Origin of the sequence: Pseudomonas sp. H1h (assembly GCF_000633255.1) — a bacterium.
In the GTDB taxonomy this organism is placed as follows: Bacteria; Pseudomonadota; Gammaproteobacteria; order Pseudomonadales; family Pseudomonadaceae; genus Aquipseudomonas.
The window spans coordinates 1-57,671 of the sequence record NZ_AYMJ01000009.1; the positions used below are offsets into that span (position 1 = coordinate 1).

The 57,671-nt window shown below is 59.1% G+C and carries 43 protein-coding genes (1 of these 43 running past the window's edge); 29 read left to right on the forward strand and 14 right to left on the reverse strand.

Annotated elements, in window-relative coordinates:
* Positions 1-76: 76 nt before the first annotated feature.
* Positions 77-1,312, reverse strand: a complete 1,236-nt coding sequence (locus U862_RS0107500; RefSeq protein ID WP_025109816.1) for an MFS transporter — start codon at positions 1,310-1,312, stop codon at positions 77-79.
* A gap of 137 nt (positions 1,313-1,449) precedes the next feature.
* Positions 1,450-2,952, reverse strand: a complete 1,503-nt coding sequence (gene proP, locus U862_RS0107505; RefSeq protein WP_025109817.1) for a glycine betaine/L-proline transporter ProP — start codon at positions 2,950-2,952, stop codon at positions 1,450-1,452.
* Between the two features lie 237 nt (positions 2,953-3,189).
* On the opposite strand from proP, the gene U862_RS0107510 reads away from it, so the two are divergent.
* Entirely contained in the window at positions 3,190-5,394 is a 2,205-nt protein-coding gene (locus tag U862_RS0107510) for an OsmC domain/YcaO domain-containing protein (RefSeq protein ID WP_025109818.1), read from the forward strand.
* A 76-nt stretch (positions 5,395-5,470) separates the two neighbouring features.
* Complete coding sequence (locus tag U862_RS30770) at positions 5,471-5,641, forward strand: hypothetical protein (RefSeq protein WP_157836062.1); 171 nt, start codon at positions 5,471-5,473, stop codon at positions 5,639-5,641.
* Between the two features lie 121 nt (positions 5,642-5,762).
* On the opposite strand, the gene U862_RS0107525 is transcribed toward U862_RS30770, so the two are convergent.
* The gene (locus U862_RS0107525; RefSeq protein ID WP_025109819.1) at positions 5,763-6,044 is read right to left on the reverse strand and encodes a hypothetical protein; all 282 of its coding nucleotides are present in this window, start codon (positions 6,042-6,044) and stop codon (positions 5,763-5,765) included.
* Positions 6,045-6,424: 380 nt separating this feature from the next.
* A complete protein-coding gene (locus U862_RS0107530; RefSeq protein WP_025109820.1) occupies positions 6,425-7,336 on the reverse strand; it encodes a LysR family transcriptional regulator in 912 nt (303 codons plus the stop codon).
* Positions 7,337-7,514: 178 nt separating this feature from the next.
* Here U862_RS0107530 and U862_RS0107535 point away from each other — a divergent pair, with 178 nt between their 5' ends.
* Entirely contained in the window at positions 7,515-7,952 is a 438-nt protein-coding gene (locus U862_RS0107535; RefSeq protein WP_025109821.1) for a DoxX family protein, read from the forward strand.
* Between the two features lie 36 nt (positions 7,953-7,988).
* On the forward strand, positions 7,989-8,915 hold the full coding sequence (locus U862_RS0107540; protein ID WP_025109822.1) for an NADP-dependent oxidoreductase: 927 nt from the start codon (positions 7,989-7,991) through the stop codon (positions 8,913-8,915).
* A gap of 300 nt (positions 8,916-9,215) precedes the next feature.
* Here the strand turns inward: U862_RS0107540 and U862_RS0107545 are convergent, their stop codons facing one another.
* A complete protein-coding gene (locus U862_RS0107545; protein WP_025109823.1) occupies positions 9,216-9,530 on the reverse strand; it encodes a hypothetical protein in 315 nt (104 codons plus the stop codon).
* A gap of 123 nt (positions 9,531-9,653) precedes the next feature.
* Here U862_RS0107545 and U862_RS0107550 point away from each other — a divergent pair, with 123 nt between their 5' ends.
* The 3 genes from U862_RS0107550 to U862_RS0107560 are packed head-to-tail and all read left to right on the forward strand — an operon-like array spanning position 9,654 to position 11,932.
* Entirely contained in the window at positions 9,654-10,400 is a 747-nt protein-coding gene (locus U862_RS0107550) for an STN domain-containing protein (protein ID WP_371262561.1), read from the forward strand.
* A complete protein-coding gene (locus U862_RS0107555; RefSeq protein ID WP_011334580.1) occupies positions 10,397-10,948 on the forward strand; it encodes an RNA polymerase sigma factor in 552 nt (183 codons plus the stop codon). The genes U862_RS0107550 and U862_RS0107555 overlap by 4 nt, the downstream gene beginning before the upstream one ends.
* 45 nt (positions 10,949-10,993) lie before the next feature.
* On the forward strand, positions 10,994-11,932 hold the full coding sequence (locus U862_RS0107560) for a FecR family protein (RefSeq protein ID WP_025109825.1): 939 nt from the start codon (positions 10,994-10,996) through the stop codon (positions 11,930-11,932).
* Between the two features lie 142 nt (positions 11,933-12,074).
* Here U862_RS0107560 and U862_RS0107565 read toward each other — a convergent pair whose 3' ends face one another.
* Together U862_RS0107565 and gspH are read right to left on the reverse strand one after the other, a co-directional pair.
* Positions 12,075-12,683 (reverse strand): prepilin-type N-terminal cleavage/methylation domain-containing protein, encoded by a 609-nt coding sequence (locus U862_RS0107565; protein WP_025109826.1) that lies wholly within the window; start codon positions 12,681-12,683, stop codon positions 12,075-12,077.
* A complete protein-coding gene (gene gspH, locus U862_RS0107570; RefSeq protein ID WP_025109827.1) occupies positions 12,680-13,132 on the reverse strand; it encodes a type II secretion system minor pseudopilin GspH in 453 nt (150 codons plus the stop codon). Before gspH ends, U862_RS0107565 begins: the two co-directional genes overlap by 4 nt.
* A gap of 133 nt (positions 13,133-13,265) precedes the next feature.
* On the opposite strand from gspH, the gene U862_RS0107575 reads away from it, so the two are divergent.
* The 5 genes from U862_RS0107575 to U862_RS0107595 all read left to right on the forward strand — a co-directional run bounded on the left by U862_RS0107575 (position 13,266) and on the right by U862_RS0107595 (position 18,933).
* Complete coding sequence (locus U862_RS0107575) at positions 13,266-13,697, forward strand: type II secretion system protein N (protein ID WP_025109828.1); 432 nt, start codon at positions 13,266-13,268, stop codon at positions 13,695-13,697.
* Positions 13,698-14,256: 559 nt separating this feature from the next.
* Positions 14,257-16,281, forward strand: a complete 2,025-nt coding sequence (locus U862_RS0107580) for a phosphotransferase (protein ID WP_025109829.1) — start codon at positions 14,257-14,259, stop codon at positions 16,279-16,281.
* Positions 16,262-16,552, forward strand: coding sequence for a hypothetical protein (locus U862_RS0107585; RefSeq protein WP_025109713.1), 291 nt, complete (start codon positions 16,262-16,264; stop codon positions 16,550-16,552). Before U862_RS0107580 ends, U862_RS0107585 begins: the two co-directional genes overlap by 20 nt.
* 858 nt (positions 16,553-17,410) lie before the next feature.
* On the forward strand, positions 17,411-17,959 hold the full coding sequence (locus U862_RS31400) for a TauD/TfdA family dioxygenase (protein ID WP_371262562.1): 549 nt from the start codon (positions 17,411-17,413) through the stop codon (positions 17,957-17,959).
* The gene (locus U862_RS0107595; RefSeq protein ID WP_025109830.1) at positions 17,956-18,933 is read left to right on the forward strand and encodes a hypothetical protein; all 978 of its coding nucleotides are present in this window, start codon (positions 17,956-17,958) and stop codon (positions 18,931-18,933) included. Before U862_RS31400 ends, U862_RS0107595 begins: the two co-directional genes overlap by 4 nt.
* Before the next feature lie 163 nt (positions 18,934-19,096).
* On the opposite strand, the gene U862_RS0107600 is transcribed toward U862_RS0107595, so the two are convergent.
* The 4 genes from U862_RS0107600 to U862_RS0107615 form a co-directional block, all read right to left on the reverse strand.
* Positions 19,097-20,086: a hypothetical protein gene (locus U862_RS0107600; protein ID WP_025109831.1), complete on the reverse strand. Its 990-nt coding sequence runs from the start codon at positions 20,084-20,086 to the stop codon at positions 19,097-19,099.
* Between the two features lie 5 nt (positions 20,087-20,091).
* A complete protein-coding gene (locus tag U862_RS0107605; protein ID WP_025109832.1) occupies positions 20,092-21,246 on the reverse strand; it encodes a hypothetical protein in 1,155 nt (384 codons plus the stop codon).
* Positions 21,247-21,796: 550 nt separating this feature from the next.
* Positions 21,797-22,990: an IS4 family transposase gene (locus U862_RS0107610; protein WP_025109833.1), complete on the reverse strand. Its 1,194-nt coding sequence runs from the start codon at positions 22,988-22,990 to the stop codon at positions 21,797-21,799.
* Positions 22,991-23,161: 171 nt separating this feature from the next.
* Entirely contained in the window at positions 23,162-23,644 is a 483-nt protein-coding gene (locus U862_RS0107615; protein WP_025109834.1) for a GNAT family N-acetyltransferase, read from the reverse strand.
* Between the two features lie 547 nt (positions 23,645-24,191).
* On the opposite strand from U862_RS0107615, the gene U862_RS0107625 reads away from it, so the two are divergent.
* Positions 24,192-24,578: a DUF6124 family protein gene (locus tag U862_RS0107625; protein WP_025109835.1), complete on the forward strand. Its 387-nt coding sequence runs from the start codon at positions 24,192-24,194 to the stop codon at positions 24,576-24,578.
* A gap of 681 nt (positions 24,579-25,259) precedes the next feature.
* Here the strand turns inward: U862_RS0107625 and U862_RS0107635 are convergent.
* Together U862_RS0107635 and gspI are read right to left on the reverse strand one after the other, a co-directional pair.
* A complete protein-coding gene (locus U862_RS0107635; protein WP_025109836.1) occupies positions 25,260-25,622 on the reverse strand; it encodes a DUF6124 family protein in 363 nt (120 codons plus the stop codon).
* Positions 25,623-26,208: 586 nt separating this feature from the next.
* Positions 26,209-26,589 (reverse strand): type II secretion system minor pseudopilin GspI, encoded by a 381-nt coding sequence (gene gspI / locus U862_RS0107640; RefSeq protein WP_025109837.1) that lies wholly within the window; start codon positions 26,587-26,589, stop codon positions 26,209-26,211.
* A 146-nt stretch (positions 26,590-26,735) separates the two neighbouring features.
* Between gspI and gspG the strand changes: the two genes are divergently transcribed.
* The 9 genes from gspG to U862_RS0107685 all read left to right on the forward strand — a co-directional run bounded on the left by gspG (position 26,736) and on the right by U862_RS0107685 (position 49,089).
* Entirely contained in the window at positions 26,736-27,194 is a 459-nt protein-coding gene (gene gspG / locus U862_RS0107645; RefSeq protein WP_025109838.1) for a type II secretion system major pseudopilin GspG, read from the forward strand.
* Positions 27,195-27,202: 8 nt separating this feature from the next.
* Positions 27,203-28,156: a type II secretion system minor pseudopilin GspK gene (gene gspK / locus U862_RS0107650; protein WP_025109839.1), complete on the forward strand. Its 954-nt coding sequence runs from the start codon at positions 27,203-27,205 to the stop codon at positions 28,154-28,156.
* Positions 28,153-29,298, forward strand: coding sequence for a type II secretion system protein GspL (gspL, locus tag U862_RS0107655; protein ID WP_025109840.1), 1,146 nt, complete (start codon positions 28,153-28,155; stop codon positions 29,296-29,298). The genes gspK and gspL overlap by 4 nt, the downstream gene beginning before the upstream one ends.
* Entirely contained in the window at positions 29,291-29,836 is a 546-nt protein-coding gene (gene gspM / locus U862_RS0107660) for a type II secretion system protein GspM (RefSeq protein WP_025109841.1), read from the forward strand. Before gspL ends, gspM begins: the two co-directional genes overlap by 8 nt.
* Positions 29,833-32,190 carry a type II secretion system secretin GspD gene (gene gspD / locus U862_RS0107665; protein ID WP_025109842.1) on the forward strand — a complete coding sequence of 786 codons (2,358 nt, stop codon included), beginning with the start codon at positions 29,833-29,835 and terminating at the stop codon, positions 32,188-32,190. Before gspM ends, gspD begins: the two co-directional genes overlap by 4 nt.
* Positions 32,187-33,593 carry a type II secretion system ATPase GspE gene (gene gspE, locus U862_RS0107670; protein ID WP_025109843.1) on the forward strand — a complete coding sequence of 469 codons (1,407 nt, stop codon included), beginning with the start codon at positions 32,187-32,189 and terminating at the stop codon, positions 33,591-33,593. The genes gspD and gspE overlap by 4 nt, the downstream gene beginning before the upstream one ends.
* Positions 33,593-34,804 carry a type II secretion system inner membrane protein GspF gene (gene gspF / locus U862_RS0107675; protein WP_025109844.1) on the forward strand — a complete coding sequence of 404 codons (1,212 nt, stop codon included), beginning with the start codon at positions 33,593-33,595 and terminating at the stop codon, positions 34,802-34,804. Before gspE ends, gspF begins: the two co-directional genes overlap by 1 nt.
* Before the next feature lie 488 nt (positions 34,805-35,292).
* On the forward strand, positions 35,293-36,402 hold the full coding sequence (locus tag U862_RS0107680; protein ID WP_025109845.1) for a substrate-binding domain-containing protein: 1,110 nt from the start codon (positions 35,293-35,295) through the stop codon (positions 36,400-36,402).
* Between the two features lie 189 nt (positions 36,403-36,591).
* Positions 36,592-49,089 (forward strand): filamentous haemagglutinin family protein, encoded by a 12,498-nt coding sequence (locus U862_RS0107685; RefSeq protein WP_025109846.1) that lies wholly within the window; start codon positions 36,592-36,594, stop codon positions 49,087-49,089.
* A gap of 275 nt (positions 49,090-49,364) precedes the next feature.
* On the opposite strand, the gene U862_RS0107690 is transcribed toward U862_RS0107685, so the two are convergent.
* A complete protein-coding gene (locus tag U862_RS0107690; RefSeq protein WP_025109847.1) occupies positions 49,365-50,312 on the reverse strand; it encodes a transporter in 948 nt (315 codons plus the stop codon).
* 209 nt (positions 50,313-50,521) lie between these two features.
* Between U862_RS0107690 and U862_RS0107695 the strand changes: the two genes are divergently transcribed.
* The 7 genes from U862_RS0107695 to U862_RS0107725 form a co-directional block, all read left to right on the forward strand.
* Positions 50,522-51,562 (forward strand): AraC family transcriptional regulator, encoded by a 1,041-nt coding sequence (locus tag U862_RS0107695; RefSeq protein ID WP_025109848.1) that lies wholly within the window; start codon positions 50,522-50,524, stop codon positions 51,560-51,562.
* 84 nt (positions 51,563-51,646) lie between these two features.
* Positions 51,647-52,534: a Dyp-type peroxidase gene (locus U862_RS0107700; protein WP_025109849.1), complete on the forward strand. Its 888-nt coding sequence runs from the start codon at positions 51,647-51,649 to the stop codon at positions 52,532-52,534.
* A gap of 29 nt (positions 52,535-52,563) precedes the next feature.
* On the forward strand, positions 52,564-53,532 hold the full coding sequence (locus tag U862_RS0107705; protein WP_025109850.1) for a Gfo/Idh/MocA family protein: 969 nt from the start codon (positions 52,564-52,566) through the stop codon (positions 53,530-53,532).
* 574 nt (positions 53,533-54,106) lie between these two features.
* Entirely contained in the window at positions 54,107-54,853 is a 747-nt protein-coding gene (locus U862_RS0107710; RefSeq protein ID WP_025109851.1) for a GntR family transcriptional regulator, read from the forward strand.
* A 2-nt stretch (positions 54,854-54,855) separates the two neighbouring features.
* Positions 54,856-56,586 (forward strand): fumarate reductase/succinate dehydrogenase flavoprotein subunit, encoded by a 1,731-nt coding sequence (locus tag U862_RS0107715; RefSeq protein WP_025109852.1) that lies wholly within the window; start codon positions 54,856-54,858, stop codon positions 56,584-56,586.
* Positions 56,587-56,613: 27 nt separating this feature from the next.
* Positions 56,614-56,859 carry a ferredoxin family protein gene (locus U862_RS0107720; protein WP_003225615.1) on the forward strand — a complete coding sequence of 82 codons (246 nt, stop codon included), beginning with the start codon at positions 56,614-56,616 and terminating at the stop codon, positions 56,857-56,859.
* A 237-nt stretch (positions 56,860-57,096) separates the two neighbouring features.
* Positions 57,097-57,671, forward strand: the 5' portion of a protein-coding gene (locus tag U862_RS0107725; protein ID WP_025109853.1) for an ABC transporter substrate-binding protein. The gene runs 829 nt beyond the window's last position; only the first 575 of its 1,404 coding nucleotides appear in the window; it begins with the start codon at positions 57,097-57,099; its stop codon lies off the right edge, out of view.

Genomic DNA, 57,671 nt, shown 5'->3' on the forward strand with positions numbered 1-57,671 from the left:
GTTTTGCCCGCAGGAAAGTTTTTTACTTAGCCTGCGAACAAATTTGCACATTCCTTCCGCATCCAACAGACAACCCTCAAGTTGTAGCGATAACCGCGCGGCGTCGATCCGCCAATGTCTCCGGTATCGCCACCCACAGCAGCACAAACGCCACCCCGGCAATCATTGCCAGGGTCAGAAACGCCGCGCTATAACCGGCCTCTTGCACCACAAGTCCCGCCACGCTGCTGCTCAATGCCGCGCCAAGGCCGAACACGGTCGAGAGGGCGCCGAGACTGATGTTGAAGTGACCGGTGCCCAGTGTCAGGTCTTTCACCACTACCGGGAACAGCGCGCCGAAAACTCCAGCGCCAACGCCATCGAGCAACTGCACTGCGACCAGCCAGTAAGGATCGTCAGACAGCGTGTACAACACGCCGCGTAATGGCAGGATCAGAAAGCCTGCCAGCAGCAACGGTTTGCGCCCCCACACATCGGCTCTGGCCCCGACCAGCAACGCCACCGGCACCATGACCAATTGCGCAGCGACGATGCAGGCCGAGGTCAGTGGCGTGGCCATCTGCAAGTTCACTTGCGCCAGTTTTTGACTCACCAGCGGCAGCATCGCCGCGTTGGCCAAGTGGAACAGGGCGCAGCAGATGGCGAACATCAGCAGCGCCTTGTTGGTCAGTAGCACCGATAATCCTGAAGGTGCTTTGCTGTCTGTGGCGTCGCTCGGATCCAGGCCCCGGGCGAGATTGTGATCGATGGCATTGGCAGGGACGAAACTCACAGCCACCACGCTGCCCAGTGCCATGACGGCCATCAGGTAGAACACCGCAACCGGGCCGAACAGGTAAGCGAAGCCTCCGGCCAGCAGCGCTGCGCAAGCGTTGCCAGCATGGTTGAACGTCTCATTGCGTCCGGTGCGCCGAGTGAATGCTCGGGGGCCGGTGATACCCAGGGTGATTGCCGAGATGGCCGGGGCGAACACCGACGCAGCAGCGGCACTCAAGGCTTGAGTGATCGCCACCAGGCTAAATGACGTGACGAAGGGCAGCACCACACAACTGCCGGTCACCAGCAGCGCGGCAATCGCGATCACCGCGCGTTTGCTGCGGGTGTTGTCAACGAGGGCTCCGGCGGGTGTCTGGGTGAGGAGGGCGGCGATGCCTGCGAGGGTCATCACCAGTCCGATGCTGGCCGGTTCCCAGTGATGCACTGCCAACAGGTAAATGGCGAGATACGGCCCGAGCCCGTCGCGCACATCGGCGAGGAAGAAGTTGAGGCTGTCCAACGAGAGATTGTGGCGACTATCGGAGTGATTGATCACACTGGGATCTTCAATAATCGAGGTTCGGCGACATGACTCAACCTCCGCTAAAGTCAGTGACTTGTCGCCTGCGGATTTAGTTTCACACCGAGCGTAGGTGGCCACTCGAATCCGCCTCGAGCGGCCACCTCATGACGTCAGTTAATACGTGGATGCTGCTGCACCAACTCCTTGCGCTTGGCTTCCAGTTCGGCGATTTCGGCGTCGATGTCTTCGATTTTCTGCTCGATGTTGTCGTGGTGCTCCTTGAGCAGTTCCTTGGCCTCCTCAAGGTCCGAGGCTGCCGGTGCGGCACCACGCAACGGTTTGTTGGCGGTCTCTTTCATGGTCACTCCGGTGATCAGGCCGACGACGGCAATCACCATTAGGTAGTAGGCCGGCATGTACAGGTTGTCGGTGCTTTCCACCAGCCAGGCCACGGCAGTCGGCGTCAAACCGGCGATCAGCACCGAGACGTTGAAGGCGGCGGCCAGTGCGCTGTAGCGAATGTGGGTGGGGAACATCGCCGGCAGGGTTGAGGCCATCACGCCGATAAAGAAGTTCAGCAGCACGGCGAGGATCAGCAGGCCGGAAAAGATCAGGCCGATCTTGCCGCTGTTGATCAGCATGAACGCTGGAATCGCCAGCAGGAAAAGGCCGATGCTGCCGACAACGATGAAGGGTTTGCGGCCGATCTTGTCGCTGATAAAACCAATCGCCGGTTGCACGAAGAGCATGCCAACCATGATCGCGATGATGATCAGCACGCCACGGTTTTCGCTGTAGTGCAGGTTGTGCGACAGGTAGCTGGGCATGTAGGTCAGGAGCATGTAATAGGTGACATTGGTCACCGCTACCACGCCGATGCACGTCATCAGGCTGCGCCAGTGCTTGGTCGCGACTTCTTTGAACGACACTTTCGGGCCGCCGGCCAGGCCTTCGCGATCACCTTCTTCGAGTTTTTCTACGTGCTGCTGAAACGCCGGAGTCTCTTCCAGCGCATGACGCAGATAAAGGCCGATCATACCCAGCGGCAGCGCGAGGAAGAACGGCAGGCGCCAGCCCCATTCGAGGAATTTCTCTTCGCCGATGATCGTCGAAATCAGCACCACCACCCCGGCGCCGAGGACGAAACCTGCAATCGAACCGAAGTCCAGCCAACTGCCGAGGAAGCCGCGTTTACGGTCGGGCGCGTATTCGGCGACAAAAATCGACGCGCCGGTGTACTCGCCGCCGACCGAGAAACCCTGGGCCATTTTCGCCAGCAACAACAGGATCGGCGCCCAGATGCCGATCGATTCATACGATGGAATCAAGCCGATGGCGAAGGTGCTTAGCGACATGATCACGATGGTCGCGGCCAGGACTTTCTGGCGCCCGTACTTGTCGCCCAGAGCACCGAAGAACAGGCCGCCCAGCGGGCGGATCAGAAATGGCACCGAGAAGGTCGCCAACGCTGCAATCATCTGCACGCCGGGATCGGCGCCGGGGAAGAAGATCTTGCCCAGCGCGTAGGCGACAAAGCCATAGACCCCGAAGTCAAACCACTCCATGGCATTACCCAGTGCGGCGGCGGTAATCGCCTTGCGCATCTTGGCGTCGTCGACAATGGTGATGTCTTTCAATCCGATGGGATTGACGGTGTTTTTCCTTGATTTCATGCGGGTCACTCATAGCTGAACGGATTCGATGCCATTGTTTTGCTGGCATAGGCTCTTTGCGTCAGATACAAGAAGACACGAAATAATTCACTGCTAATGGCATTTTTGTTATCCGACTTCGCAGACGCACGGCGCGGCGCAGCGGTCCGCTCGGCCACCATTACGCAAAAGCACAAGACGTCAGGCTGAAAACCCGGATAATGGCCGCCAATTGTTTTTGCTCTCTGGTAAACCCGCATGGAAATCAAGGTCAACTTTCTCGACAACCTTCGACTTGAAGCCAAGTTCGACGACTTCACGGTGATCGCTGATCAGCCCATCCGCTATAAGGGCGATGGCTCGGCACCGGGGCCGTTCGACTACTTCCTGGCGTCGTCGGCCTTGTGCGCGGCTTACTTCGTGAAGCTGTACTGCGAAACGCGCAACATCCCGACCGACAATATTCGTCTGTCGCAGAACAACATCGTCGACCCGGAAAACCGCTACAACCAGATCTTCAAGATCCAGGTCGAATTGCCGGCAGACATCTCCGAGAAGGATCGTCTGGGCATCCTGCGTTCGATCGACCGCTGCACGGTGAAGAAGGTCGTGCAGACCGGCCCCGAGTTCGTGATCGAGGAAGTCGAGAACCTCGACGCCGATGCGCAGGCGCTGCTGATGCCGCATTCGACGTCGCAGGCAGGCACTTACATCGCTGGCAAGGACCTGCCGCTGGAGCAGACCATCGCCAACATGTCAGGGATTCTCGCCGATCTGGGCATGAAAATCGAAATCGCCTCGTGGCGCAACATCGTGCCCAACGTCTGGTCGCTGCACATCCGCGACGCGCACTCGCCGATGTGCTTCACCAACGGCAAGGGCGCGACGAAAGAGGGCGCGCTGGCCTCGGCTCTGGGTGAGTTCATCGAGCGCCTGAACTGTAACTTCTTCTACAACGACCAGTTCTGGGGCGAGGACATCGCCACCGCCAAGTTTGTGCATTACCCGAACGAGCGCTGGTTCAAGCCCGGCCCGAAAGACGAGCTGCCGTCAGAGATTCTCGACGAATATTGCCTGGACATTTACAACCGCGACGGCGAGCTTAAAGGCTCGCACCTGTACGACACCAACTCCGGCAACACCCAGCGCGGCATCTGCTCGCTGCCGTTCGTGCGGCAATCGGATGGCGAGGAGGTGTACTTCCCGTCCAACCTGATCGAAAACCTGTTTCTGAGCAACGGCATGAGCGCCGGCAATACCCTGGCCGAAGCGCAGGTGCAGTGCCTGTCGGAGATCTTCGAGCGCGCAGTCAAACGCGAGATTCTCGAAGGTGAAATGGCCTTGCCGGACGTGCCGCAAGAGGTGCTGGAAAAGTACCCAAGCATTCTCGCCGGGATCAAAGGGCTGGAAGAGCAGGGCTTCCCGGTACTGGTGAAAGATGCGTCGCTGGGTGGTGAGTTCCCGGTGATGTGCGTGACCCTGATGAACCCGCGCACCGGCGGTGTGTTCGCCTCGTTTGGCGCGCACCCAAGCCTGGAAGTGGCCCTGGAACGCAGCTTGACCGAGCTGCTGCAGGGCCGCAGTTTCGAAGGCTTGAACGACTTGCCGCAGCCGACCTTCTCCGGGCAGGCAGTGACCGAGCCGAACAACTTCGTCGAGCACTTCATCGACTCCAGTGGTGTGGTGTCGTGGCGTTTCTTCAGTGCCAAGGCCGACTTCGAATTCGTCGAGTGGGACTTCTCCGGTCAGGGCGAAAACTCCAATGCCGAAGAAGCCGCAACCCTCTTCGGCATCCTCGAAGACATGGGCAAAGAAGCGTACATGGCGGTCTACGACGACCTCGGTGCCAACGCTTGCCGGATCCTTGTGCCGGACTACTCGGAAATCTATCCGGTGGACGACCTGATCTGGGACAACACCAACAAGGCTTTGCAATTTCGCGCTGACATTCTCAACCTGCACAGTCTGAGCAAGGTTGGCCTGCGCAACCTGGCACAGGGTCTGGAAAACAGTGAGCTGGACGATTACACCGACATCACCACGCTGATCGGCATCGAGTTCGACGACAACACGCCGTGGGGCAAATTGACGATTCTGGAGCTGCGTCTGCTGATCTATCTCGCCCTGCAGAAATTCGAACCGGCCAAAGACCTGGTCGAAGCCTTCCTGCAATACAACGACAACACCGTCGAACGCGGCTTGTTCTATCAGGCCGTGAATGTGTGCCTGGAAATGGAGCTGGACGAGGATCTGGAACTGGCCGATTACGAAGCCAACTTCCGCCGCATGTTCGGCGACGAGCGTATGGATGCGGCGATCGGTTCGGTCAACGGCAGCGTGCGTTTCTACGGGTTGACGCCGACCAGCATGAAGCTCGAAGGGCTGGATCGTCACCTGCGTCTGATCGACAGCTATAAGAAACTGCATGCGGCACGGGCCAATGCGGCAGGGTTGAATCGCTGATAGCAAGCCTCGTGGCGAGGGGATCTGTCCCCTCGCCGCAGTTGGTTTTGCCGTCATGGATCATGGAGATTCAGGGATGGACGAGAAGGCAGTGAAGTCGACGCTGGTCAACTTTCTCGTGGCTGACGTTGAGATGGATTACCAAGGTGTCGGCGATTTTTACGATGCTGCCGGGGCATCGTTGCCTGCCCCGGCGCTTTCGCGAGCAGGCTCGCTCCCACAGTGGATCGTGTGTACGTCACGATAACCTGTGGGAGCGAGCCTGCTCGCGAAGGGGACCTGTCAGTCGCCGTCATTCTTTTGCGAAACGAGCACCACTTGCGGAACATCGAATGGCTTGCTCAGTGAACCGATCCGACGCGCTGTGATCAACGTTTGCATTGCGCCTGCACCACTTGGCAGGTGTTCGGCGTACCTCCGGATCGGCTCGCATAACGCATGCAGTTATTCATCGATTTCTTGCGCGCCATGCTCAATGTGTCGCCCCAGGCCAAACCGCCTTCGCCGGAGGTGGGTACCGCTTTGGCGTAGCAGTTGGAGCCGTTGGTGGCGTAGCGCTTGCTTGAGCAGCCCGCTGTCAGCGCCAGGGTGGTGGCGAGCAGGGTGAGCAGGAGCCAGGACGAGTATTGGCGTGCGGTGATTACGGTCATCTGGGGTCCTCGTTAAGTCAGGCGCTTCAATTGCCTCGCTGACATTCGTTGGCATTATCCAGCAATCGACACAAGGAAGGGGCCACTCGCAGCAAATGAAGCTATATGCGGTGTCAGTCACCCTCCTCATTGCCTGACCTGACGTACTCTCCCACATGGATCTCTGCTTGCCACCAACCCTGAGCCCACCACAGAAACCTGTAGGAGTGAGCCAGCTCGCGAAGGGGCCGTGTCAGTCGCCATCACTTTGACCGACAGATTGCCTTCGCGAGCAAGCCCGCTCCCACATTGGATCTCCGGAAGCCGCCAACCCTGAGTTCACCACAGAAACCTGTAGGAGCGGGTAGCCGCGAATCGGGTGGGTACTGTAGAAAACGTGCTTACCCATCCCCCCGTACACTCTGCTGCACAAATCGCTCGATCAACCACCGCGCCGCCGGCCCTGGTGGCAGGTCGGTGCGGTAGATAACGTCGAACGGATAAATTCCGCTCTGATACTCCGGCAGGTTCAAACGCACCAACCGACCGGACTGCAGGTCTTCCTCGACCATCGGCAACGGCATGTTCCCCCAGCCAATCCCCTCGCGCAGCAACATGTGTTTGGCCCCCAAATCCGCCAGGCGCCAGGTGCGATTACTGAGGACGGCGAAGTCGCGGTCCTTGGTCAGCAACGAACGGTCCGATAGCACCAGTTGTGTAAATTCACGCCCGGCACCGGGGGCATTCGCCTCGCTCGCCGCCAACGGATGATGCGGCGCTGCCACTGGAATCAACTCGACATTGCCGGCACCGATTCTCTCTATCGCCTCAATACCCTCATTCATCGGCCCACTCACGCCAATGATCGCGCCTCGATTGATCACCCGCTCAGTCACCGCCCCCAGCGCCTCCATGTGCAAGTGCAGGGCGACCGTGGGGAACGCCTCGCGAAAGGACTTCAACGCATCCACCACCCGCTGCGGCGGCAGCATCACGTCCAGCACCACATGCACCTCAGCCTCCAGACCCTGCAACAAGCCTTTGACCTTGGCGCGCAAGCCGTGCACGCCGTTGGCGATGGTCCGGGCTTCAGCCAGCACCGTTCGGCCGGCCTCGGTCAGTTGCGGTTTGCGCGTGGTCTGACGATCGAACAGCGTCACCCCCAACTGCAGCTCCAGGTTGGCGATGGAATAGCTGATCACCGACGTCGCGCGGTGCAGTTTCCTCGCCGCAGCGGCAAAACTGCCCAGTTCAACCACCGTCAGAAAGACCCGCAGTTGATCCAGCGTCGGCGTGCCCGGGTCAGAAATCATGGCTGTTTCCTCGTCATATCCAGCGTACCGGTATCGTCGCTGAGGCTCATCAGCTTGTCTATTTAATAGAACATCATGATCGAAATTAGTCGGCTATTCAGATTAGCTGGCCGAGCGCACCATTTCCTCACCTGGACGATTCATCTCGGATCACCCCAAATTCAAAGGAAATACCGCCATGACCACTACCGCAAAAATCGCTCAAGCCACCACAGAACAAAACCGCTCCGACGTCACCCAGGCCTCGGCCTCCTTGATCGGCCGCCTCTTGCTCAGCACCATCTTCATCCTCTCCGGTTTCTCCAAACTGGCGGCCCCGGCGATGATGATCGGCTACATCAGCTCTGTCGGCCTGCCATTGCCACAACTGGCGCTGGCTTTGGCAATCGTCGTTGAAATCGGTGGCGGCCTGGCGCTGATCGCCGGCTACCGCACCCGCACCGTTGCTGCTGTGCTGGCCGTGTTCAGCGTGGTTACCGCGCTGGCGTTCCACAGTGCGCTGGGCGATCAGAACCAGTTCATCCACTTCTTCAAGAACATCGCCATGGCCGGTGGCCTGTTGCAAGTGGTCGCGTTCGGCGCCGGTCGTTTCAGCCTTGACGCTCGTCGTCACTGATCACGCGCTATCCACTCCAACCGATCGAGGTCTCCCATGAAAGCCATCCGCGTGTACGAATACGGCAACCCCGAAGTGCTGCAACTGGAAGAGGTCGCCGACCCTGTGGCCGGCGCCGGTGAAGTGTTGATCGAAGTCGCCGGGGCAGGGGTCAACCCGATCGACTGGAAGGTGTTGTCCGGCGCGATGAAAGCGTTCATCCCGCTGCAGTTGCCATTTACCCCGGGCGTTGAAGTGTCCGGCAAGGTGACCGCTACCGGCCCCGGCGTGACCGAGTTCAAGATCGGCGATGAAGTGTTCGGCTTCATCAACATCGTCGGTGGCTACGCCAGCAAAGCCGTGGCTCCGGTGGCCAAACTGGCGCTGAAACCGCAATCGCTCAGCACCTTGAAGGCGGGTGCCGTACCCGCCACCGCGCTCACGGCATGGCAGGCGTTGACCGAGCACGCCGGCGTTCAGCGTCGGCAGAAAGTGCTGATCCACGCTGCTGCCGGTGGCGTAGGCAGCATGGCGGTGCAGATCGCCAAATACCTGGGTGCCGAAGTCATCGCCACGGCCTCGGCCAGCAACCACGCTTACTTGAAGCAACTTGGTGCTGATGACGTCATCGACTACACCACTCAGGCGTTCGAGGAGCGGGTGTCCGACGTCGACGTAGTGCTCGACCTGGTCGGCGGCGACACCCAGAACCGTTCGTTCAGCGTGTTGAAACGCGGGGGGCTGCTGGTCTCGCCGGTCAGTGCGCCGAGCATGACCCTGGCCAACGATTACGGCGTGACCCCGATCAACTTTGCCACTCGCTCCGATGGTGCGCAGTTGGCGCTGATCGCCGAACTGTTCGACCGCGGCCATCTCACGGTTGATGTCGAAGTGTTCCCGCTGAGCGAGGTGCAACGTGCGGTCGAGAAAAGCCAGAGTCGACGTGGCCGTGGCCGGTTGGTCCTTGATCCCACAAGGATCTGAGCCAGTCGCCAACCTGCGCTCATCACAAAACCCTGTGGGAGCGAGCCTGCTCGCGAAGGGGCCTTATCAGCCGACTCGCGTTGACTGGCCCACCGTTTTCGCGAGCAAGCCCGCTCCCACATTGGATCTCCGGCAGCCGCCAACCCTGAATTCACCAAAGTATCCTGGCCAACCGCCAATCCTGAGTTCAGCACATAAGCCTGTAGGAGTGAGCCTGCTCGCGAAGGGGCCAACGCAGTCGGTATCATCATCGCCTGACACACCGCTTTCGCGAGCAGGCTCGCCCCCACAGTAGATCAGTCAGTTCGGTGGCCGCTGCGGTTTCACTGATGTGCCGAAGGTATTGCCCATCCGCGTCGACGTGGCCGCCGGCGTCGCCAGTCCCACCTGATTCGGCGGTCGCTTGTTGACCGGCACGTTCATCGCTTCCTGATTCTTCTGCGCAGCCGCCGCGCCGTCGGGGTTGTTGCCCATCTGCTGGCTCAGGCAGTCGTAATTCGGCGCTTTGTAACCGCCGACGGTCACCTCGACGCAACCCACTGCCTGCTCGGCATGCACGCCGCCCGACAGCGTCAACAACAGCCCGCTCAACGCCAATGTCCACAGTGATTTCATGCTGGCCTCCTGGCCGGCCCGAAGGGGCCGCTCTAGCTCAAGAGTCTAGTGCAACGGCGGCGCCGATCCCGTGATGGTTTTTTTGCAGTGGCCGTCACACCAGATTCATAAACAGCCCTCAGGATGACGGTTTTCAGGGATACATCAGCCGTGCAGCGAGGCCGTGCCAGGGAGGATGTTGTGCGCTCAGCGCTCGTGCGCCAGCTCTGTCTGGGGCTGCTGCTTGGCTTGTTTCTGAGCCGTGCCAGCGCCGACCCGGTGCCGGCGACGATGCGCATGACGCTGCACATCCCGGCCCAGGAACTGGCCCGCGCCCTCGATCAGTTCAGCCGCGCCACCGGCATGGCGGTGCTGGTCGACAGCCAGTTGAGTCGCGGTCGACGGTCGTTGGCGGTGGATGGCGAATTCACCGCCGCCGAAGCGTTGCGCCGGATGCTCGGCGGCAGCGGGTTGATGGCCAAGTACAGCCGCGACGACGCGTTCACTTTGCAAGTGGCGCAAGTCGAGGATGTGCCGTTGCCGACGGAGAAACCGACCCCCGCCAGCGCAGCAGTCAACCGCAGTTACGCCACGGCGGTGCAGGCCGCGATTGAACGCAACCTGTGCCGTTCGCCACTCACCCGGCCCGGCAGCTTTCGTGCGGTGTTGCAGCTGTGGATCGGCCGTGACGGCGTGGTGCAGCACAACCGGTTGGTCACCTCGACCGGTGATGTTCGGCGCGATGCAGCGCTGGTAGACAGTTTTCACACGCTCAAAATCGACCGGCCGACACCCGGCGCATTACGCCAGCCAGTCACGTTGCTGTTGTTACCCGAATCGTCAGGAAAGCGCATGGAATGCACACAATGGGAAGGAGTTTCCGGGGGATGAAAGACGCCGGACAAAGTTCGATGGTCCAGCTGTTCCTGACGTCCTACGAGGACTTTCGGGTGCGCCTGCGACGCCGTCTCGGCTCGGAGGACCTGGCCAACGACGTGCTGCACGAAACCTATCTGCGGGTCGACCGCATGGAAGCGCCGCCGAACCTGCTGCGGCCCAACGCCTACCTCTATCGCATGGCCCTGAACATCGCCGCCGACCGCCGCCAGGCCGATGCGCGATTGCTCACCGGCAGCGAAGTCGAAGAACTGCTGCAAGTCAGCGACGAAGCCCTGGACCCGATGCGCGTGGTCGGCGGCCAAAAGGAAATCCAGTCGCTGCTCAGCGCCCTCTACGAGCTGCCGGCCCGGCGTCGTCGGATCTTCATCGCCGCACGGCTGGAAGAAGCGCCGCACCTGGAAATCTCCCAGCGTTTCGGCATTTCCACGCGCATGGTCGAGAAGGAAATCAAGGCCGCCCTCGGACACTGCGCGGCCAAACTGGAAAGAAAAGTGTTTCAGCGGTTCGGTCGCGGGGCCGGAAAACCGTCTAGTGAATGAAGCTCCGATTGAGTGTCCCGATCAACCCGTCGAGTACCTGCGCGTTTGAACATCTTCCGTCTGACACCTGCCGAGCCCACGCCTGCCGAGCGTCTGCAAAGCGAAGCCCGCGACTGGCTGATCCTGCTGACCTCCGGCCGCGCCACGGTCGCCGACGCCCGAGCGCTGCGCCAGTGGTGCGCCCAAAGCCCCGAACACGCCCGCGCCTTTGAAGAGTGCAAAGCCCTGTGGCACCTGCTGCAACCGGCGGTGGAAGCGACGCTGGCGCCACGCCGGTTTGGACGCCGGGCGTTTCTCGGCGGCGCGATGGCTGCTTCGGCGGCTTTCTTGCTGGTGCGCGGCACGATACCGGGCGGGTTCTCCGGGCTTGGTGCCGATTACATCACCGAAGTCGGCCAGCAACGACGGGTCGAACCGGCCGATGGTTTGAGCCTGGAATTGAACACCCAGACCCGCATCAACCAGCGTTCGGTGGATGAGGGCGTGCAAGGCTTTGAACTGGTCAGCGGCGAAGTCGAAGTGCAGACCGCGCGGCTGCCGATGGCGATGCAGGCCGGTGGCGGATGGCTGCGGGCGAGCAGGGCGCGGTTCAACCTGCGTAACCTCGATCAGCAGGTGTGCGTGACGTGCCTCGATGGTGCGGTGGACGTGGAAGTTGAAGGTCGCAGCTTGCGCCTGGAACCGGGCCAGCAACTGACCTATGACGCGCAACAGGTTGGCACCGTGCAAAGCGTCGACACGGCGGCGGTGATGAACTGGCGTCAGCAGGTGCTGGTGTTCAACGGCGCGACCCTCAGCCAGATGATCGACGAGATCAACCGCTACCGCCCAGGCATGTTGCTACTGCTCAACCGAGAACTCGGCCAGCGCCGCGTACAAGCCCGTTTCTCCCTCGACCAACTGGCCGGCGTAGGCGCACTGATCCGCGATGCCTACGGCGTCAAATGCACCGAACTGCCGGGTGGCGTAGTCGTCCTCAGCTAACTAACACAACACCCACAAACACCCCAAAACCCTGTGGGAGCGGGCTTGCTCGCGAAAGCGTCGTGTCAGTCAATATATTCGCAGCTGATCCACCGCTTTCGCGAGCAAGCCCGCTCCCACAAAGGTATCGAGGTGATAGGACTTACTCCAACGGCCCCATAACCTGCCGATACTTCTCCACCCCCTGCGCCGTCTCCCGAGTCAACCGCACCTCCAACCCCAACGGATCCTCCCTCCGATTCCCACTCAACTGCCGCCACCCCTTATCCATCTCCCAAACCCGCACCTGCAAATCACTCACCTCACCCAACACCGCAACCCCAGCCGTCGGCGCCGGCAACGGATACCGACTCCGCGCCGGCGCCACCGCGCGATACAGCGTGTCCCCCTTGAGCCACCACCGCACCCGCTGCAACGCCCCCGGCTGATCTGCCGCACTACGAATGATGTCCAGCCGAAACCCCTTGCTGTCACTGCTGCGCACCGTAACGGCAGGCGGCGCCGTCGCCGGTTCATCCTCAGTGCCGACCTTCTTCGGCTCCGTCAGCTCGATCCCGGCGCGCATCTCCACATCCCGCTGCATCTGGTTCAACGCCCGCAACAGGCTGTCACTCTGCTCACCACTGGCCTGCAAATGGCTGTCGGCGCGCGTGACACTGTCCAGCCCCTTCCAGGCAATCAGACTGACCACCGCCATCAACAGAATCGCGACCATCACCTCGATCAGCGTAAAACCTTGTTGTCTGTTCATTGCACGCTAACCCGGCCCGAAGCATCGCGCAGCACACTCAACCGATTGAGCCCGTCAGACAACGTCAACTGCAGCGGCGGATTGATCCACTCCGCGTTGAGCACCACTTTCTGCTTCGGCTCCACCCGCACCTCCAGCTTCGGACTCTGCCAGGGACGCGGCCGCAACTGCGGGTCCCGATCGAAATGATCAAAACCCTTGCCACTGTCACTGCGCCGACTGAACCGAAACCCCTTGCCATCGCTCAACCACGCAATCGGCCGGCCATCGGCGCGTGCCTCAGCCTGGGCAATCTGCAGCAACTGCGCCACGCGCTCGGCGTCCTTGCGCAGCAACTGCAACGGATCGGGCTTGATACTCAAACTGATCGCCGCACTGGCGATGCCGATGATCACCAGCACCACCATCAACTCGATCAGCGTAAAACCCTGCTGCCTGCACCGGTTCATCGAATGCGCACTCCCTTGCGTCCAGCCCCGTCCCAAAAAACCATCCTGCACGGCCAACATGTAAGGCGTGTGAAATAAAACCGTGAGAATTGCCGCGTAGTCTGGTCACCGGGACTAAAAGGAGATTCAGCCCATGAGATTCACCGCACGCTTTTCACCCCCCCAAATCATCCAGGCCGCCGCACTGCTGACCGCCCTGGTCGGCATCGCCACCTGGTCATCCCTGCTCCTGACCACCGCCGAATCCCACACCCCGGCCGCCACCCCGCAACTGCTCGCTGCGCGCAGTGATAATCCTGCGTTGCAGTGGTTTTCCAATCGCACGGCGCCGGTGGAGATCAAGGTCAGTGGCGTGATGGCGGGGAGTCGGGGGGCGGTGGCGATACTCAGCCTCAACGACGGACCGCCGAGGAGTTTTTTGCAGGGGGAACGGGTGAGTCCTGGGGTGAGGTTGGTGGCGGTGGAGGGGGATGGGGTGGTGATTGAGCAGGGTGGAGAGAGGGTGCGGTTGGAGGTGGAGAGGTTGGGGGAGGGGGTGGAGATGCCTAGGTTGGTGAGGCCGTGAATGATACGAAGTGACGGCGGTTATGCCCGCTTTCGGCCAAAAGCGGACTTTGCGAACACTTTAAATAAATCTGTGCCGTTATCGCTGTTTCGACATCGACGCTCGAACGGTTAGCAAACTGCCTAGGGCGAACCTGCTCGTCGTGTTTACACAGCGCCTCGGTATCGAACTTAGCCGTCCGGGCATTGACACGTTAATTTGACTCCATCTGCTCAGCTACGTGATATAGCCACCGACGGCATTCCTGCCCCGGCGAGCATCGCCTTCTCCAGGTAACGATATTCCCAGCCTTGCAATGAACTCTCGAAGGCCTGTCACTAGATCTGGCTTCATCCCATCACCTTATCCATGGCAAAAGTGAATTCGCGTCCTTCACGCATTATTCGTTTTTTGAGAGTTCTACTGGACAACCAGCATTCACCCATCTAGCTTCTAGGTAGTGGCTTTTTGCCAAAAAAAATTTGCTACAAAGGCATTTGATCAATCGAATTAAGTGCCTCAATTTCAGATGATAGAGGCATTTCACAAGCTGGATTTTTTTGTATTTGAGGAGCGAAGATTGAAGAAAATTGACCTCCACATGCATACCATCTCCACAATCAGCGACTCATACTTCGAATTCTCACTAGAGAAACTTAAAGAATATGTTGAGATAGCAGAGTTAGATGCTATCGCCATAACGAATCATGATATTTTTGATCTTGCTCAGTTTAATGAAATTTGTGAAGCACTAAACTGCGCCGTCTTTCCCGGCATTGAGATAAACTTAGACGCCGGGCACCTCCTTCTAATTTCAGAAAACCATGACCTTGAAGGCTTTCAACTTAAGGCGAATGAAGTAGCCAAGAACGTGGTAGCAATCGGCGACTCAATCAATGTCGATGATTTGATACGAATTTTTGGTGACCTTAACAATTATTTGTTGATCCCCCATTATGAAAAGAAGCCAAGTCTTCACGCAGAAACTATTAAAAGACTTAAGGATGTAATCTCTGCAGGTGAGGTCGACAGTCCTAAAAAATTTGTTCGCATGTCAAAAGATGAAACCGAACTTACACCAGTAATCTTCAGCGACATGCGATTTTACGTGGGGATGACTAAATTCCCAACAAGGCAGACTTACATAGATTGCGGGGATATATCATTAAAATCTTTGAAGTTTGCCTTGCGCGACAGGAGCAAGGTATCTCTTTCAAAGCTTGATGGTAATTCAATTTTCCAAGTATTTGAGGATGGGCAATGTCTCTCAACTGGCCTAAATGTAATTCTTGGGGCTAGATCCTCGGGAAAAACCGAAACCTTAACCCAGATAAACAATAGCTGCGAAAACGTAAAATACATTCCTCAATTCTCTCTTGTACAAAGAGACGATGCCAACTATGAAAAAGAATTCAATGCAGATGTAACGCGCAAGAAAAGTATTTTTTCAGACAAGCACCTAGCTCCCTTCAAAACGGTATTAGACGATGTATTGAGTATCGATACTGAAACCAACAAACGAAGAGTCGCAGATTACTTAGACACTCTAATGAAATCAGCCGAAGAGGCACAGAAATTTGATTCATTTTCCAAAGCTTCGTTATTCAATGAAACCTTATTCGATTTAGGTGAACACACATCGCTCAACGAACTTGTCGGCTCAGTAAGGCAGCTGATAGAAAATATTGAATTTAGAGATATCATAGACAGGTATATCGATACAAACGCCCTAAAGGCACTGGCCCGCGAATTAATAGCCATCTTGTGGTCCAGAGCCTACGAGAGAAAAAAGAAAAGTTTGGTGAATGACATTATTCGCGATATTAAAAGCAAACTTCAACTAAAGACCTCAGCAACTCAAATCAAAGATGTTGACCTTTATCGAGTCATGTTTGAGCACAAGAAACTTCTGAAGTTTAGCGAAATCGCCAAGCTGCTTCAGGAAGAGAAAACAATATATCAAGAAAGTTTTCAAGGGTTTAAGATCGTCTGTAAACAACGTGCGTTTCAAGGTCCAGGTGAAATCAAAAATGTTAGCGGCCAAAAGGTTGCTTTTAGTGATGCATTCAGAGATTACGCACATCCGGCAAAATACCTCTCCAGCTTGAAAGCAAACGAAGCATTCACTCCTTCAGAATTTTATAAATATTTTGCATGCATTGAGTATGAAATCTTGAACAAAGATGGCTTTAAGGTTTCTGGCGGAGAGCGTTCTGAATTTAGACTATTGCAAGAAATAAAGGATGCTCAAAACTTTGACTATTTACTTATCGACGAGCCAGAGTCTTCATTTGACAATCTCTTCCTAAAGAGTGAAGTCAATCAGATGCTCAAAGAAATATCAAAAAGCATGCCGGTAGTTATTGTAACTCATAATAGTGTCGTAGGTGCATCCATCAAAGCCGACTACACAATCTATACTGCCAAAGAACTTGAAGAGGAGAAGATAATATACAGAAGATATTCTGGACATCCTTCCAGCAGAGAATTAATTTCAACCGACGGTAAAAAAATTAATAACTTTAAAGTGACCATGGACTCTCTGGAAGCAGGCGAATCCGCTTACATGGAAAGGAAGGCAGGATATGAAAATATTAAAAATTGAAAAAAGCCAAGGGTACTATCTAGACGCCGAAGGAAGTTACGAAACCATCGATAAAATTGATAAGTCTGTCTTATTATCACTCGTCAACCTAGCTCTTTCCGACGACTTTGAAATTGATGAGTACAATGAAGAAAATCTAAAAAACCAAGCTCACCAAATAATTTACAAAAGCATTAGCAGCAAACTAATAGATTTGCATCGAAGGCGAAATCAATTTCGCGACGAGTCCGAGCGACTATATCTAGAAGAGTACGAAAAATACAAGGCTTGACCGCGCCAGATTTTCTCATTGCAAAGTTATCTCATTTTTTACAAATCGCGGCGCTATGCGCCGCCACTCCAATAGAGGCATTGCAGTAAAATACAGATTTGTATCTTCTGGCTATAAAGAATAAGCTCCATGTTTAGGACTTATTTTAGTTCTTCGCCTATCTCTTGGCCCACCCGCTGCCTCGCCAACTCATGCAATACCTCACCAAGGGGTTTCTGGATCGCACCGAAGATAGCCCTCTTGCGCCTCTTCGGAATGAAGACGACGTGACACTTACTGTCCAACTTCGTGTAAGCAAGGTTCCATTTCGTTTAACCGATCTCTTAGTAGTGGCAGAAGGTTTCCGATGACCGCATCACACGATCAAATCTCAAGAAGTACCCCGGCTTAGCCGGGGGATTTTATGAGTTTGCAGTTCGCTTCTGGCCGATTGCTGCTGCAACTGACCATCAGCAAAAGGGCGGCGTCCGACTCTCCTCTTTTCGCTCGCACACGGTATTTTTTCATTGCGTCGTTAAAGAATGCCTTCTTCAGTGTCCGCATCTCAGTGGCGACCAAGTCTCACATTCTGTCAGTTGAATATCACCACGTTTAAGAATTCTGCCTTACAGATTGGCAGTTAATTTGCTCTATGCGGAAAAGTGCACTACAAAGGTAGGAGACGCATTCCGAGAATGATCATACGGCCGCGATGGCGCTGAAATTGATATTTTTCGAATATGAAACACTATAAGAGTCATAGGTATGGATCACAGTTACGATGGACTGCATGCAGCAATTCGCAATCATGGCTATGTTTCTTTAAATGCTAGACCTTCCATGTCAGTTTCACAGACTATGCAGGAGCTCGCCTTGTATATGGGAGGTTCGGTTGTAGCCGGGCGAAATAGAAAGGTTTTAGAAACGTTGAAGACGCTGAGAGCCGATGAAGCTCCTCTAAGCTCGTTAAGTCGCTTTTCTGGAGCAGGTGCTCAGCCTTGGCATGTTGATGGATCACATCTGCCGATACCACCACGGTATTTGATTTTAGGCTGTCACTCGATTAACGGAGGTGGAGCACCCCCAACGCAGCTTTTGAAAGTCAAAGATGCAGGGTTTCCACTTCTCGCAAGTCACCGCGAGACTTTCACAGTGAAGAATGGGCGTTCAAGCTTTTATTCCACGATAGCCAATACGGATCGAACGTGGATTCGTTTCGATCCGGCTTGTATGACTGCACATACAGAAGAGGGGCGTACTATATTCGAGGGATTAGAGTCACATTCACTTCAACCGTCTTTGAATCTGGAGTGGACAGCCGGTGTAATTCTTATAGTTGACAATTGGACGGTACTTCATCGCCGGGGTAATGCCTCTTGTATCGGTCATCGCACCCTTTTGCGCATCTCATTGAAGGATTGGATATGAATACAACTAGACGTGGAGCGACACGAGCGATTCCGCCTGCACTTTCAGATGATGCGCTTTATGGCAAAGCAGCGCTGTACGCCCGGCGCGCGCTTGAGGCCAAGGAAGTTGACGCGGAGGATGCATACCAACTATGGGCAACTTTGGCTCTTGAGTTGCTTGGTAAGTTCGCACTGGCAAGGATCCACCCGAGCCTGGTCGTGGACCCTAAAAACTCTAATAGCATGTTGGAAGCTTGCGGCATATCGACGGCTACGGCTGTTCGAACCATTGATGCCAATGAGGTGTTCCTGCGCCTTAAACATGTCATTCCAGGATTCAACTCCTTAGCTTATAACTCATGCAAAGATTTGGCCGATCGCCGCAATGCCGAACTTCATTCAGGGCACGCTGCATATATTGGGATTAGCTTGGAAGTGTGGGAGGGGAAGTTGTGGCATGCAGTGCGATTAATTTTGCAGGCCGCGAATAAAGATCTTGAAGACTTCATTGGCGGTGCGGCTGCAGAGAAAGAAGAACTCATAAGTCATTTGTCTCATCTCAAGTGTCAATCTGCATTGCAAAAAATTGAACATGCGCGAGACAATTTCAGCAAAGACGCCGATGGCAAGAGGCGGGCTCCAAAAACATTGGAAGATCAAAGATCTCAATCCGGGGAGCGCTCTTGGTGGCATCTTTATCGCCTAACAAGTGGAAGGTACGCTCGATATTGGACTCGCCAATGTCCAGCTTGCCAATGCACTGCAGTTTTGGGCGGGGACAAAGACTATGAAGAGCTGACGGATGATCAGGAGGAAGTGAGTCCTGGTTATGAAGAGGTTGAGACAACTTATTCTCCTGTTGAATTCATTTGTGATCAATGCAACTTGCACCTTGTGGGCACTGATGAGCTTTCAGCTGCCGGTTTGAGTGAGGAAATTGTTGAAGTTGACGAGCGTGAGATTAGCTACGAACCAGACTATGGAAATGACTGACGCTTGTCTCCTGCGTCTACTGTTTGCGGGCGGGAGCGGTAACCATGAACGGCTGCATTTGGCCGATAGCTGCCGCTCACGAACGGCGACTTTCGGCCAGAAGCAGTCACTCCAAAAAGTCACTGCAAGGGAGGTCTGCTTTGTGCAGAGTTTACTTAGCCGGTTAGGCTGCCCCCCCAAAGTAGCTATTCTCGATTTCGCCTCTCATTCCCTCGGTAGAATGAAGGTAACGTAGCACATAAAATATTTCATCTTCAATGTATGACGCTAAGTAAGCAAGATTATCGCCAATATTGAATCTATAGTAACTATGCACAAGCGTATTTCTAATATCATAAAGCATGCCAGACTTCATCGTGTCGGTGTAATAGCTGGCATCTTTTACATCTTCGAATATTAGTTTGGCGACAGCGGATAAGTTGGTGTCTTTCTCTTCGCGCTGCATTTCTGTATACAGCAATCCTATAAGCTTGCTTTCAGATGAATAGTCATCGATGCGCTTCCTTATAATGCCGAGATGGCTTCGCTTTATCTTAAGCTCATTGACCTTCTTGTAAAATACGAACTCCATGGCAAGCTCGTATATCTGATAAAAAAACATGAATCTAGCATAGCCGTTTTGTTCAGAAGGCAGAACCTCGCCCAGTAACGTCTTGAAGAAACCCGATGCTAGATCGCCATTGAAGCATTGGCGGACAACAATCTTCGAGGAAATCGGTAATTTAAAATCCACGCCTGCAAGCGAGCACTTTTCGTAATATGGATATATGCCATGCAACAAAAATGCTAGGGCCAACTCTCCGTCGCAGTGGATTTCGACGCTTTCTAAAATACGCTTACTGTAAACTAATACGTAGATGCTTTCGGGAAGAACTTGGCCTTTCAGTGTCTTCATTGCTTCATATACGTGCTTTCTGAAATACTTGTTCTCATATTCATCATGCTCCGAAGATATCATAGAAAGCACAGGTATCAGCCATCCAATTCGAACATCTCTAGGGTTGGCTGATATAAAAATCTCCGCGATCTCTTTCTCGTCCGGCACGGATTTCGTATATAGTCTCACTCCATATTCTGTCTGCACTTCAGGTAATGAGTCCTCAAAATAAGCAGGCGGCACATTAGCATCCGATAGCTCGATCAAGTCATTCATGACAATCAGACCTCTGCAATAGCTCGATTTCTCGCCTTCTCCAAAGAGTCCGACACGTTTAAGTAAGAGCTGCCGTCGCGATCCAATAGATACTTAAAGAATAGTTTGAAGTAAATTCGCTGGCCATTGCCAATCTTTTTTGACTCCTCACGAATATCGTCCAAATACTTGTTTAATCGAAGTAAATCATTATCACCAAAAACCAAGCGTGGAACTAAATCGTCGATATCATTCAGGCCTGCGATTACCCCTGAGCCCATCAACTCCGCTATTGCAGCACCAAAGCCTGTTAATGGCTGGCTTTTATTGAAGATTTTGTAAACCTCGCGCCCAAAGGGATTGGCGTTAGTGCGCAAATCTTCATCTACGTCATCCGGATATCGCCAGCCCGCAAATTGATTATCAAATGCGAGCGATAGCGCACGATAAGAGATCACAAAATCTGTAAACTCTATTCTTTCGGCGCCTTCATCGGAAATAAATTTTATGGTTCTAACTGTTTGAAGAATGTCGAATCGGTCAATTGGCAGTTCATTTCGTTCTAAAAATGAAGTATAGCCTTCGATCAAGTCGGAGAACCGATAAGCATTGATTGTTCTAACAGCTGCCTCGTCAACTTCTCGCAGAATTGTTACGCCGTCGACCCCTTCGTCTATATATTTAGAAAACAAGATTTCTAACTGGTGGCGTAATGTCATCGGAGTCTGGCCGGTATTCAGGGTTAGCATCCTATATAGAATGCCACTGTCACTGATAGAAAGATAAGCCTCGACTCTGATCATATACTTCTGATCAAGCCCATCAAAGTGCTCTCGATTGTTGTTGTATACATCTATGATCGAAAGAGATCTTTGCAAGCCATCTAAAATTTTGAGACTTCCAAATTCTTCTAGAACCTCGTCTAGAAGTTCATCGTGCGATCTGCCGGGCCTTAATGTAGATGTGGAGGCCAATACAATAGGAGGAATTATGCACTCTTTAAGAATGTCTTCCTTCAGCAGATTATAAATGCTGCCGCTTTTGCTTACCCTGTTACGCTGGTACGGATTGTTATCTATGATGTTGCCAGCCAACTCCGCATAGCTGCCAATATCAATTACAAACTGAATGTTTAAAGAGTTTACTTTTTTATCTAACAATGTATACGTAATTAATCTCATATCCCTCTCCCTGACCGTGCTTTACTTCTATGTTTCACCTAAAGGCAGAAAGCTCAAATTATGCCCCATGCAAAGCAGTGCAACCGAAAGAGCCTGATAAAAGTCTAAGTATGCCAACAAAGATAAATACTTGCTTAAACGAAAAATCGTGAGCAAGCCAAGGTGAACTGCTTGATAGATATGTCTGGCTAAACAAGCACAATTAGCATTGCGCTAGCAGAAGCTTCGGAAATATGAGGGCGGATAGCGGAAATCTTGGGGCAAAGGGGCAAGTGACATTTTCGGCTAATGTGCTACATGATAACTAAAGAATCTTGCCGAGAGAGCAGCACATAATGGGATTTGCTCTCTAATCCTTCTTATCTGAACTACTTCTCGAGATTATTAATTCGTAGTCTCTTGAAAGTATATAGCGAAAGAACTATGACAGCTTCTGGCCGAAAGCTGCCGCTCACGGATGGCCGCTTGCGTACGTCCGTTTTGGCCGAAGAAAAAGGGAACATATTTATTTTCCAGAAAATAGATCAGTCCCTGAGAGATCCCCACAAATCTACTCCAAAGCCTGTGCTTGTTGGTATACCTCGCTTCGCAACGCAAGCTCCAGCCTCTCCAACGTTTTTCGAGAGGTTGAGCCGCGTCCGCTACGCCAATATTCCAACCCCAGCCGCCACAGTGACAACACTCGTCGGCGTTTAAGACTATTGCTCTGAAAGCGATGTTCATGACCCGCTTCACGGGCCTGTAACCCCGTCAAACAAATGATGTAGTTGGCCAATGCCGAGATCAGTAGAAGCACTTCGATTCGGCGCGGGCAATGACTCCGATGGCGAGTCACGCCCACGCCAAAGTGTTCGCTTTTAACATCCCTGAAGCCTTCTTCGATCTGCATGCGCTGCTTGTAGATGGCCACGACTTTCGATGGATTCCATTGATCCTCCGGCAGGTTGCTGGCCAATAACCAAGGCTCGCGTTCACGATTGGCCGACTGTCTGCTGAGTTTGTTTTTGGCGATTGATCCCGTAACTCTCTGGTGTTTGCGACCCTTCGCTGAATGCCTGACACAGTACAAATGGATGAAGTGCGGAGCACTTTGGGTCATCTCGATCCGCCCCAATGATTTCGGCGAAGCCGATGCCTGGGCGTAAAGATTTTTAACCGGCAGCCAAGTGTGTGCGTCGCTACGATAGAGGTCTCGGTTACGCACACGCCCCACGTAATACCAGCCTTGTGCCTCGACTGCTTTGATCCACGGGCGGCGAAAACCCGCATCAGCTACAAGGATCGGAACGCAGTCTCTGGGGAGCATTTCGGCTAACGTCTGCAGCAGCCGTTTTTGATATTTCGGACACCCCTCACGCTCATGAACGCTCTCGTAAATAGGAAACGAACGTCCTGCCAAAGGTATGGCCGCGCGCAACAAAAAGAACTCTCCAGCCGCATCGATCGGCGACCAATCCACCTGAATCAACGGATGTCTCAGCGACCCCAGCAAGGCTCGCAACATGACCCAGTAAAACAACGAGCGCTCGGTTTGCAGATGCCGATTCCCCAACAACCGATCCACTCGCTTTATCGCGTGCTTGGGGTAGGCCTTGCCGGGCATGAATCGACCAAGCCCTGTCAGAGTGAGCCGACGTCCTCGAAGTAATGCGCTGACACAACACATCAATGTTTTCAGACGACGAGAATGGACGGAGGGAAGTGCTTGGGTGAGCGCGCTGTGTAAGAATCGGATGGCCTGCATGGGATCGGGATCTTGTTTTTGTGTGGTGCAATACAAGCTGCCGACCCATGCAGGTCTCTTCAATTCCCAACTTCTTGATTTGTTGTAAGAAAAAGCGGGGATTTCTCAGGATCAGTCCCCTTTGTTCATCTAACGGTGCAACGTCTGACTAGGCGGCGTATCAAGATCTGCCTAGTCACCCAAGTCAACGGCATTACCGTTAGCTCGGACATAATAATTATCGAATTCACCGCTTTCGACGAACACGAAGCCATGGCGAGTGTAAAAACGATTTGAAGCGCTTTCCTTGAGAGCACCGACCTTGATGGGACGCCCGATCTCATCAGCCTCTCTGAAGATCTGAGTAAGAACTTCAGAGCCGATTCCTGCTCCTTGAGCACTGGGTATCACATAAAAATGGTCAAGCAAAAGGTCGCTCTGGTGGTCTTTGATTACGACAAAACCGACCAGATCACCTGATACTTCTATGCGGCGAGTGCTGTTAACGTCGAACCCAGAAACAAATCGTTCGCGCGCACGATCTGGGTTAAATCGTCCAAGCCGTTCAAGGCTCTCGCGCATGGCCTCAATCCTGATGGCTACCAGATCTTCCAGGTCATTATTGGAAGCAGCGCATAAAACGACAGCGGAGTTTTGATCAGCGGAGGCTGGCATAACAGGCACCCTAAACATGGCCGGTCAGTCATTATGCAGAGAACAGATTCCGTATAACTACTACTGCTTCGGTTCAATGGAGGCGATGGCCCCCTATCAGCCTCAGGGGGATGTGTTCGCCGGACGCTTACGTCTGTTGGGGCAAGGGGACGGATCTGTCGTGGGGTCCGAGACGCAATGAGAATTCCGATAAACACGAACGTTTAAAGAGACATCTCCAGACACTCTCTCAGGCTACACACCCTTGCGCCGTTGCCTACAGCTACGCCAGAATCCGCCGGCTTGTGCGCTTTGTACCTGGTCTTTATCGTCTACGTGTCGCTGGCAACCCAGCGACCGGGTTTAGCGACCCGACCAGGTATAAGTTCAACGACGCTCCAGTTTGTCGCAGACATTTGCGATGACGATATGGTGGCTGTGCGTGGGAGATCTTCGGGTCTGCCGGGTCTTATACCTCTCGGTTCGCTAACCCGCGCACAGCTGCCACCCTTACTTGTTTAGCGACAGGTGTTGGTGGTTCCACCAGGTATAAAAATGGAGCTTCACCATGATCAAACCAACACCCAACCCGCCCGAAACCGACTCGGTTTCCCCCTACCAATCCATCGATTCCAGAAAACTGCACGAAGCCGCCGATCGCGCGCTCGACCATTACCTCTGTCCGCCCGGCTCCACGCCGCCCCCACGTAGAACCCGCGGGATGTATGCCGTGACTGCGGACAACAAAAACGAAGAACTGCTGATTGATGCCAGTGAAACACTCGCTTCGGCCCAAACCATTGCCCAGAACATCGCCAGTCTGGTGCCGGCTTCGCAGCGTCGGGCGTTGGTGGGCATTGCGCAGTTGATCATGCTCGGGGAGTTGGCGGTGAATCGGGCGTTGGATAATTTGCAATTGCCGGTGAAGCAGACCTCAGGATCACCTGCTGATTAAGTTGGTATCAATTCTGGCGCCTTCGCGAGCAAGTCGAATCGTGAAAAGGGGGACTGATTCATCTCAATCGGTCCCCTTTTTGTTGCTTAACCCGCGTCGCCGCTATCTGGCTATGAAGGCGCATCCGGCAGCTCGATAACCGCTTTGCGTCAGTGCCAGTCTCTAAAACAATGCATGCATTGGCGCGCACGCCAAGTCCTCAACTGCCCTGCGCAGTATGGGCAGTGGGCAAGCTTTTGCTCGCACTGAGGTGCCATTCGATGGCGGAAGTACTCCCAAACGATATCCGGATCAATATTTTCTCGACGGACTATCTCATCTACTACGGCTTGATCACCCTTCTCGTGGAAGCCCCCAATGATCGCTAGCGTTTCAACCGATGGACAGTAAGCCGTTATGAGCTCGCCGCATCGATTACAAACACGTTGACCATGACCATTAATCATAAATTCGCTTCAGTATCGGGAATTGGATAAGCCCTTTTACTAGACGCTCGGTGCAGAGACAACGGACGCTAATGGCTAAAAGCAGTAGATCGTGAATGGCAGAAATGGGGGATGTCTCAATATGTCGTTGAAGCGTGCCGGAAAAATTGCACCGCCTCTTTGGCCGAGGTTGTCAGCTACACCTGACGACCTCGGCCATTTTCTTTTCGTCTATTGAGCTACAGCGCTCAGCCGATTACGCCTTCACCTCAACATGATCCAGCGCCTGATTCACCGCCAACTCACTCAACATCACCAACTGCGCAATCCCAATCGCGGTTTTGCGATGCGCAGGCTCCAGCGTGGCGGCAAAGTTGTTGAGCATTTCGCTGGCCGATCCCAGTGATTCGCTGGCGTTGGCCAGCAGGGATTCGGTGTTGTAGGCCGGGTTAGCCAGGTACATGGGGTCGTGTTTGTGATGGCTGCCCATGATGCGTTGTTGTGGGGTGAGGTAGTGGTCGAGGGCGCGTTCGGCGGCTTCGTTGAGGGTTCGGGAATCGGGGAATTGGTAGGGGGAAACCGGGTCGGTTTCTGGTGGGTTTGGTGTTGGTTTGATCATGATGAAACTCCTAATTATTGAAAAGGAGCCTTCACCCTCGCTACCAAACGAAGGGTGGCGGCCAATACGCGGGTTGGTAGACCGGTAACTAGGAACCCGGCGCACTCGAAAGTGCCCTGCGCATGGCCACCATTAAGTACAGACCATGGGAGGTCTGCGAATGGCGTGCTATGCGACTAGTTAACTCGGGCTACCAAACCCGATCACTGCTTTTCAGTGACCATGGAACGATAAGACCCGCGTACTAGACGCACAAGCCGGCGGATTCTGGCGTAGTCGTAGGTAATGACGCAAGGTTGTGTAGCCTTGGGGAAGTAACGGAGGGTGTCTTTTAAACGGGGTTTTTGGGGGTGGTTAAACGAGTGGGTCAAGGGCGGCCCTCACCCCAGCCCTCTCCCGGAGGGAGAGGGGGCCGACCGAGGTGTCTTGCGCTCTACATCGACCTGAGAAACCGAGTTGATTATGGATTCAACGCGGTATGTGCAAGTTGGCTTAGATTTTTAGACAGGTGTCGGAAATGTCCCACGGCTGATTCATTTGCCATCGATGAGGCCGACCATTTCGGGGGCTAGGGCTAGGGCTAGGGCTAAGGATTTTCCGGGCGGCTGAGCAACGTCTCCAGCCTCGCCAGTGCCGGCGCTTCCTGGCTGCGGTCGAAGACCTGGAGGCCGACCTTGAGCAAGCGGCCGTTTTCCGCGGCAGAGATGATCTGCTCGCAGCGCAGCATCAGCCGCCCCTGATCGCAATCCTGCGCTTTCATGCCCATCGGCAACTTGCCTTCCAACCGAAGTTCAGCCATACGACTCTGCGCCGCAATCATCGCAATCGAGCGATCCCGCAAAACCCCGCTGCTCTGCGTCATCAACCCCGCCACGCGCACGGCGGCGGACATGGCGACGGCGATGATCGCCAGCGCGACGAGCACTTCAATCAGGGTGAATCCGGCTTGCGGGGAGGGGGTGCGCATCGGGGTCTCGGGCGGTCGGGCAGCCCTTGACGCTAACGCCCGTGCTTGACGGCTTGACGACGAAAACACCCGAGGATTTTCAACATCCCTGACATATCTTCTTGCAACACTGCGCGTCGAATCGAATCAAGCCAGGGAATGACGAGATGGATATCGCGCAGTTCAAACAGCCCAATCGACCGAGCCGGATGCCCCGTGGGCAGCAGGGTTTCACGCTGATCGAGATCATGGTGGTCGTGGTGATTCTCGGGATTCTGGCGGCGATGGTGGTGCCCAAGGTGCTCGACCGGCCGGATCAGGCGCGGGCCACGGCGGCGAAGCAGGATATTGGCGGGTTGATGCAGGCGCTGAAGCTGTATCGCCTCGATCACGGCACTTACCCGAGCCAGAGTCAGGGCCTGAAGGTGCTGGTGGAGCGGCCGGCCGATGCGAAGAACAGCAACTGGCGCTCGTACCTGGAGCGTCTGCCGAATGACCCGTGGGGTCGTCCTTATCAGTACCTTAATCCCGGTGCCAACGGCGAGATCGACATCTTTTCCCTCGGCGCCGACGGCCAGCCTGACGGCGACGGCGTGAATGCCGACATCGGTTCCTGGCAGTTGTAAGGCCGGTCATGAACAGCCAATCGAACCAGCAGGGGATGGCGATCATCAGTGCGCTGCTGATTGCGGCGGTGGTCGCGGTGATCGCCGCCGGCATGCTGACCCGCCAGAGCGTTTCGACCCGAGCGTTGGAGGCCGAACAACTGCGGGTGCAGGGCCGTTGGGTGTTGCACGGCGGGTTGGAGATCAGTCGGCAATTGTTGTGGGATGCGCGGCAGCGCGATCCGCTGACTCGCCTCGATCAACCTTGGGCGCAGTTGTTGAACACCCAGGGTTTCGAGGGGCGGCTGGAGGACGAGCAGGGCAAGTTCAATCTGCGCAATCTGGTGGCCAACGAGCGGATCGATGACGCGCAGGTGCAGGCGTTCGAGCGTTTGTGCGAGTTGATCGGTGTCAGCAGCGGCTTGAGCCGGCGCATCAGTCAGCGGGTGATTGGCTCTTATCCGCACCTGTTGAATGCCCAAGTGGTGGACAAGCCTGTGGCGAAAAATACCTTCGACAGCGGGCGTGCGACGTCGCCGTCTGCTTCGCGCAAACCGCAATCGCCGACCTTGCCGATGCTGCGCACGCTTGACGATCTGCGCAGTGTCGACGGGGTCAACGATGCGCTGTTGGCGAAACTGGCGCCGTACCTGACGGTGATTCCGGCGACCACCTGGCTCAATGGCAACACGGCCACGGCGCCGGTGCTGGCGGCTTATGTGCCGGGGTTGTCGCTGGAGCGGGCGCAGGCGTTGATCAATGAGCGTGATGCCGGGCGCTGGTTCATCAATCGCGGGGATTTCGTCAATCGGCTGCGTTTGCCGCAACTGGAGATCACCAGCGTCAAGGTCGGCATCACCAGCGACTGGTTTCGGCTGCGCGGGCAGGCGCGGCGTGATCAGCGACGAGTGAGCCTCGATGCGTTGTTGCATCGCAGTGAAGACCGCTTGCCGCAAGTGATCTGGTCGCGGGTGGGCGTATGAGCCAGTTGCGCGTGAGTTTGCCGCCGCTGGCGGAGCTGAGCCTCGACAGTGAAGTGGATTGTGTGTGGCTGGATCGTCAGGGGCAGGTCACGCGGCAGGAACGCGTGCGACTCGGCGCGCTGCCGAAGCAACCGCTGGTGTGTTTTCTGCACCCGTCGGACAGCCTGTTGGCGAGCATCGATCTGCCGCCGCTGCCCGCGAACAAAACCGCTGCGGCGGTGCAATGTGCGGCACAGGCCTTGATGCTCGGTGACAGCGCCGAGATGCATATCGCCCACAGTGCCCGCAATGAAAGCGGCCAGGTGCAGATTGCCTGGGTAGCACGCAAGGAATTGCAGCACCTCGGGCAATTCGGCTTGAACCTCAAAGGCCTGTACCCGGCGGCCTACAGTTTGCCGGTGATGGTCGGCGGCGTCGGTTGTCTGCACGACGATCATCTGTTGCTGCGCCACGGCACGAATGCGGCGCAGGTGCAGCCGATGATCGATGAAGCGTGGTTGCTGGAAACCGGTCTGCCGGCGCACTGGGTCGGTGACGGCGCGCCCGAAGCGGTGCAATCGATATTGGCCGACACGCAACGCTGCTCCGGCCCGTTGCCAAACTGGGGCTTGCACGGCGGCCTTCAACAACCGGGCACCGAACATCGCGGCTGGGGCAGGGCGCTGGGTTGCTGTGCGCTGGCACTGGCGGTGTGGGTGATCGGTTTGAACCTGTACGCCGCCCGCGAGGCCGGGCAGGGCCAGCAGCTCAAGGCGCAGATGGCGCAGCGGGTGAAGCAGGTGTTCCCCGAGTTGCCGGTGATACTCAATCCGCTGCAACAGGCGCGTCAGCAAATCGCGGCTCGCCAGCAAGGCGCGGCGGATGCGCCGGGGCAGGATTTTACGCGGCTGGTGTCGCAGGCCGGCAGCGGCATGCCGTCCATGACGGGCACGGTGCAGCGTCTGGAGTTCGTCGACGGCGCGTTGCAATTGAGTCTGCTGCCCGAGGCCCGGCGTTCGGGCAACGACAAGGACTGGCAAGGCACGCTGGCCCAGGCCGGTATCAGCATCAGCCCGAATGACGACGGCTGGGTCCTGCGCCCGGCAGGCGAAGCGACCGCCGCCACCGACAACGACGACAGCAGCGGAGCCGAAGATGAATAGCCCATCGCTTGCGAAATACCGCGCCGGTTGGCAGCGCTTCAACGCTCAGTTGCAGGCCCGCTGGCAGCCGTTGGCCGTGCGGGAAAAACGCATGGTCGTCGGCATGGCGGCGCTGTTGCTGGGGCTGTTTGTGTGGGTGGCGTTGGTTCAGCCGCCGCTGAAAAAGATCGCCGCCTCGCAAGTCGAAACGCCAAAGCTGCGCGCACAGGCCGAAGCGCTGGAAGTGCTGTTGCGCGACGTCAGCGCGCGCCCCGACGGGCAGAACCTGGAGCAGTCGCTGCAACAGACCTTGCAGGCCAGCGGACTGGGCGGCCATTACCAATTGGCGGCCGCGTCCGCCGGCTGGCAGTTGACCTTCGACGCGGCACCCGCCGACGCCGTGCTCGACTGGCTGCTGAGCCAACCGCGGAATTTTTCACTGCAAGTGGTCGAGGCCCGTCTGCAACGCGCAGACGATGCCGCGACCGATGACACGGCCGGCACTCTGTCGGGCACCGTACGCATGGATCAGGCGCTGGGCGCTAAGGAAGCTTCATGAAGGGGTCAGGATCCAAACGCATGGCGTTGCCGATGCTGTTGATGGCATTGAGCGCGTGCAGCAACACCACACCACCGAATCAACCGCCCCTGCTGGTGGACAGCGAACTCGGCCGGCCGCTGGCCAACACCCAGCGCAGTGGCGACGCGGTGCTCGACCGCGAGCGCGCGCAGGTTCAGGTAAAACCTGCGCCGAAGCAATTGCACAACATCACCGAACGCGCCCGCAGTGGCGGTTCGGCGCGGGGCACGACGCTGCCGGCCAATCCGTTGGGCGATCAACCGGTGACGCTGAATTTCGTCGACGCGGATATTCAAGCGGTGGTGCGGGCGTTGTCGCGCTCGACCGGCCAGCAGTTTCTGGTCGATCCACGGGTCAAGGGCAACCTGACGCTGGTCTCCGAAGGTCAGGTGCCGGCGCATCAAGCCTACGACATGCTGCTGGCGGCGCTGCGCATGCAGGGCTTCAGCGTGGTCGATGTCGGCGGCGTGGCGCAGGTGGTGCCGGAGGCCGACGCCAAGTTGCTCGGCGGGCCGATCTACAGCGCTGACAAACCGGCCGGCAACGGCATGCTCACCCGCACGTTCCGCCTGCAATACGAGAACGCGGTGAACCTGATCCCGGTGCTGCGCCCGATCGTGTCGCCGAACAATCCTATCAACGCTTATCCCGGCAACAACACCATCGTCGTCACCGACTACGCCGAGAACCTCACGCGGGTCGCGCAGTTGATTCAGGGCATCGACACCCCGAGCGCCATCGACACCGACGTGGTGCAGATCCAGAACGGCATCGCTGCCGATATCGCGCCGATGGTCGCCGACCTACTCGACGCACCGGGCAACGATCCAACGCAGAAAATCGCAGTGATCGGCGACCCGCGCTCCAACACCATCATCATCCGCGCCGGCAGCCCCGAGCGCACGGAGCTGGCGCGCAACCTGATCTACAAACTCGACAACGCCCAGAGCAATCCGAGCAATCTGCACGTGGTCTATCTGCGCAACGCCCAGGCTGGAAAACTGGCCCAGGCCCTGCGCGGATTGTTGACTGGCGAAAGCGACAGCGGCACCAGCGACAGTGCGCGCTCGGTGCTCAGTGCGATGGGCAGCTCCACCAATTCGGGCGGAGGTCAAAACGGCCAGAGCGGCACGCAAACCAACGGCAGCACCTCGACCACCAACAGCGGCAGCACCGGCGGCAGTTACGCCCAGGGCAGCAGCGCCACCAGCGGCAGTAGCAATGCGCAAAGCAGCGAACAGAACGTGGCCTTCAGCGCTGGCGGCGTGACTATTCAGGCCGACGCGACCACCAACACCTTGCTGATTTCCGCGCCGGAGCCGCTGTACCGCAACCTGCGTGAAGTCATCGACCTGCTCGACCAGCGTCGCGCCCAAGTGGTGATCGAAAGCTTGATCGTCGAAGTCGGCGAGGACGATGCGAGCGAGTTCGGCGTGCAATGGCAGACCGGTAATCTCGCTGGTAATGGCGTGATCGGCGGTGCCAACCTTGGCGGTTCGGGGATCAACGTCAACGGCAAGACCAGTGTCGATGTGTTGCCCAAAGGTTTGAACCTCGGCTACGTCAACGGCACCGTCGACATCCCCGGCATCGGCAAGATTCTCGACCTGAAAGTGCTGGCCCGGGCGCTGAAGAGCAAGGGCGGCACCAACGTGCTGTCGACGCCGAACCTGCTGACGCTGGACAACGAAGCGGCGAGTATTTTCGTCGGCCAGACCATCCCGTTTGTCAGTGGCAGTTACGTGACTGGCGGCGGGGGCACCAGCAACAACCCATTCCAGACCGTGACCCGCGAAGAGGTCGGTTTGAAGCTCAACGTGCGGCCGCAGATTTCCGAGGGCGGCACGGTGAAGCTCGACATTTATCAGGAAGTCAGCAGCATCGACGAGCGCGCTTCGGCCGCTTCGACCTCGGCGGGGATCGTCACCAGCAAACGTGCGATCGACACCAGCATCCTGCTCGATGACGGCCAGATCATGGTGCTCGGCGGTCTGCTGCAGGACGGCTACAGCCAGAGCAACGACGCAGTGCCTTGGTTGTCGACGATTCCAGGGATCGGCGCGCTGTTTCGCAACGAGCGCCGCTCGATCACCAAGACCAATCTGATGGTGTTCCTGCGCCCGTACATCATCCGCGACAGCGCGGCGGGGCGCAGCATCACGCTTAACCGCTACGATTTCATGCGCCGCGCTCAGGGCGGTCTGCAACCGGAACGCAGCTGGGCGATGCCGGACATGCAGGCGCCGCAATTGCCGACCGCTGCGCAGGGCGTGCCGGCGTCGCTGCCGGGCACCGGCCCGCGCGCGACCATCAAAGCGGTGCCGCTGCAATGAGCGCATTGCCCTACGCCTGGGCCAAGGCGCAGCGGATTCTGCTGCGCGACGGCGTGCTGACGGTGTGCCCGTCGACGCCGGGCTGGTCGATCAGCGAGGTGCGCCGGCAGTTCGGCGCGGCGAAGCTTGAGCGGGTACGCGATGACGAACTCGACGGCCTGCTGGCCAGTGCCTACGCCGACACCGGCAGCGCAGCGGCGGTGGTTGGCGCGGCGGAAAACGAAGTCGACCTCGACCGCCTGATGCAGGACATGCCGGAAATCACCGACCTGCTCGACACCCAGGACGGCGCGCCGGTGATCCGCATGATCAACGCCTTGCTCACCCAGGCGGCGCGCGACGAGGCCAGCGACATTCACATCGAACCGTTCGAAACCCATTCGGTGGTGCGCTACCGGGTCGACGGCACGCTGCGCGACGTGGTGTCGCCACGCAAGGCATTGCACGGTGCGCTGGTGTCGCGGATCAAGATCATGGCGCAGCTCGATATCGCCGAAAAACGCCTGCCGCAAGACGGGCGCATTGCGTTGCGCGTAGCCGGGCGGCCGATCGATATTCGTGTTTCCACCGTGCCCACCGGTCATGGCGAGCGGGTGGTGATGCGTTTGCTGGACAAGCAGGCCGGGCGCCTGCATCTGGAAACGTTGGGCATGGACGCGCAGGTGCTGGCCAAACTCGATCACCTGATCCGCCAGCCCCACGGCATCGTGCTGGTCACCGGCCCGACCGGTAGCGGCAAGACGACGAGTTTGTATGCGGCGCTGGCGCGACTGGATGCGAGCACCAGCAACATCCTCACCGTGGAAGATCCGGTGGAATACGACTTGCCGGGCATCAGCCAGATTCAGGTCAACGCCAAGATCGACATGACTTTCGCCCTGGCGTTGCGGGCGATTCTGCGTCAGGACCCGGACATCATCATGATCGGTGAGATCCGCGACCTCGAAACCGCGCAGATCGCGGTGCAGGCTTCGCTGACCGGTCACCTGGTGCTCGCGACCCTGCACACCAACGACGCGGTGTCGGCGGTCAACCGTTTGGTCGACATGGGCGTCGAACCGTTTCTGCTGGCTTCGTCGATGCTCGGGGTGTTGGCCCAGCGCTTGGTGCGTCGCCTGTGCAATCAGTGCAAACAGGAAGACACGGCGACGCCCGGCACCTGGCGCCCGGTGGGTTGCGCGGCGTGCAATCACACCGGTTACAGCGGTCGTACCGGCATTCACGAATTGTTCTGCATCGATGACGACATCCGCACCCTGATTCACCAAGGGGCAGGGGAGCAGGCGTTGCGTGCGGCGGCGAGCAAGGCCGGGATGTTCAGCCTGCGTGAGGACGGTGAGCGCTGGATTCGCAGCGGTGCCACGGCGCCGGAAGAAATCCTTCGTGTGACACGGGACGCCTGATGAATCGCTATCGTTTTGAAGCCGCCGATGCCAGCGGCAAGATCGAATCCGGGCATCTGGAGGCGGAGAGTCAGGGCGCGGCATTTGGCGCGCTGCGCGGACGCGGCTTGACGGCGTTGTCGGTGGAGAAGGAAAGCGACGTCTCCCAGCACGGTGGCGGTGGCTTGTTCAGTGCCAGGATGTCGGATAACGATCTGGCTTGGGCCACGCGACAGTTGTCGAGTCTGTTGGGCGCCAGCCTCCCGTTGGAGGCCGCGTTGAGCGCCACGGTCGAGCAGGCCGAGAAAAAACACATCGCCCACACCCTCAGCGCCGTGCGCGCCGATGTGCGCAGCGGTATGCGCCTGGCCGAAGCGCTGGCGGCGCGGCCACGGGATTTTCCGGAGATTTATAGGGCGCTGATTGCGGCGGGCGAGGAGTCCGGCGATCTGGCGCAGGTCATGGAGCGGCTGGCGGATTACATCGAAGAACGCAACAACCTGCGCGGCAAAATTCTCACCGCGTTCATCTATCCGGGCGTGGTCGGGTTGGTGTCGATCGGCATTGTGATCTTCCTGCTCAGTTACGTGGTGCCGCAGGTGGTCAGCGCGTTTTCCCAGGCACGGCAGGATCTGCCGGGGCTGACGCTGGCGATGCTCAATGCCAGTGATTTCATCCGTGCGTGGGGTTGGTTGTGCGCGGGTATCATGGCCGGTGCGTTCTGGAGCTGGCGCCTGTATCTACGCAACCCGGCGGCGCGCTTGAGTTGGCATCATCGGGTGCTGAAGTTGCCGCTGATCGGGCGGTTTGTGCTGGGGCTGAACACCGCACGGTTCGCCTCGACACTGGCGATTCTCGGCGGTGCGGGGGTGCCGTTGTTGCGCGCGCTGGAAGCAGCGCGGCAGACCTTGTCGAATGATCGCCTGAGCCTGAGCGTCAATGAGGCCACCGCCAAGGTGCGCGAAGGTGTGAACCTGGCGGCAGCGCTGAAAGTGGAGAACGTGTTTCCGCCAGTGCTGATTCACCTGATCGCCAGCGGCGAGAAAACCGGTGCATTGCCGCCGATGCTCGAACGTGCAGCGCAAACGCTGTCGCGGGATATCGAGCGCCGGGCGATGGGTATGACCGCGTTGCTGGAGCCGCTGATGATCGTGGTGATGGGCGGGGTGGTTTTGGTGATTGTGATGGCGGTGTTGTTGCCGATCATCGAGATCAATCAGTTGGTGCAGTAGGGGCGTGTCTGTTGGTTTGATGTTGTCTGCTTCGGCCCCTTCGTCGGATCGCCGCCCGGAGCAAGCCCGCTCCCACAGGAGTATGCATTTCAAATGTGTACAAGCGGGCTTGCTCGCGAAAGCGCCAGTCAGAGCAATAAATAATTCAGGTTTTTCTCAGCGGCATCAGCATCACCCGACCCTCATTCCCCCCATCCTCGGGTTCTCCTTTCTGTCATCTGCAACGGCCCTTCAAGGCCTGTGGCCGATTCCCTCGAAAAGCTTGTCTTAGACCCTCCGGGTAACCCCCCGAACACCCGAGAAAATCCCGCGAAAATCACCTCGCACCTCCCGAGGTTTTTTCCTTTATCTGTCACCGGAAACTGCGAATTTCTCAGTGCGACTTAACCCCGGACCCCGCTTGCGAAGGTCAGCGGTGAGTCCTCCCAGTGTCATGCAAGTCCCCTGAAAACCTGTGTTCACAACCAACGTTGAAAAGGAGATTCTTCATGTTCAAGCGCACTCTGATCGCAGCTTCCCTGACCGTCGCTGCCCTGGCTTCCGCCCAGGCCATGGCCGCCAACGTAACCGGTGGTGGCGCGACTCTGCCTGCCGCTCTGTACAAAGGTTCTGCCAACAGCATCCTGCCAGCCAACTTCACCTACGCCGGCACCGGTAGCGGCACTGGCAAGACGGCTTTCCTGACCAACAACTCGGCGCTGTTCAGCACCACCGGTTCGGTTCACTTCGCCGGTAGCGACTCGATCCTCAGCGCATCGGAAATCAGCACCTACAACACCAACTTCGGTGCTTCCTACGGCCCGCTGATCCAGCTGCCGTCGGTGGCCACTTCGGTTGCCATCCCTTACAAAAAAGCCGGCCAGACTGCTCTGAACCTGACCAGCGCCCAGCTCTGCAATGTGTTCTCGGGCACTTCGACCACTTGGGGTCAATTGCTGGGCAACTCTGATGCCACGCCGATCCGCGTGGTGTATCGCAGCACTTCCAGCGGCACTTCGGAAATCCTCACCCGTCACCTGAACAACGTCTGCCCGGGCAAGTTCTCGGTCAACACCACGTTCGCCAACTCGTTGCTGCCAGCCGGTACCGCGCTGCCATCGACTTTCGTCGGTGTTGCCAACACCGCTGACGTCGCTGTTGCCGTGAACGCCGTTGACGGCTCCATCGGTTATGTCGGCCCGGACGGCGTGAACGCTAGCAGCAACGCCGTGGTTTCTCGCGTCAACGGTGTGCAGCCGACTCCGGCCAACGTCACCACCGCGCTGTCTTCGGTCGCACTGCCAACCGCGCCTGCCAACCCTGCGCAATGGGCTCCAGTGGTTGCCAACCCAACCAGCGGTTACCCAATCGCTGCCTACACCAACTTCATCTTCGGCCAGTGCTACAAGGACGCCTCCGTGGCAGCTGACGTCAAGGCCTTCCTGACCACTCACTACAGCGTACCGGGCAATGCCGCTGCAACCATCGCTCACGGCTTCAGCGTGGTTCCAACCAACTGGAAAAACGCTGTGACCGCCAACTTCATCACCAACTCCACCGGCAACAACCTGAACATCAACAACGCCAGCGTTTGCAACGGCATCGGCCGTCCTCTGTAAGGTTTCACCCGCAGTCCGCCGTTCGAATGGCAGCCCCTTTTGGGGCTGCCATTTTTTTTGCCTGCGGGTGCCGTTACTCGCAAAACATGAAGTTTGTGTGACATCCGTTCGGTCGCGGCAGCCGCCAACCGCCTATGTCGTAACAGCAGGTTGTTGCCGACCTGTGGCCATCAAAAGGATCTCGTAGTGATGCTTGCTCGCCCATCCCGCCGCCGTACCGACGTTCAATCTTCCCGACGTGAAGCCGTGGACCCGGCGCTGTGGCTGCTCAAGCCGCTGGCGCAGGCCGTGGCGTTGTGCCTGGTGGCGGGCAGCGCGCACGCGCAGACAGCGTTCAGTTCGGGCTGGTTTGCCGCCAAGGGTGCCGCACAGCAATCCGCCGCACGTTCGGGTTCCGGTGCGGGCGGTCTGCCGGGGATGACGCCCCCTTTGGCGCAGCAACAGAGGGCCAATCAGCAATTGCAGCGTTCGTTGCAGACACTCAACAACACGGTGGCGGCGATTGCCGCGCAGCAGGCCGCTCAGGCTGCCGGGCGCGCAGTGGCATCGGGTTCCGTCCAATGGGTGCCGGACGGTCTGGGCGAAGGCGGCTTGAAGGTCGACAACAGCCTCACCCAAGGCTGGCAGAACGCCAAGGGACCGCAGCAGACCCAGGTCGATGGCAAGACCAATGTGCGGATCGAGCAGACCGCCGACAAGGCGATCCTCAACTGGGAAACCTTCAACGTCGGACGCAACACCACGGTCGAGTTCGCCCAGCAGTCGAACTGGGCGGTGCTCAATCGGGTCAACGACCCCAACGCGCGGGCAAGCCAGATCCAGGGCCAGATCAAGGGTGACGGTACGGTGATGCTGATCAACCGTAACGGCATCGTGTTCAGTGGCACCAGTCAGGTCAACGTGCGCAACCTGGTGGCGGCGGCAGCCACTATCACCGACATCCAGTTCAGGGATCGCGGTCTGTACTTCGACAGTAGCGGCAGCCAGCCGACCTTCACGCAAGCCGCCGGCAAGGTCTGGGTGGAGCGCGGCGCTTCGATTCAGACGCATGCTCCCGCCACGTCAACCGATGCCGGCGGCTATGCCTTGTTGCTGGGCAACGAGGTGCAGAACGACGGCAGTATCAACACCGCCAAAGGCCAGACCGTGCTCGGCGCTGGCGATCGTTTCTATATCCGCAAAGGCTCGGGCACCGAGGGCAATGGTTTTTCCACCACCTTCGGCAACGAAGTCATCCCGGGCTTCAAGGCCGACAGCAGCGCCGGCAAGGTCAGCAACAATGGTTTGATCCAGGCGGCCACCGGTGACATCACTCTGACCGGCCACGATGTGCAGCAGAACGGTGTGCTGCTGGCCAGCACCTCCGTGTCGACCCGCGGCACCCTTCACTTGCTCAATCCGGCCACTGATACCGGCGGCAGCGTGACGCTGGGGCAGGGCAGTGCCACGGCGATCATGCTCGACAGCAGCGACCTGACGGCGCTCGACAGCCAGCACAAAGCCGCGCTGACCGGTGTCAACGCCAACAACAGGGTGCGTGGCGACCAGTCGCGCATCGATATCCAGAGTGGCGGCAGTGTCGAATTCCAGAACGGTTCGATCACTCTGGCCACCGGCGGTCAGGTCGCCGTCACGGCAGGGCTCCGCAGCCTGGTACGCGATGGTGCGCTGATCGATGTGTCGGGGGCCATGGGCGTGAAGGTCGCCATGCAATCCAACAACATCAAGATCAACGTGCAGGGCAACGAGCAGCGCGATTCGTCGGTCAACCGCGAGAAGGGCGCGCTCAACAGCAATGATGTGTGGGTCGATGTGCGCGAACTGGTGTACGTGCCGGCCGGCACCAACGGCTATGCAACCGATCGCTGGTACACCGCCGGCGGACTGCTGGAGGTCGGCGGTTATCTGGGCACCCAGGGCCACGGTGTTGGGGAGTGGATGGCGCAGGGCGGGATGGTCAGTTTTGCCGGCAACGATGTGGTGACCGAAAAAGGCTCGCTGATCAACCTGTCCGGCGGCACCCTGGATGTGCAAAGCGGAGAGATCCGCCAGAGCTGGCTGCGGGGTGCCGATGGGCATTTGTACGAAGTCTCGCGGGCACCGGGGGATATTCTCTACACCGGGTTGTACAAAGGTTATGAAGACAGCAGCAAACGCTGGGGGCAGACCGACTATTACTTCAGCCCGCTGATTGCCCCGCCCCGTCGCCAGGAGTCGGGTTACACCGTGGGCCGCGATGCCGGGCAACTGGTGATCGCGACCCGCAATGCGCTGCTCGACGGGCAGATGCTCGGGGAGGTCTACCAAGGCGAACGCCAGATCCAGACGCCGCGCGCGGTACTCGACGGTTATGAGCAGAGCCAGACCGCGCTGGCGCGACGCGGGCAGTTGATCGTCGGCAGTTACGATCCGGCCTATGTCGCGTCGGCCGGGGGCTTGTTGTACGGCCTCAATCCATTGCTTGATCACGTGCAGATCGGTGCTGATAAACCGAGCGGTGACAGCGTCCCGGATTTGCTCTCGGCAGTGTCCGAGAGCCGCAAGGGCAAGCTGTTGCTCGATGCCGATCAGCTCAATGGATGGCACCTGGGTGCATTGAAGGTTGCGGCCCGGGACCGTATCGACGTCAATCAGGCGCTGGCGGTCGATGCCGGAGGCGACATCACCCTGTATGGCCCGGATGTGCAGGTCAATGCCGATCTGATCGCCCGGGGTGGCAGTCTGCACTTGGGCAACGTGCTCAATCAGTTGCAGACCAACTCCACGACCGATACCCAGATCACCGCCCCTGCGGGGCATCCGACCCGGGTGACCGTGGCCAAAGGCGTGCAACTCGATACCCGTGGCGTGTGGAGCAACCTGGCCACCAACCCGGATGACGGTGCGGGCCTGGCTTACTTGAACGGTGGTCTGATTTCGATCCGCAGCAGCGGCGATATCGATGTCCAGGCCGGCAGCCTGCTGGACGTTTCGTCCGGCGGCGCAGTGCTGGCGAACGGCAAGACCCGGGGCGGCAAGGGCGGCAGCCTGACGCTGGAGTCCAGCGCCAACACCGTTGCGGACACGGCGACACTGCGTCTTGATGGCGACTTGAGCGGTTACGGTGTGAGCGGTGGCGGCACGCTGCTGCTGCAAGCCGGCAAGGTGCTGATCGGCAAGCCGGACGAAAAACTCGCCGATTCGACCCTGCAGTTGTCACCGAGCCTGTTCGAGAAAGGGTTTTCGGCTTACAGCATCATCGGTCTGAACGGGCTGAGCGTCGTCGACGACACACAGATCGACGTCACGATGCCGGTCTATCGTTTCGGGGCTCAGGCGGCGAGACGGGTCAGCGGCGTCGATCCAGGCACGGCGCTGGAGTTATGGACGCCGACGTTGTTCCAGGAGAACCCGACCAAGGCTGTGTTGACTCAGCGCGGCGGCGCCAGCCTGTCGTTGCAGGCCGGATCGAGCAATCCCAATCTGCTTGATCCGGTCAAGTCCACGCTGGTTGTCGGCACCGGCGCACGGATCAGCGTCGATCCTGGCCAGCGTATCGGCTTGCGCGGGCCCGGACAGATCACCCTGGACGGTGAGCTGAATGCCTGGGGCGGCACCATCGATATTCGCCAGCAGCAGTTCGGTTCGGTGGACCCCGCCGACAGCCAGCAAGAAGCTGCGCGACAGGCGCACAACCGTTCTATCTGGATCGGCGAGCACGCCGTACTGGATGTGGCCGCGCGTGCCGCCACGGCGGTGGATGCACTGGGACGCGTCTACGGTCAGGTCGGCAAGGGTGGCAGCATCGTCATCGGTGGTGAGCTTGATGCGAAGAAAGCCACAGCGACCTCTGCCGATGCTTACGTCATCGTGCGCAAGGGCGCCCGCCTGGACGCCTCCGGTGCCGCAGCGGTGCTGGATATCGCCGGGCAGGGGCCGACGGCGGTTGCCACCGATGGTGGACGGATCTCCCTGAGTTCCTACAACGGCCTGTTCCTCGACGGCCAGCTGCGGGCGGCTGCCGGTGGCACCGGCGCTGCCGGCGGTCGACTGGACATTGCCTTGGAAACCCCGTTGTACCGCATTGGTGAGGCCGCTAACGAGGTGCGTCTACCTCGGGAAATCGTGATCGGCCAGGGGCCGGTCGAGTCGCCGTTGGCAGCCGGCCTGAAACCCGGAGACGCCGAACCGGGCCTGGTCTACGGACGCACACGATTGAGTGCCGACACCTTGATGAGCGGCGGTTTCGATAATCTCGGGCTGCTGAGCAACGGACTGATTTCATTCGACGGCGATGTCGACTTGCATTTCAATCAGAGCCTGAGCCTGTATGCCGGTGCCTTGTCCCTGGCCGAGCAGGCGAAAGACAATGCCCGCATCAACCTGTCCGCACCTTATCTGCGCCTGATGGGCCCCGGGGTTTATTACGGCTCTAACGCGTTCATTCGTCCAAGGGTCATGAACGCACCGACTCCGAATCTGTCGGCAGCGCAGTTGAATGCGTCGACCAACCTGCTGGATATCGGCAACAGCCTTTCGTTCGGTACGCTGGGCTCGATTGTGCAACTCAATGCGCCTTCGGTGCAGGTCGGTCGCCGAGGTTTTGCGCAGGTGTCGCTTGCCAGCCAGGGCGACATGCGTTTTCTGGCCTCGACCACACAACCCCTGACCGACTTGTGGGCGGCGGGCGACCTGAATTTGAGCGCGGCGCAGATCTATCCGGTGTCCGGCGCCAGAGCCAGGGTCAGGGCCGGCTTCCAGCAGGAAACGGCGCCTTCCGACGGCACGCTGCGGATCCTCGCGCAGGGCGCGGCGCCGAGTGCATTGCCTTATTCGGTGTTCGGCGAGCTGACGCTGGCCGCCAGCCGTATCGAGCAGGGCGGGGTGCTGCGTGCGCCGCTGGGCCTGATCACGCTGGGCGAGAGCACCAAGTCGGTGCTGACCCGTGAAATCCATCTGCTGCCCGGCAGCCTTACGTCCGTCAGCGGCGCCGGGCTGATCATGCCTTACGGTGGCACCACCGACGGCATCGACTACCGCTACAACGGCAACTCCGTGTTGTTGAAAGGCATCGCCGGTCTCTCGGCCGGGGTGACCCTGCAGTCGCAATACGTGGATGTCGCACAAGGTGCGGTGGTCGATCTTTCCGGCGGTGGCGATTTGCGCGGGGCCGGGTTCATTTCGGGGCGCGGCGGCTCCACCGATGCGCGCTATAACCCGCTGGTGCGTAACGCCAGCGACGGCACGTTCAGCCTGCCGGGGCTGGCGAGCAACCCGATCTATGCCATTGTGCCGGGCGATCAAAGCCTTTATGCGCCAGTGCTCGCGGAGGCGGGGGCGGTCGATCCCCGTGTCGGCCAACGCATCACCATCGGCGTCGGCGTACCGGGCCTGGCGGCTGGAACCTATACCTTGCTGCCATCGACGTTCGCGCTGTTGCCCGGTGCGTTCCGGGTCGAGGTCAATGGCCAGATCGCGGCGGCGCCGGGAAGCGGCGCACTGCCGATGCGCAACGGTTCATGGGCTGCCAGCGGACGGATGTCGATTGCCAATACCGGTCTGCGCGACAGCGTTGACAGTGCGCTCATCCTGACTTCGGCCGATGTCCTGCGCCGTTATTCGCAATACAACGAAACCGGCTTCAGCGCGTTCATCAAGAGCGATGCCGCACGTCGTGGCGTGCCACGGGCATTGGCGCCGATGGACGGCAAAACCCTCGATCTGCGCTTTGAAAGCGCGGCAGACCATGAGGTGGCGCTGGACTTCAACGGCCAGGTGCTGTTCAAGCCAGCGGAGGACGGCGTGACCGGAACCGCTGTCATTCGCGCCTCGGGCGGTGCCCTCGAAGTGCTGGGGGCAGGGCGGCCACGCACGGAGGATTTCATTGGCGTTTCGCTGTACGCCGACAGCCTCAATGGCCTGGGGGCCGGACGCTTGGCGATTGGCGCCGTGCCAACGGTGGATTATGGCTCTGGCGGCAATATCGTTTCTTTCGGCAGCAGCAATTCCACCCACATCGTCCTGCGTGAAGGCGCGGTGCTGTCCGCACCGGAGGTGTTGCTGCGAACCCAGAAGACCGACGGTGGCATCACCCTGGAGGCGGGGGCAGGCATCAACACGCTGGATCGCGGTGACGTGCCTTACGACTCCTCCGCCGGATTTGTCTATCAGCCCGGGGCCGGCAGCGTGTTGCTGGTGTCCAACGGCCGGACCACGATGCTGGCGCCGGCGAAGGCGGTCGGAACCGATGGCGCGGGCAGCATCCGCATCGGTACCTGCGCGGTCGAACCGTGCACGGCTGCGACGTCGCTGTACTCCAGAGGCAGCATCACCGCAGCCACCGACAATCGCTTCGAACTGGCGGATTCAGTGGGTTTCGGTACACGGCACCTGAGCCTGGCGGTCGGCGCGGTCAATGTCGGGAACGCTCAGGCACTGTCCGACAGTGCGGGACGTGTGCCGGTCGGCCTGACACTTAGCCAGCGCGTGCTCGACCGTCTGCTTCAGGGCGATACCCGGTTCGGTGCGCCGGCACTGGAATCCCTCGGCCTGACGGCTCGGGACGCGTTCAATTTCTTTGGCAGCGTGACGCTCGATACGCTCGACCCACAGACAGGCACCAGCAAGCTGCAGAACCTGGTGCTGACGACGCCGGCGATCTACGGCCTGGGAGAGGCTGCGGATGTGGCAACCATCCGCACCGCCAGTCTGATCTGGAACGGTGCGCCTCAGGCGCCGGGTGCGGTGGTCAGCGGCGGCGCCGGGACCGGTCGTGGCACGCTGGATATCCAGGCACAACGCATCGAATTCGGCTACGGCCCGAACCCGCAACCGAGCGGGCTGGACCAGAATGATCGTTTGGCACTGGGTTTCGCCAACGTCAATCTGACGGCCAGCGAACGCATTACCGCCAACCACAAAGGCAGCCTCGCGGTGTACCAGGAACAGGGCGCCTACGATCCACTCAAGGGATACGCCTACACCGGCGGCAACCTCAATTTGCGTACACCGCTGTTGACCGGTGAAGCGGCTTCGGTCAACTCACTCAAGGCCGGCGACAGCCTGACCCTGAAGGGCGCCGGTGTTTCAGGAGCGGCCAATGCATTGGGTGCGGAACTGACACTCGATGCCCATGACGTCGTGCTCGAAAGCCGTATCGCGCTGGCCAGCGGCAAGCTGGTAATCAAAGCGGAAAATGACCTGACCCTGACCACTGACGCACAACTGGATCTGGCCGGACGTACCTTGCCGTTCAACGATGTGAAGAAATACAGCTGGGGCGGCGACGTGTCGCTCTTCAGCCACAGCGGCAATATTCGCCAGGCGGCGGGCTCACGGATCGATCTGTCGGCGCAGAACAACCAGGCCGGCAATCTCAGTGCGGTCGCCTTGGCCGAGAACGCTGGCGTGGTTGATCTGCAGGGGGAAATCCTCGGCGCCAGCAGCGGTTATTACGATGCTGGCGGCACGCGGGTGCCCTACAAGGCCGCGGGTGTGGATATCCGCGCCCGCAATCTGGGAGGTGACCTGAACGGACAATTCGCGGCGCTCAATCAGCGTCTGAACGCCGGGCAAGTGTTCGGCAGCCGCAGTTTCCAGTTCAAAGAGGGCAGCCTGCTGATCGGCGACGGGCTCAAGGCCGGTGAAATCAATGTCTCGGTGGACAATGGCAGCCTTTCGGTGGCCGGTCTGATCGACGCCAGTGGCGAGCGGGTCGGCAGCATCCGGCTGTCTGGCAAAAACGGTCTGACGCTTACCGGCAATGCCATGCTGGACGCCCATGGTCGGGTCCTGCGGGTCGACAGCTACGGCAAGATCATCGACGCCCCGAACCGCGCCATGGTTGAGCTCAATTCCGGCGAGGGATTGCTGACCCTGGCCTCCGGCACCCGGATCGACGTGCGCCACGGCACCGACGCGACGGCGGGCAAACTGCCGGGGCAGAACGACGGGGTGGCGCGCGGTACGCTGGAGCTCAACGCGCCGCGCCTGGGTGTCGGCGACATCGCCATCGATGCCAGCGGTGCGCTGAACATTCAGGGGGCACGCTCCATCGGCCTCAACGGCATGCGTCGTTATACCGATGCGCGTGACGGCGTCGATCCGGCGGCCAGCGGCCGTCCTTACCAAGTGATCGATCAGGCGCTGTTCGATCGCGTCGATGGCGACAGCAGCACATTCATCAGTGCCGCGCTGGGTAACAACGACTTGCTGCAACGCAAACTGGCGGGGCTGAACAACGCGACCTATGCCGATGTGTTCCACCTGCGTCCCGGGGTCGAGATTGCCAGCCAAACCGCCGATGGCGATCTGGTGGTGGAAGGCGATATCGACCTGTCGCGCTACCGATATGCCAGCCTCAACCCGCACACACAGAAAACCTCGGTCTACGGTTCCGGCGAGTCCGGCAGCCTGGTGATGCGTGCCGGTGGCAATCTCGACATTTACGGCAGCATCAACGACGGCTTCGCACCACCACCGGAAACGGTCGACGATGCCGGTTGGAAGCTGTTGCCGGGCGTGCAGCCGTTCGGCGGCGACCTGATCGTGCCGGGCACCGGCGTCACACTGGCCGAGGGCACACGGTTCCCGGCGGGCATTGCGCTCAATTACGACTTGCCGACACAAGCCGTGACCCTGGTCAGCGGCACATTGCTGCCGACGCAGGCGACGCTGGCTGGCCCTTATTCGCTCAATGCCGGCACTGTGTTGGCCGGCGCGGTGCATGACGCATCGGGCAATCTGCTGTACGCCGCCGGCACGCTGCTCAGCGACAACGTGATCCTGCCTGCCGGCAGTCGCCTGGGGGCCGGTACCCGATTGAACGGTGCGGTTGCGTTGCAGGCCATGCTCTGGCCCAAGGGTGTGCCGTTACCGGGTACGGTCGGTGTGGACAATCAGACGGTCGGGGTGACATTGAGTGGCGCACTGGCGCTGCAGCGCGGTTCGCTGATTCCGTCCATGACCGATGTGGTACTGGCTAGCGGCACGGCATTCATCGAGCTGCGCGGTTATTCCAGCACCACGCAGCAAGGCAGTAACTGGGCCGTGGCGAGCATGCTGCCATCGGGCAGTACGTCCTGGTCGATGCGGGTGGTGGCCGGGTCTGACCTGGAAGCCGCCGACAACCGTGCAGTGAAGCCGTTGACCCGTGAAGGCAACCTGCGCCTGGCCGATACCCATTACGGTTTGAAAGTGGTGGAGAAAAAACTCGATACCACCTGGGCCGACGGCAACCCGATGGGCTATCCGGCCGGGGAGGTGGTGAGCGATGACGAACTGTACTTGTGCGACATCCTGCCCGGTGCCTGCAACGCGCCCGCCAAGTTCCTCTGGGCGGTGGACAACATCGCCGGCATGCCGCCGGGAACACCGGTCACGGATGACGAACTGTTCTGGTGTGATGCCGACCCTAACTCCTGCACACCGAACAAGGGCGGTATTAGCGTTTCACCGCACACCCAGATGTTCAGTGTGTTGCGCACCGGCACCGGTGATCTGGACCTGATGGCCGCCGGTGACCTGAGCATGGATTCGCCCTTTGGCGTCTACACCGCGGGCACTCAGTCCCGGGATATCGACCCGCGCTTCAACCAGCGCCGGGGCGCGCTCACGGATAACGGCTCAGTGCTCGGCAGCAAAGGCGCCGACTATGAAAAGTGGGTCGATGGCGGCAGCGACAGTCTTTATCAGGCCTGGTACCCGGAGCTGGGCGGTAACCTGACGATCAATGCGGGCGGCTCGGTCTCGGGGGATACCCTGGGGCGTCGCGGATTCATTCGTGATGCGGACCTGCGCGAACAGGTTTCCAGTGTCTCGGTGGGTAACTGGTTGTGGCGGCAGGGGACGGGCAGCAACGACGTACCGACGGCCTGGTGGATCAACTTCGGCAGCTATGCCACGCAGCCTTTGCCCGACCCGGACTTTGACACTGGCCCTTATCTGGTGGGGTTCACCGGATTCGGCGCACTGGGTGGCGGCAACGTCAGCCTGCGCGCCGCAGGCGATGGCGGCATGCTCAAGTCGTTGGGCGACAGCAGCCTGAATCCACGCAGTCAGGGGCTGATCGTGGCGGTTGGCAGCACCGGCAGGGTGGGCAGCGACGGCAGCCTGCAACTGACCGGTGGCGGCGACATGGACATCCGGATCGGCGGCACGTTGAACCCGTCATTACGGGCGCGGGCAGGGGAAAGCGGTACGGGCGCACCGAATCATGATCTGCAGGGGGCATTGATCAACCTGCGCGGTGCCGCGCAATTGTCGGGCGGTGCGCTGGGCGGTATCAATCTGCAATACGGTGCCTTCGCTTCCCTCCAGGACCCTCGTGAAACCCGGGCCTTCGATCCGTTCACCTCGACGCTTGGCAGTGCGTCCGGTGGCCTGGTGCTGATACCGGGTGACTCCGGCATGCGCCTGGCTACCCGTGGCGATCTTGTACTGGGCGGTGCGGTCGACCCGGGACGGGTGCGCCTGCAGAACTCCACAGCGTTCACCGATACCAGTGGCGTCGCCCATGACGGTGGCGGATTGGCAGGTTTCTCACTGTGGACCCATCACACGGCCATTGATCTGTTCTCGGCGGGGGGCAACCTGACGCCTGGCACACAACTGGGTGAAACCGACACTCAGGGCCCATTGGCCAGCCGCAATACTTCGCCCACTGACGGACGTTTCATCTACCCATCGATCCTGCGCGCGGTGGCGGGGCAGGGCTCCATCTATGCCGGCCCGTCGGCCACCTACCGGGCAAGCGGATTTTCCGCCGCGGCGGCTTACTCGATCGTGCTGGCCCCTTCCAGCGACGGGCAACTGGAGATGCTGGCCGGACACTCGATCTATGCCGGCGGCTACGCGATCAACCAGTCTGGCGCCAGTCTGTCCGCCATCGCCACGCCGTTCGCGCCGGCGTTTACCGGTTATGCGCAATACGGTTCCAGCAGGCCGGACATGAGCAACTACAACAGCGACGGCATTGCCCCGAGTCTGAACGTGCGTTATCCGTTGTTTGCATTCGGTGCCGACAGTTACTCGGGAACCAGCGGCGTTCAGGCACCTGCCCGGTTCTACGCACTGACCGGCGATCTGGTGGGCATTCGCAGCGGCGAAACCTTGCGTTTCGGCACCTCGCTGCGCACCTGGTACGAAAGCGCTGCGCCTGTCTGGATGCTGGCCGGACGCGATATCGTGGCGTCCGGCACCAACCTGGGCCAACCGGCAACGGCGCCGTCGGAAATCGGCTGGAACAACGAAGCCATTTCATCGTCAGGCAACCTGCTGATTCACAACGATCTGCATGATGTTTCGCGGATTTCCGCCGGTCGCGACATCCTGTACAGCAGCTTCGATATCGCAGGGCCGGGGCTTCTGGATATCAACGCCGGACGCAATATCCTGATGGAGGATCGCGCCGGCATCACCAGCATCGGGCCGGTCGCCGCAGGCGATCATCGTTCCGGTGCAAGCATCGTGATGCAGGCCGGCGCAGGCGCACAGGGACCGGATTATTCACGGTTCATCGCCCGTTACCTGAGCCCGCAGAACCTCGCCGACCCGAACGCGGCCCTCAACGGTCAACCGGGCAAAGTGGTCAAGACCTACCTCGACGAACTGCAGAGCTGGCTGACCCTCGGCTACGGCTTCAGCGGCAACGCAGAACAGGCACAAGCCTTCTTCGCCGCACTGCCAAGGACCGAGCAGGCGATCTTCGCCCGCCAGGTGTACTTCGCCGAACTGCGCGCCGGCGGCCTGGAATACAACGATGCCGACGGCCCGCGCAAAGGCAGCTACCTGCGTGGCCGCAACGCCATTGCTTCGCTGTTCCCGACCACCGACGTGGCGGGCAATCCGATCCGCTACGACGGCGACATCACGCTGTACGGCGGCGCGGGGGTCAAGACCCTGTTCGGCGGCGATATCCAGATGCTCACGCCGGGCGGCGGTCAGGTGTTCGGCATCGAAGGCGCGGCGCCGCCGTCCACGGCGGGGATCATCACCCAGGGCTCGGGCAACATTCAGCTCTACTCCGAGGGCAGCATTCTGCTCGGGCAGAGCCGGATCATGACCACCTTCGGTGGCTCGATTCTCGGCTGGTCCGCCAAGGGTGACATCAACGCCGGTCGCGGCTCGAAAACCACCGTGGTCTACACCCCACCCAAACGCGTCTACGACACCTGGGGCAACGTGACCCTGTCGCCATCGGTGCCGAGCACCGGCGCCGGTATCGCCACGCTCAACCCGATTGCCGAAGTGGCGCCGGGCGACATCGACCTGATTGCGCCGCTGGGCACCATTGATGCGGGCGAGGCGGGGATTCGCGTATCGGGCAACGTCAACATCGCCGCGCTGACCGTGGTCAATGCCGCCAACATCGCGGTGCAAGGCAAGACCAGTGGCGTCCCGATAGTGGCAGCGGTGAACACCGGGGCGATCACCTCGGCCAGTTCCGCTGCCTCTTCAGCCACGCAAGCGGCAGAAGACGTGGCACGCCAACAGCAAGCGGCGGCGCGACAGAACCAAGCGTCGGTGTTCACGGTGCAGGTGCTGAGTTTCGGCAACGAGCAACTCGCCCCGTCGCGCGATGGCGCCAGCCGTGCGCCGGCCACTGGATACAACCCGAACAGCCCGGTGCAAGTGCTGGGGGCAGGGGTGCTGGATGAACAGGCCAAACAACAGTTGACCGAGGAAGAGCGCGGACAACTGACGCTATAAAAGACTCTCGTGCAGTACTTTGGGCGGCCACTGGGTCGCCCTTTTTTTTGAGTGGCGTGGGGGGCTTGGGGATTCGCTTGTCGAGCATGCGCAAGGTTCCCGGCATTGAGTGCGCGCATCTCGGCCATCACCTGTTTGTGGGGGATGTCGGGCCAGGAACCCGCGATCATGGTTGACGGCCTTCTCGCGAAGACGTTTGAACATTCAACACCGAGGTCGACTGAACCGGCGCATTCGCGAGCAAGCCCGCTCCCACTGGGGCATCTCGTTGCAGGTCAGAAGGCGTAGGGGATGCTGACCTTGGCCCAGAGCATGTCGCCCTCTGGCCGGTTCTCCACGTCAAATTCCCTGGCCCAGCGAATCTCCGCGCTGGCGTACTTGAGAAAGGTCAGGTGCAGCGCCGGACCTATCGCGAACACCTGGCCGCGTACGCCGTCGTCCACATCCTGCCCGGCGAACTGCACGGTGTGGCCGTACTGTTTGTCGTCGGTGGTCTGCTTGAGGTAGTAGCCGTTGAGGCCGAGCATCAGGTCGTCGGTGATCTTGAAACTGGCCGAATAATCGAAGTGGAAGATCTGCCCGGATTTGTAATCGGTGTCCTTGTTCTTCTCGTTGAAGCTGTAGGTGGTCTTCATCGACACTTCGGTCTTGTCGGTGGGCAGCCAGGTGAAGGAGAACAATGGCTTGTAGGTGTAGAAGTTGTTGCTGGTGTTGGCCAGCCGATCAACGCTGTATTCGCCGGTGGGCACGGTGACTTCGAGGGCGGCGCCGAGGGTCAGGTTTTTGCCCATGTCCCACAGGATGATCGGCGCGACGGTGGTGTCGCCCATGCCTTCGCGGGTATCGCTGAGGCCGTATACCGAGACTTCCTGCTTCAGCCAGGGCTGGGCGATGTAGCCGGCCAGACGTCCGCCGAACATTCGCACCGGGCTCAGGTAATCGAGGCGGGGGATGACCGCAGTGGACTCGATGTCGACATTCGGCACCTTGCCGCCCAACGAACTGATGTTGAGCTTCGTCGACTTGTAATGGTTGTAGTAGAGGTTGAACGCGACCATGTTCTCCGGAAGGCTGTCGACTTCCAGCGGCAGCATGAAGAAACCGTCAGTGCCGGGGCCGATGTTGTCGACGCCGGCTTCGGTGGCCAGGGCCGGAAGGGTCGCGGTGCAACCGAGCAATGTCAGTGCCAGACGCAAGGGGAGTGGGGCGCGGTTCGGGCTCATGGCTGTCCTCGTTATTATTGTGGTGGGACGTGGCGCCGCACGTAGAACGCCCGGCACCATAGAAATAAGCGCTTGGCGTGCGCCGGGGCAGGGTATTGGCGGACAGTTAGGGGGACTTCTGCGGACAGTAGGCAAACCCTGTGCTAACTTCCTTCGACATAACCGGTTACAAAAATAACAATCAAGCGTGATCCGGAATGTCAGCCCCCATGAACGTAAAAGTCCAAGACCCGACCTTCGAAATGGCGCTGGTGTCGCCGTTCCTCCTGCAAACCCTCGCCGAAGTCGTGCAGAACAAGGGCATCGACCCGGAAAGCCTGTGCCGTGGCCTGGGCTTCACGCTTGAAGATCTGCAGGATCCGGCGCAACGGATTTCCTATCGCCAGGCCGTGGCGATGATTCAGCGCGCGCTCAAAGTGCTGCCCAATCAGGGCCTCGGTCTGTGGGTGGGCGCGCAGAACGTGCTGGGTACGCTGGGGCTGCTCGGGCATGTGTTGTCGCTGTGCAAGACCTTGCGCGATGCCTTTGCCTTGGGGATTCGTCATCAGCACACCTCTGGCGGGATCGTGGTGTCGAGTGTTGATGTGGTGGGCGCTCAGGTGCACCTCGATGCCGAGTGCCGCTTGCCGTTCGCTGAAGTTCAGGTGTTCGCCGTCGAGGAGTTTTTCGCCAGCCTGCTGGTGTATGGCCGGGCACTGGCCGGCAGCGAATTCAAGCCGATCGCCGTGGAGTTCGTGCACGCCGCGCCGGACTATCTGAGCGAATACCACCGCTTGCTCGGGCCAGACGTACGCTTCGGCTGCCTGCACAACCGCATGCTGATCGATGCGCAGTGGCTGGACGTGAACCTGCCCAATCATCACTCCCTGGCGCTGCGTCAGGCTGTGGCCTTGCTGGAGCTGGAAGCGGCGCAGGTGCACCAGAAACTCGATCTGATTCAGGCGGTGGAACGGGCGATTGCCCGGGACCTGAGCCGGGGCAGCCATATCGAGAAGATCGCCGGCGACCTGAACATGAGCAGCCGCACCTTGCGTCGCCGCCTGACCGAGCACGCACTGACCTTCGAGGCTTTACTGGAACAGGTGCGTCAGGCACGGACGATGAGTCTGCTGGCCAATCCGGACATGCCGATCGAGCGCATCACCGAGGAGGTCGGCTACAGCGACGTGCGCAGTTTTCGTCGGGCGTTCAAACGCTGGACGGGAATGAGCCCGAGTGCGTGGCGCACCGAGAGCGCTGCCGCTATTTAGAGGATCAAAGGATCGCAGCCTGCTTCAACCCCACAAATCCTCCGGCTACAGGTAAACTCCCGCGCACTTTCCCAAGGAGTTCACATGAGTTACTACCAGCCGGGCATCCTCGCCACCCCAGTTCCTGCGCAAGCACGTCACCTGTTTTTCGCCCTTGAATCGGTAGAAGCACTGCCGCAGGCGATCGACAATCTGCTGAACCTGGTGGACGGCAAGTCGGCGGTGGTCGGTTTCGGTGAGTCCCTGACCAAGGCCCTCAACGTGCAGGTTGAAGGCCTGCGCAGCTTTCCGGCCATGACCGGTGTCGGCGTGGAAAACCCGTCGACCCAGCACGCGCTGTGGGTCTGGCTGCACGGTGTCGACCGGGGTGATCTGCTCAATCGCTGCAACGCCTTCGAAGTTGCGCTGGCCCCGGCCTTGCGTCTGGTGCAGGCTCAGGAAGCCTTCCGCCACAAGGATGGCCACGACCTGACCGGCTACGAAGACGGCACCGAGAACCCGCACGACGAAGCCGCTATCGCTGCAGCGCTGCAAAACGAGGGCGGTGAAGGTCTGGTCGGCGGCAGTTTCGCCGCGATTCAGCAGTGGCAGCACGATCTGAAGGGTTTCCATAACCTGTCCGCCGGTGACAAGGACAACATCATGGGCCGTCGTCTGAGCGACAACGAAGAGATCGACGACGCGCCAGTCTCCGCCCACGTCAAACGAACCGCGCAGGAAAGCTTCGCCCCTGAAGCGTTCGTCGTGCGCCGTTCGATGCCGTGGATCGAAGGTGATCGCGCCGGCCTGATGTTCCTCGCTTTCGGCTTCTCGCTGGATGCTTTCGAAGCGCAACTGCGCCGAATGAGCGGTCTGGAAGACGGTATCACCGATGGCCTGTATCGCATCAGCCGGCCGATCACCGGCGGCTACTACTGGTGCCCGCCGCTCAAGGATGGCCACCTCGACCTGCGCGCCCTGCGTATCGGCTGAGGTTTATCAAACAAGCGGAGGGGATGACCATGGACGTGGTGCGTTGGGGCATGATCGGTTGCGGCAGCGTCGCCGAGCGCAAGAGCGGGCCGGCTTTTTACAAGGCGCCCGGCTCGGCGCTGGTGGCGGTGATGGGGCGGCGCCTGGAGGCAGCGAGTGATTACGCCGCGCGCCATGGCATCGCCCGGGTCTGCACCGACGTCGATGCGCTGATCAATGACCCCGAGGTGGACGCGGTGTACATCGCCACGCCACCGGACAGTCACCACGCCTACAGCCTGAAAGTCGCTGCCGCCGGCAAGCATTGCTGCGTCGAGAAACCGATGGCGCTGAACGCCGGGCAAAGCCGCGAAATGCAGCAGGCGTTTGCCGATGCCGGCCTGCATTTGTTTGTGTCCTACTATCGACGTTCGTTGCCACGCTTTGCACAGGTTCGGCAATGGCTGGCGCAGGGCCGCATCGGTGAGGTGCGGCACCTGAGCTGGACACTGACCAAGGCCCCCTCGGCGGCGGATCTGGACGGCAGCACCAACTGGCGAACCGACCCGAGCGTGGCCGGTGGCGGTTACTTCGCCGACTTGGCGAGCCACGGTTTTGACCTGTTCCAGTACCTGCTTGGCGACATCGTCGAAGTCGCCGGCTTCACTGCCCGGCAAGCGGGTCTGTATGCCGCCGAAGACGCAGTCAGCGCCTGTTGGCGGTTCGCCTCTGGAGCGCTGGGCATGGGCTGCTGGAACTTTGTTGCGGATCGGCGCGAGGATCGGGTCGAGATTATCGGCAGCCACGGGCGGATCGGCTTCTCGGTGTTTGACGAGCATCCGGTGCAGCTGTTCGCCGATGAAAAGATCAGCCTGGAAATCCCGCATCACGAGCATATTCAGTGGCATCACGTGTTGGGGATGAATGCACACATTCGGGGTGATTCAAAGCATCCAGCCGTCGCCGAACAAGCCCTCAAGACCGACTGGGTCATGGACCAGATCCTCAAACGCCACTGATCCCCCTGATCACAACACCCTTTCCCTGTGGAAGGGCACCTGTATTCCAGGCAGCTCCTGCACTTTGCTCCAAGGCAACAAGCCACACACTCGACCCCTGACACACCACAAGCCCCCTGTGGGAGTGGGCTTGCTCACGAAAGCGGTGTGCCATTCACCGATGATGTCGCTGACCCACCGCCTTCGGGAGCAAGCCCCCTCCCACAGGAATCTGTATTCCAGACAGCTCCTGCACTTTGCTCCGAGGCAACAAGCCACACACTCGACCCCTGACACACCACAAAACCCTGTGGGAGTGGGCTTGCTCACGAAAGCGGAGTGTCATTCACCGATGATGTCGGCTGACCCACCGCCTTCGGGAGCAAGCCCCCTCTCACAGGGGAACTGTATTCCAGGCAGCTCCTGCACTTTGCTCCAAGGCACCAAGCCACACACTCGACCTCTGACACACCACAAAACCCCTGTGGATTTGGTGGTGTGTCCTGCATCTAAGGTTATGCCCAAACAATATTTCTCAAGCTTGTCATAACGTCTCTAAGATCACGTCATAACTCGTTATGACAAGTGATCCCTGATGACCGATAACGTACTTTCCCTGAGCAGTGTTCCGCTGCACACCCAGTTGCGCGATGTCCTGCGCGCACGCATTCTCGATGGTGAATACCCGCAAGACAGCCAGATGCCCTCCGAAAGCGAGCTCGGCGCGCTGTTCAAAGTCAGCCGCATCACCGTGCGCCAGGCGTTGGGTGATCTGCAGAAAGAAGGCTTGATCTTCAAGATCCACGGCAAGGGCACCTTCGTCGCCAAGCCGAAAACCTTCCAGAACGTCAGCAGCCTGCAAGGCCTCGCCGAGTCCATGACCGGGCGTGGCTACGAGGTGATCAACCGCCTGCGCAGCTTCAAATTCATCCCCGCCGACAAACGTGTGGCCGAGCGTCTGCAAGTCGCCGAAGGCGAGACCGTGGCGCAGATCAAACGCGTCCGGCTGATCAACCGTGAGCCGATTTCGCTGGAAATCACCTACCTGCCCAAAGCCATCGGTGAGCGACTGGAGAAGGCTGATCTGGTCACGCGCGACATCTTCCTGATCCTCGAAAACGACTGCGGCATCGCCCTCGGCCACGCCGATCTGGCCATCGACGCGGTACTCGCCGACAGCGACCTGACCCAGGCGCTGAACGTCGAGGCCGGTTCGCCGATCATGCGCATCGAACGTCTGACCCACGACGCCAACGGCCAGCCGCTGGACTTCGAACACCTGTACTACCGTGGCGATGCGTTCCAGTACCGCCTGCGGATCGACCGGCAAAAAGGGGCCTGACCATGACGCACAACACCCTGGAACAGGAATACGACATCGTCGTGATCGGCGGCGGCACCGCTGGCCCGATGGCCGCGATCAAGGCCAAGGAAAAAAACAAGGAGCTGCGCGTGCTGCTGGTGGACAAGGCCAACGTCAAACGCAGCGGCGCGATCAGCATGGGCATGGACGGCCTGAACAACGCGATCATCCCCGGCCACTCGACGCCTGAGCAGTACACCAAGGAAATCACCATCGCCAACGACGGCATCGTCAATCAGGCGGCGGTCTACGCCTACGCGACGCACAGCTTTGAAACCATCGAGCAACTGGATCGCTGGGGCGTGAAGTTCGAGAAGGACGAGACCGGCGATTATGCGGTGAAAAAAGTCCACCACATGGGCGCCTATGTGCTGCCGATGCCGGAAGGGCATGACATCAAGAAAGTCCTTTACCGCCAGTTGAAACGCGCGCGGGTGAGCATCACCAATCGCCTGGTCTGCACCCGTTTGCTGACCGACGAGGAGGGCACCGTCAACGGCGTGATGGGTTTCGATTGCCGCACCGCCGACTTCCATGTGATCAAGGCCAAGGCGGTGATCCTCGCGTGCGGCGCGGCCGGTCGTCTGGGGTTGCCGTCCTCGGGCTACCTGATGGGCACCTACGAAAATCCGACCAATGCCGGCGACGGCTACGCGATGGCGTATCACGCCGGGGCCGAGCTGGCGAACCTCGAATGCTTCCAGATCAACCCGTTGATCAAGGACTACAACGGCCCGGCCTGCGCCTACGTCACCGGCCCCTTGGGTGGCTACACCGCCAACAACAAGGGCGAACGCTTCATCGAGTGCGACTACTGGAGCGGGCAGATGATGTGGGAGTTCCATCAGGAACTGGAAAGCGGCAACGGCCCGGTGTTCCTCAAACTCGATCACCTGGCCGAGGAAACCATCCAGAACATCGAGGAAATCCTGCACAGCAACGAACGCCCGAGTCGTGGCCAGTTCCACGCCAATCGTGGCACCGATTACCGCACGCAGATGGTCGAGATGCACATCTCGGAGATCGGTTTTTGCAGCGGTCACTCGGCGTCCGGGGTGTGGGTCAACGAACGAGCCGAGACGTCGGTGAAAGGCTTGTACTCGGCGGGCGACATGGCTGCGGTGCCGCACAACTACATGCTCGGCGCATTCACCTACGGCTGGTTTGCCGGGCACAACGCGGCAGACTTCGTCGCCGGGCGCGAATTTTCTGCGCTGGACACGGGGCAGATCGAAAAGGAAAAAGCCCGAGTCTACGCACCGCTCGATCGCGAGCACGGCCTGCCACCGGCGCAGGTCGAGTACAAGCTGCGGCGTTTCGTCAACGACTACCTGCAACCGCCGAAAGTGACCAGGAAGATGCAGATCGGCTTGCAGCGCTTCAGCGACATCGAACGCGACCTCGATCAGATGAAAGCCAGCAACGCCCACGAACTGATGCGCGCGATGGAAACCAGCGTGATCCGCGACTGCGCCGAAATGGCCGCGCGCGCTTCGCTGTTCCGCGCCGAGAGCCGTTGGGGCCTGTACCACTATCGGGTTGATCACCCTCAGCGCAACGACAGTGAATGGTTCTGCCACTGTCACTTGAAGAAGGGTGAAGACGGCCGGATGACCAGTTTCAAGAAGCCCGTCGAGCCGTACATCATTCCGCTTGATGCCGAAGAAATGCAGGCCTACGACCGCTTGCGGGTGGGCGCTTTCGCCGCTTGATACATCAATTCTCAGAGAGCCCGAACCATGGCCTATCAAGCCCAGGAAATCTTCTTCCGCTCCAACGCCCCGGTCACCGTGGATGAGGACAAATGCATTGCCGAAAAGGGCTGCACCGTGTGCGTCGACGTCTGCCCGATGGACTTGTTGGCGATCAACCCGGCCACGCAAAAGGCCTACATGGCCTTCGACGAATGCTGGTACTGCATGCCTTGCGAAAAAGACTGCCCGACCGGTGCCGTCAAAGTCGACATCCCTTATTTATTGCGTTGACCAGTAGTCCGCTTTCGCGAGCAGGCTCGCTTCCACAGTGGATGGAAGCCAACCGCAAATAGTGAGTACACCGAAAGTCCTGTGGGAGCGAGCCTGCTCGCGAAGAGGCCCACGGACAGCCCAAAAGCCATCCGGAAACACCGGACGCCGAATTCACCCGACACCCCCTCGTTTCCCACCGCGCCCTGATCGCGGCGGAGACGAACATCCAATCAATGATTCGAGGGGAAACACACCATGTTGCGTGCAGCAATCGCCGGTCTGGTACTGGCTTCATTGTCCTTGTCGGCCTCGGCCGAAACCATTCGCATCGCCATCGGCACCCAGGACACCACCATCAACTGCGCCGCTGGCGGTCTGTTGATTCGTGAACTCGGTCTGCTCGACAAATACCTGCCGCACGACGGCGCCTACAAAGATGCGAAGTACGACGTGCAGTGGAAAAACTTCACCAGTGGTGCACCGCTGACCAACGAGATGGTCGCCGGCAAACTCGACTTCGGTGCCATGGCCGATTTCCCCGGGGCGTTCAATGGTGTGGCGTTCGAGACCGCCGGCAAGCGCAGCCTGTTTATCAGCGTGCTGTCGGGCAGCATCAAGGGTAGCGGCAACGGCATCGTTGTGCCGAGCGCGTCCGGTGTGCAGGCGCTGAGCGAACTCAAAGGCAAGACCATCTCGGTGCCATTCGCCTCGACAGCCCACGGCATGTTGCTGCGCGCCGTGGCCGAGCAGGGCTGGGACCCGCTCAAAGATGTGAACATCATTGCCCAGCCACCGGAAGTCGCCGGCTCGGCGTTGCAGGCCGGCAAGAT

Coding starts and splice junctions, on each gene's coding strand:
- gspD (WP_025109842.1), top strand. CDS start 29,833: ATGAAGGGGTCAGGATCCAAACGCATGGCGTTGCCGATGCTGTTGATG.
- U862_RS0107530 (WP_025109820.1), bottom strand. CDS start 7,336: ATGATTTCTGACCCGGGCACGCCGACGCTGGATCAACTGCGGGTCTTT.
- U862_RS0107705 (WP_025109850.1), top strand. CDS start 52,564: ATGGACGTGGTGCGTTGGGGCATGATCGGTTGCGGCAGCGTCGCCGAG.
- U862_RS0107680 (WP_025109845.1), top strand. CDS start 35,293: ATGTTCAAGCGCACTCTGATCGCAGCTTCCCTGACCGTCGCTGCCCTG.
- gspE (WP_025109843.1), top strand. CDS start 32,187: ATGAGCGCATTGCCCTACGCCTGGGCCAAGGCGCAGCGGATTCTGCTG.
- gspI (WP_025109837.1), bottom strand. CDS start 26,589: ATGCGCACCCCCTCCCCGCAAGCCGGATTCACCCTGATTGAAGTGCTC.
- U862_RS0107545 (WP_025109823.1), bottom strand. CDS start 9,530: ATGAAATCACTGTGGACATTGGCGTTGAGCGGGCTGTTGTTGACGCTG.
- U862_RS0107685 (WP_025109846.1), top strand. CDS start 36,592: ATGCTTGCTCGCCCATCCCGCCGCCGTACCGACGTTCAATCTTCCCGA.
- U862_RS0107540 (WP_025109822.1), top strand. CDS start 7,989: ATGAAAGCCATCCGCGTGTACGAATACGGCAACCCCGAAGTGCTGCAA.
- proP (WP_025109817.1), bottom strand. CDS start 2,952: ATGAAATCAAGGAAAAACACCGTCAATCCCATCGGATTGAAAGACATC.
- U862_RS0107690 (WP_025109847.1), bottom strand. CDS start 50,312: ATGAGCCCGAACCGCGCCCCACTCCCCTTGCGTCTGGCACTGACATTG.
- U862_RS0107695 (WP_025109848.1), top strand. CDS start 50,522: ATGAACGTAAAAGTCCAAGACCCGACCTTCGAAATGGCGCTGGTGTCG.
- U862_RS0107615 (WP_025109834.1), bottom strand. CDS start 23,644: ATGCCAGCCTCCGCTGATCAAAACTCCGCTGTCGTTTTATGCGCTGCT.
- U862_RS0107595 (WP_025109830.1), top strand. CDS start 17,956: ATGAATACAACTAGACGTGGAGCGACACGAGCGATTCCGCCTGCACTT.
- U862_RS0107605 (WP_025109832.1), bottom strand. CDS start 21,246: ATGAGATTAATTACGTATACATTGTTAGATAAAAAAGTAAACTCTTTA.
- U862_RS0107525 (WP_025109819.1), bottom strand. CDS start 6,044: ATGACCGTAATCACCGCACGCCAATACTCGTCCTGGCTCCTGCTCACC.
- U862_RS0107635 (WP_025109836.1), bottom strand. CDS start 25,622: ATGATCAAACCAACACCAAACCCACCAGAAACCGACCCGGTTTCCCCC.
- U862_RS0107700 (WP_025109849.1), top strand. CDS start 51,647: ATGAGTTACTACCAGCCGGGCATCCTCGCCACCCCAGTTCCTGCGCAA.
- U862_RS0107585 (WP_025109713.1), top strand. CDS start 16,262: ATGAAAATATTAAAAATTGAAAAAAGCCAAGGGTACTATCTAGACGCC.
- U862_RS0107710 (WP_025109851.1), top strand. CDS start 54,107: ATGACCGATAACGTACTTTCCCTGAGCAGTGTTCCGCTGCACACCCAG.
- U862_RS0107625 (WP_025109835.1), top strand. CDS start 24,192: ATGATCAAACCAACACCCAACCCGCCCGAAACCGACTCGGTTTCCCCC.
- U862_RS30770 (WP_157836062.1), top strand. CDS start 5,471: ATGGACGAGAAGGCAGTGAAGTCGACGCTGGTCAACTTTCTCGTGGCT.
- U862_RS0107610 (WP_025109833.1), bottom strand. CDS start 22,990: ATGCAGGCCATCCGATTCTTACACAGCGCGCTCACCCAAGCACTTCCC.
- U862_RS0107555 (WP_011334580.1), top strand. CDS start 10,397: ATGAAAGACGCCGGACAAAGTTCGATGGTCCAGCTGTTCCTGACGTCC.
- gspH (WP_025109827.1), bottom strand. CDS start 13,132: ATGAACCGGTGCAGGCAGCAGGGTTTTACGCTGATCGAGTTGATGGTG.
- gspK (WP_025109839.1), top strand. CDS start 27,203: ATGAACAGCCAATCGAACCAGCAGGGGATGGCGATCATCAGTGCGCTG.
- U862_RS0107535 (WP_025109821.1), top strand. CDS start 7,515: ATGACCACTACCGCAAAAATCGCTCAAGCCACCACAGAACAAAACCGC.
- gspM (WP_025109841.1), top strand. CDS start 29,291: ATGAATAGCCCATCGCTTGCGAAATACCGCGCCGGTTGGCAGCGCTTC.
- U862_RS0107550 (WP_371262561.1), top strand. CDS start 9,654: ATGACGGTTTTCAGGGATACATCAGCCGTGCAGCGAGGCCGTGCCAGG.
- U862_RS0107600 (WP_025109831.1), bottom strand. CDS start 20,086: ATGAATGACTTGATCGAGCTATCGGATGCTAATGTGCCGCCTGCTTAT.
- U862_RS0107720 (WP_003225615.1), top strand. CDS start 56,614: ATGGCCTATCAAGCCCAGGAAATCTTCTTCCGCTCCAACGCCCCGGTC.
- U862_RS0107715 (WP_025109852.1), top strand. CDS start 54,856: ATGACGCACAACACCCTGGAACAGGAATACGACATCGTCGTGATCGGC.
- gspF (WP_025109844.1), top strand. CDS start 33,593: ATGAATCGCTATCGTTTTGAAGCCGCCGATGCCAGCGGCAAGATCGAA.
- gspG (WP_025109838.1), top strand. CDS start 26,736: ATGGATATCGCGCAGTTCAAACAGCCCAATCGACCGAGCCGGATGCCC.
- U862_RS31400 (WP_371262562.1), top strand. CDS start 17,411: ATGGGAGGTTCGGTTGTAGCCGGGCGAAATAGAAAGGTTTTAGAAACG.
- U862_RS0107510 (WP_025109818.1), top strand. CDS start 3,190: ATGGAAATCAAGGTCAACTTTCTCGACAACCTTCGACTTGAAGCCAAG.
- gspL (WP_025109840.1), top strand. CDS start 28,153: ATGAGCCAGTTGCGCGTGAGTTTGCCGCCGCTGGCGGAGCTGAGCCTC.
- U862_RS0107565 (WP_025109826.1), bottom strand. CDS start 12,683: ATGAACAGACAACAAGGTTTTACGCTGATCGAGGTGATGGTCGCGATT.
- U862_RS0107575 (WP_025109828.1), top strand. CDS start 13,266: ATGAGATTCACCGCACGCTTTTCACCCCCCCAAATCATCCAGGCCGCC.